Origin of the sequence: Nocardiopsis sp. LDBS1602, from assembly GCF_035818715.1 — a bacterium.
Lineage (GTDB): Bacteria > Actinomycetota > Actinomycetes > Streptosporangiales > Streptosporangiaceae > Nocardiopsis > Nocardiopsis alba.
This window is the reverse complement of sequence record NZ_JAYLVW010000006.1, coordinates 115,344-171,738: the sequence shown is the minus strand read 5'-3', so window position 1 is coordinate 171,738 and position 56,395 is coordinate 115,344. Positions and strand designations below refer to the sequence as shown.

51 protein-coding genes, 1 tRNA gene and 1 other RNA gene (1 of these 53 running past the window's edge) are annotated in these 56,395 nt (G+C 71.5%); 29 read left to right on the top strand and 24 right to left on the bottom strand.

Annotated features, from left to right (window positions below; all coding sequences use genetic code 11):
- The first annotated feature begins 61 nt into the window (after positions 1–61).
- The gene (locus U9J66_RS18900; protein WP_042283428.1) at positions 62–1,003 is read left to right on the top strand and encodes an SGNH/GDSL hydrolase family protein; all 942 of its coding nucleotides are present in this window, start codon (positions 62–64) and stop codon (positions 1,001–1,003) included.
- An 81-nt stretch (positions 1,004–1,084) separates the two neighbouring features.
- On the opposite strand, the gene U9J66_RS18895 is transcribed toward U9J66_RS18900, so the two are convergent.
- From U9J66_RS18895 to U9J66_RS18875, 5 genes are all read right to left on the bottom strand, one after another.
- Positions 1,085–2,305, bottom strand: a complete 1,221-nt coding sequence (locus U9J66_RS18895; RefSeq protein WP_326338282.1) for an EAL domain-containing protein — start codon at positions 2,303–2,305, stop codon at positions 1,085–1,087.
- Positions 2,306–2,425: 120 nt separating this feature from the next.
- A complete protein-coding gene (fabF, locus tag U9J66_RS18890) occupies positions 2,426–3,664 on the bottom strand; it encodes a beta-ketoacyl-ACP synthase II (RefSeq protein ID WP_014908356.1) in 1,239 nt (412 codons plus the stop codon).
- A gap of 126 nt (positions 3,665–3,790) precedes the next feature.
- Entirely contained in the window at positions 3,791–4,036 is a 246-nt protein-coding gene (locus U9J66_RS18885; RefSeq protein WP_161110115.1) for an acyl carrier protein, read from the bottom strand.
- Positions 4,037–4,110: 74 nt separating this feature from the next.
- Positions 4,111–5,067, bottom strand: a complete 957-nt coding sequence (locus U9J66_RS18880; RefSeq protein ID WP_014909696.1) for a beta-ketoacyl-ACP synthase III — start codon at positions 5,065–5,067, stop codon at positions 4,111–4,113.
- Between the two features lie 2 nt (positions 5,068–5,069).
- Positions 5,070–5,954, bottom strand: a complete 885-nt coding sequence (locus U9J66_RS18875) for an ACP S-malonyltransferase (RefSeq protein ID WP_042283557.1) — start codon at positions 5,952–5,954, stop codon at positions 5,070–5,072.
- A 329-nt stretch (positions 5,955–6,283) separates the two neighbouring features.
- Here U9J66_RS18875 and U9J66_RS18870 point away from each other — a divergent pair, with 329 nt between their 5' ends.
- Positions 6,284–7,537, top strand: coding sequence for a PucR family transcriptional regulator (locus U9J66_RS18870; RefSeq protein WP_042283424.1), 1,254 nt, complete (start codon positions 6,284–6,286; stop codon positions 7,535–7,537).
- Positions 7,538–7,798: 261 nt separating this feature from the next.
- Complete coding sequence (locus U9J66_RS18865) at positions 7,799–8,797, top strand: hypothetical protein (protein WP_161110114.1); 999 nt, start codon at positions 7,799–7,801, stop codon at positions 8,795–8,797.
- Positions 8,798–8,889: 92 nt separating this feature from the next.
- Here U9J66_RS18865 and U9J66_RS18860 read toward each other — a convergent pair whose 3' ends face one another.
- A complete protein-coding gene (locus tag U9J66_RS18860) occupies positions 8,890–10,563 on the bottom strand; it encodes an alkaline phosphatase D family protein (RefSeq protein ID WP_161110113.1) in 1,674 nt (557 codons plus the stop codon).
- A gap of 130 nt (positions 10,564–10,693) precedes the next feature.
- Between U9J66_RS18860 and U9J66_RS18855 the strand changes: the two genes are divergently transcribed.
- From U9J66_RS18855 to U9J66_RS18845, 3 genes are all read left to right on the top strand, one after another.
- Entirely contained in the window at positions 10,694–11,104 is a 411-nt protein-coding gene (locus tag U9J66_RS18855; protein WP_014913142.1) for a secondary thiamine-phosphate synthase enzyme YjbQ, read from the top strand.
- Positions 11,105–11,298: 194 nt separating this feature from the next.
- Entirely contained in the window at positions 11,299–11,724 is a 426-nt protein-coding gene (locus U9J66_RS18850; RefSeq protein ID WP_014913212.1) for a DUF3052 domain-containing protein, read from the top strand.
- 122 nt (positions 11,725–11,846) lie between these two features.
- A complete protein-coding gene (locus U9J66_RS18845) occupies positions 11,847–12,311 on the top strand; it encodes a peroxiredoxin (RefSeq protein WP_042283416.1) in 465 nt (154 codons plus the stop codon).
- Positions 12,312–12,381: 70 nt separating this feature from the next.
- Here the strand turns inward: U9J66_RS18845 and U9J66_RS18840 are convergent, their stop codons facing one another.
- Entirely contained in the window at positions 12,382–14,802 is a 2,421-nt protein-coding gene (locus U9J66_RS18840) for a M14 family metallopeptidase (RefSeq protein ID WP_161110111.1), read from the bottom strand.
- Between the two features lie 303 nt (positions 14,803–15,105).
- The gene (locus U9J66_RS18835; RefSeq protein WP_161110110.1) at positions 15,106–15,729 is read right to left on the bottom strand and encodes a DUF998 domain-containing protein; all 624 of its coding nucleotides are present in this window, start codon (positions 15,727–15,729) and stop codon (positions 15,106–15,108) included.
- Positions 15,730–15,883: 154 nt separating this feature from the next.
- Between U9J66_RS18835 and U9J66_RS18830 the strand changes: the two genes are divergently transcribed.
- Positions 15,884–15,957: transfer RNA gene (locus U9J66_RS18830), tRNA-Val, on the top strand.
- 57 nt (positions 15,958–16,014) lie between these two features.
- Here U9J66_RS18830 and U9J66_RS18825 read toward each other — a convergent pair.
- Positions 16,015–16,653: a methylated-DNA--[protein]-cysteine S-methyltransferase gene (locus tag U9J66_RS18825; RefSeq protein WP_084570253.1), complete on the bottom strand. Its 639-nt coding sequence runs from the start codon at positions 16,651–16,653 to the stop codon at positions 16,015–16,017.
- Positions 16,650–17,147, bottom strand: a complete 498-nt coding sequence (locus U9J66_RS18820) for an RNA polymerase sigma factor (protein WP_161110108.1) — start codon at positions 17,145–17,147, stop codon at positions 16,650–16,652. Before U9J66_RS18820 ends, U9J66_RS18825 begins: the two co-directional genes overlap by 4 nt.
- Positions 17,148–17,339: 192 nt before the next feature.
- Between U9J66_RS18820 and U9J66_RS18815 the strand changes: the two genes are divergently transcribed.
- From U9J66_RS18815 to U9J66_RS18800, 4 genes are all read left to right on the top strand, one after another.
- Complete coding sequence (locus tag U9J66_RS18815; RefSeq protein WP_326338281.1) at positions 17,340–18,413, top strand: ArsO family NAD(P)H-dependent flavin-containing monooxygenase; 1,074 nt, start codon at positions 17,340–17,342, stop codon at positions 18,411–18,413.
- Between the two features lie 87 nt (positions 18,414–18,500).
- A complete protein-coding gene (locus U9J66_RS18810) occupies positions 18,501–19,097 on the top strand; it encodes a dihydrofolate reductase family protein (protein ID WP_326338280.1) in 597 nt (198 codons plus the stop codon).
- A gap of 103 nt (positions 19,098–19,200) precedes the next feature.
- Complete coding sequence (locus tag U9J66_RS18805; RefSeq protein WP_326338279.1) at positions 19,201–20,259, top strand: TetR/AcrR family transcriptional regulator; 1,059 nt, start codon at positions 19,201–19,203, stop codon at positions 20,257–20,259.
- A gap of 99 nt (positions 20,260–20,358) precedes the next feature.
- Positions 20,359–21,573 (top strand): PP2C family protein-serine/threonine phosphatase, encoded by a 1,215-nt coding sequence (locus U9J66_RS18800; protein ID WP_326338278.1) that lies wholly within the window; start codon positions 20,359–20,361, stop codon positions 21,571–21,573.
- A gap of 45 nt (positions 21,574–21,618) precedes the next feature.
- Here U9J66_RS18800 and U9J66_RS18795 read toward each other — a convergent pair whose 3' ends face one another.
- Positions 21,619–22,419, bottom strand: a complete 801-nt coding sequence (locus U9J66_RS18795) for a cyclase family protein (protein ID WP_042283403.1) — start codon at positions 22,417–22,419, stop codon at positions 21,619–21,621.
- A gap of 53 nt (positions 22,420–22,472) precedes the next feature.
- A complete protein-coding gene (locus tag U9J66_RS18790) occupies positions 22,473–23,804 on the bottom strand; it encodes an MFS transporter (RefSeq protein WP_042283401.1) in 1,332 nt (443 codons plus the stop codon).
- A 180-nt stretch (positions 23,805–23,984) separates the two neighbouring features.
- On the opposite strand from U9J66_RS18790, the gene U9J66_RS18785 reads away from it, so the two are divergent.
- From U9J66_RS18785 to U9J66_RS18755, 7 genes are all read left to right on the top strand, one after another.
- Positions 23,985–25,658, top strand: coding sequence for a glycoside hydrolase family 13 protein (locus tag U9J66_RS18785; RefSeq protein ID WP_161110104.1), 1,674 nt, complete (start codon positions 23,985–23,987; stop codon positions 25,656–25,658).
- Positions 25,659–25,779: 121 nt separating this feature from the next.
- Positions 25,780–26,928 (top strand): FAD-dependent monooxygenase, encoded by a 1,149-nt coding sequence (locus U9J66_RS18780; protein ID WP_326338277.1) that lies wholly within the window; start codon positions 25,780–25,782, stop codon positions 26,926–26,928.
- 274 nt (positions 26,929–27,202) lie between these two features.
- The gene (locus U9J66_RS18775; protein ID WP_161112301.1) at positions 27,203–28,228 is read left to right on the top strand and encodes an iron-siderophore ABC transporter substrate-binding protein; all 1,026 of its coding nucleotides are present in this window, start codon (positions 27,203–27,205) and stop codon (positions 28,226–28,228) included.
- Positions 28,229–28,290: 62 nt separating this feature from the next.
- A complete protein-coding gene (locus U9J66_RS18770; protein WP_199806140.1) occupies positions 28,291–29,256 on the top strand; it encodes a FecCD family ABC transporter permease in 966 nt (321 codons plus the stop codon).
- Positions 29,253–30,347, top strand: a complete 1,095-nt coding sequence (locus U9J66_RS18765) for a FecCD family ABC transporter permease (protein WP_442789862.1) — start codon at positions 29,253–29,255, stop codon at positions 30,345–30,347. Before U9J66_RS18770 ends, U9J66_RS18765 begins: the two co-directional genes overlap by 4 nt.
- Positions 30,326–31,204: an ABC transporter ATP-binding protein gene (locus tag U9J66_RS18760; RefSeq protein WP_042283393.1), complete on the top strand. Its 879-nt coding sequence runs from the start codon at positions 30,326–30,328 to the stop codon at positions 31,202–31,204. Before U9J66_RS18765 ends, U9J66_RS18760 begins: the two co-directional genes overlap by 22 nt.
- A 172-nt stretch (positions 31,205–31,376) precedes the next feature.
- Entirely contained in the window at positions 31,377–31,937 is a 561-nt protein-coding gene (locus U9J66_RS18755) for a TetR/AcrR family transcriptional regulator (RefSeq protein ID WP_014913263.1), read from the top strand.
- Positions 31,938–31,992: 55 nt separating this feature from the next.
- Here the strand turns inward: U9J66_RS18755 and U9J66_RS18750 are convergent, their stop codons facing one another.
- The 3 genes from U9J66_RS18750 to U9J66_RS18740 all read right to left on the bottom strand — a co-directional run bounded on the left by U9J66_RS18750 (position 31,993) and on the right by U9J66_RS18740 (position 35,077).
- A complete protein-coding gene (locus U9J66_RS18750) occupies positions 31,993–33,204 on the bottom strand; it encodes an acyl-CoA dehydrogenase family protein (RefSeq protein WP_017535371.1) in 1,212 nt (403 codons plus the stop codon).
- A 2-nt stretch (positions 33,205–33,206) separates the two neighbouring features.
- Positions 33,207–34,220, bottom strand: a complete 1,014-nt coding sequence (locus U9J66_RS18745) for a phosphotransferase family protein (RefSeq protein WP_326338276.1) — start codon at positions 34,218–34,220, stop codon at positions 33,207–33,209.
- Between the two features lie 101 nt (positions 34,221–34,321).
- Positions 34,322–35,077 carry an SDR family oxidoreductase gene (locus U9J66_RS18740; RefSeq protein WP_014908622.1) on the bottom strand — a complete coding sequence of 252 codons (756 nt, stop codon included), beginning with the start codon at positions 35,075–35,077 and terminating at the stop codon, positions 34,322–34,324.
- Positions 35,078–35,218: 141 nt separating this feature from the next.
- Between U9J66_RS18740 and U9J66_RS18735 the strand changes: the two genes are divergently transcribed.
- Complete coding sequence (locus tag U9J66_RS18735; protein ID WP_014911861.1) at positions 35,219–35,512, top strand: GNAT family N-acetyltransferase; 294 nt, start codon at positions 35,219–35,221, stop codon at positions 35,510–35,512.
- Between the two features lie 57 nt (positions 35,513–35,569).
- Positions 35,570–36,469: an LLM class flavin-dependent oxidoreductase gene (locus U9J66_RS18730; protein WP_199806135.1), complete on the top strand. Its 900-nt coding sequence runs from the start codon at positions 35,570–35,572 to the stop codon at positions 36,467–36,469.
- Between the two features lie 152 nt (positions 36,470–36,621).
- On the opposite strand, the gene U9J66_RS18725 is transcribed toward U9J66_RS18730, so the two are convergent.
- Positions 36,622–38,109, bottom strand: coding sequence for an LURP-one-related/scramblase family protein (locus tag U9J66_RS18725; protein ID WP_326338275.1), 1,488 nt, complete (start codon positions 38,107–38,109; stop codon positions 36,622–36,624).
- Positions 38,110–38,534: 425 nt separating this feature from the next.
- Between U9J66_RS18725 and U9J66_RS18720 the strand changes: the two genes are divergently transcribed.
- Positions 38,535–39,218: a GTP pyrophosphokinase gene (locus U9J66_RS18720; RefSeq protein WP_081536586.1), complete on the top strand. Its 684-nt coding sequence runs from the start codon at positions 38,535–38,537 to the stop codon at positions 39,216–39,218.
- Between the two features lie 19 nt (positions 39,219–39,237).
- On the opposite strand, the gene U9J66_RS18715 is transcribed toward U9J66_RS18720, so the two are convergent.
- The 3 genes from U9J66_RS18715 to U9J66_RS18705 all read right to left on the bottom strand — a co-directional run bounded on the left by U9J66_RS18715 (position 39,238) and on the right by U9J66_RS18705 (position 42,965).
- Positions 39,238–39,972, bottom strand: a complete 735-nt coding sequence (locus U9J66_RS18715) for a hypothetical protein (protein WP_234305840.1) — start codon at positions 39,970–39,972, stop codon at positions 39,238–39,240.
- A gap of 115 nt (positions 39,973–40,087) precedes the next feature.
- Entirely contained in the window at positions 40,088–42,472 is a 2,385-nt protein-coding gene (locus tag U9J66_RS18710; protein ID WP_326338274.1) for a Tex family protein, read from the bottom strand.
- A 148-nt stretch (positions 42,473–42,620) separates the two neighbouring features.
- Positions 42,621–42,965, bottom strand: a complete 345-nt coding sequence (locus tag U9J66_RS18705; protein ID WP_014910924.1) for a hypothetical protein — start codon at positions 42,963–42,965, stop codon at positions 42,621–42,623.
- A gap of 179 nt (positions 42,966–43,144) precedes the next feature.
- Here U9J66_RS18705 and U9J66_RS18700 point away from each other — a divergent pair, with 179 nt between their 5' ends.
- Both U9J66_RS18700 and U9J66_RS18695 read left to right on the top strand, forming a co-directional pair.
- Complete coding sequence (locus U9J66_RS18700) at positions 43,145–43,804, top strand: ArsR/SmtB family transcription factor (RefSeq protein ID WP_326338273.1); 660 nt, start codon at positions 43,145–43,147, stop codon at positions 43,802–43,804.
- 33 nt (positions 43,805–43,837) lie between these two features.
- Positions 43,838–45,106: an MFS transporter gene (locus U9J66_RS18695; RefSeq protein ID WP_326338272.1), complete on the top strand. Its 1,269-nt coding sequence runs from the start codon at positions 43,838–43,840 to the stop codon at positions 45,104–45,106.
- Between the two features lie 47 nt (positions 45,107–45,153).
- On the opposite strand, the gene U9J66_RS18690 is transcribed toward U9J66_RS18695, so the two are convergent.
- Positions 45,154–46,017: a deoxyribonuclease IV gene (locus tag U9J66_RS18690; RefSeq protein WP_017535364.1), complete on the bottom strand. Its 864-nt coding sequence runs from the start codon at positions 46,015–46,017 to the stop codon at positions 45,154–45,156.
- A gap of 80 nt (positions 46,018–46,097) precedes the next feature.
- Positions 46,098–47,495, bottom strand: coding sequence for an FAD-binding oxidoreductase (locus U9J66_RS18685; protein WP_326338271.1), 1,398 nt, complete (start codon positions 47,493–47,495; stop codon positions 46,098–46,100).
- 62 nt (positions 47,496–47,557) lie between these two features.
- Between U9J66_RS18685 and U9J66_RS18680 the strand changes: the two genes are divergently transcribed.
- The 5 genes from U9J66_RS18680 to rnpB all read left to right on the top strand — a co-directional run bounded on the left by U9J66_RS18680 (position 47,558) and on the right by rnpB (position 51,330).
- Positions 47,558–48,538: a helix-turn-helix transcriptional regulator gene (locus U9J66_RS18680; RefSeq protein WP_326338270.1), complete on the top strand. Its 981-nt coding sequence runs from the start codon at positions 47,558–47,560 to the stop codon at positions 48,536–48,538.
- 38 nt (positions 48,539–48,576) lie between these two features.
- Positions 48,577–49,449, top strand: a complete 873-nt coding sequence (locus U9J66_RS18675; RefSeq protein WP_014912365.1) for a Nif3-like dinuclear metal center hexameric protein — start codon at positions 48,577–48,579, stop codon at positions 49,447–49,449.
- Positions 49,450–49,530: 81 nt separating this feature from the next.
- Positions 49,531–50,292 (top strand): zinc ribbon domain-containing protein, encoded by a 762-nt coding sequence (locus U9J66_RS18670; protein WP_014912588.1) that lies wholly within the window; start codon positions 49,531–49,533, stop codon positions 50,290–50,292.
- A complete protein-coding gene (locus tag U9J66_RS18665; RefSeq protein ID WP_014912289.1) occupies positions 50,289–50,936 on the top strand; it encodes a histidine phosphatase family protein in 648 nt (215 codons plus the stop codon). The genes U9J66_RS18670 and U9J66_RS18665 overlap by 4 nt, the downstream gene beginning before the upstream one ends.
- Before the next feature lie 10 nt (positions 50,937–50,946).
- Positions 50,947–51,330, top strand: an RNA gene (gene rnpB, locus U9J66_RS18660) — RNase P RNA component class A.
- A gap of 99 nt (positions 51,331–51,429) precedes the next feature.
- On the opposite strand, the gene U9J66_RS18655 is transcribed toward rnpB, so the two are convergent.
- Positions 51,430–52,404, bottom strand: coding sequence for a peptidoglycan DD-metalloendopeptidase family protein (locus U9J66_RS18655; protein WP_326338269.1), 975 nt, complete (start codon positions 52,402–52,404; stop codon positions 51,430–51,432).
- Positions 52,405–52,772: 368 nt separating this feature from the next.
- Between U9J66_RS18655 and U9J66_RS18650 the strand changes: the two genes are divergently transcribed.
- The gene (locus U9J66_RS18650) at positions 52,773–52,922 is read left to right on the top strand and encodes a hypothetical protein (protein ID WP_187294506.1); all 150 of its coding nucleotides are present in this window, start codon (positions 52,773–52,775) and stop codon (positions 52,920–52,922) included.
- On the opposite strand, the gene U9J66_RS18645 is transcribed toward U9J66_RS18650, so the two are convergent.
- Together U9J66_RS18645 and U9J66_RS18640 are read right to left on the bottom strand one after the other, a co-directional pair.
- Entirely contained in the window at positions 52,871–55,222 is a 2,352-nt protein-coding gene (locus U9J66_RS18645) for a SulP family inorganic anion transporter (RefSeq protein ID WP_017535358.1), read from the bottom strand. The two genes, U9J66_RS18650 and U9J66_RS18645, sit on opposite strands and share 52 nt — an antisense overlap.
- A gap of 340 nt (positions 55,223–55,562) precedes the next feature.
- A protein-coding gene (locus U9J66_RS18640; RefSeq protein ID WP_326338268.1) for a hypothetical protein crosses the window boundary here: on the bottom strand, positions 55,563–56,395 show its 3' portion. It continues 1,372 nt past the right edge of the window; only the last 833 of its 2,205 coding nucleotides appear in the window; its start codon lies off the right edge, out of view; its stop codon occupies positions 55,563–55,565.

Here is a 56,395-nt window from a genome sequence, read left to right as displayed (position 1 = left end):
CGGTGCTCGACAGGCGTGGGGCGGTCGATCCGGATGATTGGTTGACGTGACAGACCTTGAGATGAATCCCCCCGCTGCCGGTGCCGTGGACAGACCGCAGGTCATTCGGTCCTACGTCGCCATCGGCGACAGCCTCACCGAGGGGATGGAGGACGACAGCGGACCGGGCGGCGAGTACCGGGGTTTCGCGGACCGTCTCGCCGAGCACCTCGGCACCCTGACCCCGGACTTCCGTTACGCGAACCTGGGCGTGCGCGGCCGGCGGATGCGCCACATCTTCGGCGAACAGCTCGAACAGACCCTGGAGTGGAAGCCCGACCTGGTCACCGTGCTGGCCGGGGGCAACGACGTCCTGCGGCCCGGCAACGACCTGGACGAATTGGCCGAACAGTTCGAGCAGGGCGTACGCCGTCTGCGCGACGCGGGGATCCGTGTCGTGATCCTGGCCGGACACGACACCGGTTGGATCCCCGTCCTGCGCCTGTACCGGGGGCGTATCGCGGTCTTCAGCATGCACATGCGCGCGGTCGCCGAACGCACCGGCACCGAGATCGTCGACCTGTGGGCCCTCAACGCCCTCAACGACCCTCGTGCCTGGGGCGACGACCGCCTGCACCCCAACGGCGCCGGCCATCAGATCGTCGCCGCCCGGGTCGCCGACCTGCTCGGACACCCGATGGGACCGCGCGAGTCCTGGACCGACCCCTGGGCCACGCCGCCCCGCCAGCTTCCGCGCATCCTGCGCCGTCGGGAGAACCGCCGCTGGGCACGCCAGTACCTGGTGCCGTGGCTGCGTCGTCGCGCCATGGGCCGCTCCTCCGGCGACGGTCTGCTTCCCCGCCGCCCCGAGCTGGACTACCTCTACGACGAGGAGACCCGCGAGCGACTGCGCCGGGAGCTGGAGCGGGCCGAGGCCCTTCCCCGACAGGACGATCGCTCCGTCGAGGACGCGCGGCCCACGATCAGCCCCTCGGGGGTCAAGGGGCCCGAACCCCTGCGCTGAACGCCTCACCACGGCCGACCGACGGGTCCCGCGCCCCACCGGGCACGGGACCCGCGCGCGGTCGTGGGCCGGAGCGGTCGTTCAACGTCGGGACAGGGACTGGATGAGGTCGCTGACGTGCACGACCCCCAGGCACTGGCCGTAGGGGTTGGTTACGATCAGGTCGTCGTAGACACGCTCACGGTCCTGGCCCGCCACCCGGAGGGCGGCGATCGCCGAGGTCCAGGCGGGAACGGTCCGAGGGGACTCGGCCAGGCGCAGGGCCGGGCGCTTGGCGTGCAGCGCGTGGCCGTACCGTCCGGTCACCGACAGCAGGAACCGCGTCCGGTCGATCACCCCGATCGGTTTGTCCTGGTGGTCGATCAGCACCACGCTGTTGAGCGCGGTGTCGCCGGTGAAGGCCTCCAACACCTGCCCACCGGTGGACTCGGCGTCGAAGTCGACCGGGGGGACCATGAACTCGGTGACCCGGGGCCCGGCGTCGGAGTCGTCCAGGGCGGCGGCCGTCGGCTCGGGCACCGGCGTCACCTTCTCTCCGGGGCGCCAACCCGGATCGGCGAAGAAGTCGCCGCTCCCCAAGCGGACCCCGCACGCGCGCAGACGCACGACCTCCTCGCTTCGGGACACCTCGGCGGCCAAGGCGTACACTCCGCCGCTGCGGCCGATCCGGGTCAGCCCCTCCACGATCCCGCCGTTGCGCTGATCGCCGTCGATCCCCGACACGAGTCGCGGGTCCAACCGGATCAGGAAGGGAGCGGCCTCCACCACCAGATCCGGCCGGGCCATCGCGGTGCCGAAACCGCACCGGAACCCCCGGGCGCGCAGCCCGACGACCCCGGCCAGGATCCGTCCACGGGGCAGATCGACCAGGTCGGGTGTGAGCATCAGGGTGACGTCGCGCGGACGACGACCGGCCCGGCGCAACGCGCTCTCGGCCAGGGAGGGCAGATCGGCCCGGTCGGCGAGGGCCGCCGAGGGCAACGGCAGGATCAGCGGGAGGGGACTCTCGGCCCCGACACCGGACCTGACCAGGGAGGAGAGCCATTCGGCCGAGAGCGAGGCCACGCGCCCGCTCCCGTCGGCCCGTTCCAACCCTCGCGGTACGGGGACCACGATCTCCACCGCCACGACGGCGCCGGAGTCCAGATCCACGATGGGGCGGAAGGAAGGGCCGCGGCCGGACCCCGATCCGCGTTCCACGGCGTCGGGCCCCGGGCGTGTGTGCTGGTTGCGCAGGGTGGACACACCACCATCGTGGCCCGAGGACGGCACCGACCTGAAGCCCTGTTCGCGGCTGTTCAACGGTTCTTGGCCCGCGGGGCCACACCCGTTCACCGCCCGAGGGGAGGACCGGTGGGATACGACGATGGGCGCCACCGGTGAGGGTGACGCCCATCGGGTCGCCGTGGATCGCGCGCGGGGTCAGGCGCGGCGGAAGGCCAGGGCGATGTTGTGTCCACCGAACCCGAAGGACTCGTTGACGGCGGCCACGTCGCCGCCGGGCATCTCCCGGGGCTTGTCGCGGACGATGTCCACGACCACCTCGGGGTCGAGCTCGGAGATGTTGATCGTCGGCGGGATCAGACCGTCGTGCAGGGCCAGGATCGTGGCGATCGACTCCACCGCGCCCGCGCCGCCCAGCAGGTGGCCGGTCATGGACTTGGTGGAGGTCACCGAGACCCGGTCCGCCACGGAGTCGCCCAGGGCCGCGCGGATCGCGCGGGTCTCACCGACGTCGCCGGCCGGGGTGGACGTGGCGTGCGCGTTGACGTGCACGATGTCCTCGGCCTTGAGGTCGGCGTCGGCGAGCGCCTGGGTGATGGCCCGGGCCTGGCCGGCGCCCTCGGGGTCGGGCTGGACGATGTCGAACGCGTCGTCGGTGTACCCGACACCGGCGGCGTGCGCGTAGACGCGGGCACCGCGCTTGGCGGCGTGCTCGGCCGACTCCAGGACCAGGATGCCGGCGCCCTCGCCCATGACGAAGCCGTCGCGGTCCTTGTCCCAGGGGCGGGACGCGGTCTGCGGGTCGTCGTTGCGCGTGGACAGCGCCCGCATGGAGGCGAAGGAGGCGATGTTCAGCGGGTGGATCGCCGCCTCGGTGCCGCCCGCGATGACGATGTCGGCCCGCCCGGCGCGGATCATGTCCACGGCGTTGCCGATGGCCTCGGCGCTGGAGGCACAGGCGCTGACCGGGGCGTGGGCGCCGGCGCGCGCGGTGAACTCCAGGGCCACGGCGGCCGAGGGGCTGTTGGGCATGAGCATGGGCACGGTGAACGGGGAGACCCGCTTCCAGCCCTTCTCACGGAAGGTGTCGTACTGCTCCAGGATGGTGAGGATCCCACCGATACCGCTGGAGACCACCACACCCAGACGCAGAGGGTCCACCTCGGGGGCGCCCGCGTCGTCCCAGGCCTCCTGGGCGGCGATGAGGGCGAACTGCTGGGTGCGGTCGAGTCGACGCAGCCGGGGGCGCGGAAGCTTCTCGGAGGGCTCCTGCGCGATCTGCCCGGCGAAGTGCACCGGAAGCTTCTCGTGCCACTCCTCCGGCAGCGAGCTGATACCGGACCGGCCGTCGAGGAGCGCGGACCATGTGGTCGAGACGTCACCCCCGAGGGGGGTGGTGGCGCCGAGGCCGGTGACGACGACATCGGTCTTTGGCATGATCCGATCGCCCTTCTCGTGGGTCGTTCCCGGGCGGGGCCGGGAGTCGTGGCGGATGAGGTCGCCCCGGGTCGGGGCTGTGGGGCCGCCGTGACCCGGTAGGGGGTCGGCGGCGGCCCGGACAGGCTACTTCTGGATGAAGGTGACGACGTCCTGGACCGTCTTGAGGTCCTTGAGCTGGTCGTCGGGGATCTCGACGTCGAACTTGTCCTGGGCGGCGACGGCGATCTCCACCATGGACAGCGAGTCGATGTCCAGGTCGTCGACGAAGTTCTTCTCCGGGGTGACCTTGTCGGCCTCGGTGCCGACGATCTCCTCGATGATCTCGCCGAGGCCCTTGAGGATGTCCTGCTCGCTGTATTCGGTGGCCATGTCTTGTTCTCCTTGCTTGACGAGTTCGATGTCGGGAACGGGCCCGTGCGCCACGGGGACCCCGTTTCCTCGGGTCAGGGGACGCGAATCACCTGAGCGGCGTAGACCAGGCCCGCGCCGAAGCCGAGGGTGAGCACGATGCTCCCCGACGGCAGCTCTCCACGCTCGACCATGCGCGAGAGCGCGAGAGGGATCGACGCGGAGGAGGTGTTGCCAGCGGTGACGATATCGCGGGCCACGAGTGCTCGGGGCGCGCCCAGCTTGCGGGCGATGGACTCGACGATCCGCAGGTTGGCCTGATGGGGGACGAAGGCGGTGAGCTCGGAGGGCTCCACGCCCGCCCGCTCCAGGGCCTCCAGGGCGACCTTGTACAACTCGGTGGTGGTCCACCGGAAGACGGCCTGCCCCTCCTGGTAGAGGTACTTGCCCTCGCGCAGGAAGATCTTGTCGGCGCGTTCACCGGACGAACCCCACACCACCGGTCCGATCCCGTGCTCCTCGGAGGCCGAGACCACCGCGGCGCCGGCGCCGTCGGCGAAGATCACACAGGTGGAGCGGTCGTCCCAGTCCACCCAGTCGCTGAGCTTCTCGGAACCGATGACCAGGACGTTGCGGGCGCTGCCCGCCCGAACGGCGTCGGAGGCCAGCCCCAGCGCGTAGCAGAAGCCCGCGCAGGCGGCGTTGACGTCGAAGGCGCCCGGGGCGGAGATGCCCAGCGCGGCGGCGACGGTGGCCGCGGTGTTGGGGATCTGGTCCTGGACGGTGCAGGTGGCGACGATCACCAGGTCGATGTCCTCGGGGGACATCCCGCCGGTGGCCAGGGCCTTGCCGCCGGCGGCGATCGCCATGCTCGCCACGGTGTCGTCGGGGCCGGCGATCCGGCGTTCCCTGATACCCACGCGGCTCTGGATCCACTCGTCGCTGGTCTCGACGCGCTTCTCCAGGTCGGCGTTGGTCACCACGTTGGAGGGCTGGTACTCGCCGAAGGCGCGGATCGAGGCGCCGCCCGGGGTGCTCGGGACGTGGAACATGGTCAGCCTTCCTGGGTGGTGCCCGCGGCGGGGGCGCCCGCGTGCTCCTTGATGAGGGCGCCGGCGCGCTCGAGGTCGTCGGGCGTCTTCACCGCGAGGAGCTCGATGCCGCGCAGCGCGCGCTTGGCCAGACCGGTGAGCGTGCCGGCGGGGGTGAGCTCGATGAGCGCGGTCACCCCGAGGTCGGACAGCGTCCGCGTGCACGCGTCCCAACGCACCGGAGAGGAGATCTGGGAGACCAGCCGGTCCAGGTACTCGGCCCCGCTGTCGACCACGGCGCCGTCGGCGTTGGAGAGCAGCCGGACGGTGGGGTCGGAGGGCGTCGTCGCCTCGGCGGCGCTTCGCACCCGCTCCACGGCCGGGGCCATGTGCTCGGTGTGGAAGGCGCCGGCGACGGCCAGGGGGCGCAGGCGGGCCCTGGCGGGCGGGTTCTCGGCGAACGCGGCCAGTCGCTCGGCGGTGCCGGCCGCCACGATCTGGCCGGAACCGTTGTCGTTGGCGGGGGTCAGCCCGGCGGCCTCGATGGCGGCCAGGACCTCCTCGCGGTCGCCGCCCAGGATCGCGGTCATACCGGTCTCGGTACGGGCGGCGGCGTCGGCCATGCCTCGACCGCGCTCGGCGACCAGGGACAGCGCCTCCTCGGGGGAGAGGACACCGGCGAGGGCCGCGGCGGTGAACTCGCCCACACTGTGGCCGGCGGTGGCGTCCACCTGGTGGGGGGCGGCGGGCAGGGATCCGAGCAGGGCGGAGGCCGCGGCGAGGCCGGCGCCGACCAACAGGGGCTGGGCGACGGCGGTGTCGCGGATCTCGTCCGCGTCCGCGGTGGTGCCGTAGCGCACCAGGTCCAGACCGGTCACCTCCGACCAGGAGGCGAACGTCTCGGTCATGCCGGGAAGTTCGAGCCACGGGGAGAGGAAGCCGGGCACCTGGGCGCCTTGGCCGGGAGCAACGATTACAAGCACGACATCAACCTTGCCCTGTAGGAGATCACCAGTTGGATGGGGAGGGACACGAAGTTCGCACGACCCCGTTTGTAGAGGATCCACAAAACATGGTCATGAGCCGGTTCGTTCCCTCGAAACCGGTGGAAGAGGTCACTTCTCGACGTTACGCCCCCCGCGCGGGTCCCGATGGAGTCCTCGCGCCCGACGCGGGTGACGGTCGACACGTACTGAGGGGGAGGAGGCGGGACCTCGAGGGATGCGAACCTAGGACGGTGAACACCGAATCCGAACAGCCCGAGGCCCGTGGGCCCGAGGACGGGGCGGACGAGCCGGTCGGGGGAGTTCCCGAGGACGAGATCCGCGCGGAGACCGTACGCCGTCTGGAACGCTCCATGGGGACCCTGGGCACCGCCGCTGTCGCCCGTATGGAGGAACGGCTCTCCTGGTTCCGACGGATGTCGGCCCAGGACCGGTCCTGGATCGGGTTGGTGGCCCAGTCCGGTGTGGCGGCCTTCGTGGACTGGTTCCGCGACCCGAGCCGGGGGCGTCCCGCGATCACCGTGGAGGTGTTCGGCACCGCCCCCCGTGAACTCACCCGTTCGGTCTCCCTTCAACAGACCGTCGACATGATCAGGGTGGTCATCGAGGTCGTGGAGGGCCAGGTCGACGATCTGGCCGCCCCGGGGGGCGCGCAACAGCTCCGTGAGGCCATGCTGCGCTACACCCGGGAGGTGGCGTTCAGCTCCGCGAAGGTCTACGCCCGCGCGGCCGAGGCCCGGGGCGCCTGGGACGCCCGGCTGGAGGCGTTGATCGTCGACGCGCTCCTGCACGGGGACCGTGAGGACGGTCTCCAGACCTGGGGGTCGGCCCTGGGGTGGTCGCACACGCCCGTGATCGCGATGGCCGGCGACATCGGCGACGAGGACGGGAACAAGGTCCTGGACGACCTGCGCGCCGCCGCCCGACGCCTGGGGCACGACGTGCTCGCCGGACTCCAGGGACGCCGTGTGGTCATGGTGGTGGGGGTGGGGGACCGCTATCCGGCCGAGGACCTGCCCGCGGCCGCCGCCGAGCCGCTGGCGGGGCTCTTCGGGCCAGGGGCGGTGGTGGTCGGGCCGGCCGTGGCCGACCTGCGTTCGGCGGGCGCCTCGGTCAGCGCGGCCGTCAACGGGTTGCGCTCAGCGGTGGCCTGGCCGGACGCGCCCAGGCCGGTCCTGGCCGACGACCTGTTGCCCGAACGCGCTCTGGAGGGGGACGTCGAGGCGCGGCGCCAGTTGGTGGAGGAGGTCTATCTGCCGTTGCGGGGGGCCGGCTCTCCACTGTTGGACACGCTCTCGGTGTACCTGGAGCACGCCTCCTCGCTGGAGGCCACCGCGCGGATGCTCTTCGTCCACCCCAACACGGTGCGCTATCGCCTCAGTCGCATCGCCGAGCTCACGGGGCACCCGCCCTCGGACGGTCGGGGGTCCTTCGTGCTCCGCGTCGCGGTGGCGCTCGGGAGGTTGTCCGAAACCCGCAATGAATGACTCGAATGACCGATATCAGCCAAAAGCGCGACAACCGAAAAGATCCGTCGTAACCTGATCGTTGTCTGTCAGAACAGCGCCCTTGAGGAAGTTTCGCCGGCGTCGGGTATGTCTGTGACTGCCCGTGTGCGCCCGGGGACTACGCGAAAAGGGATAGCTTTGATACAGGCGGGTCGCAGGAGGAGCCGCGGAGACGACGAGGATACTCGGGCGCCGCTCCCCTCCCCGCTTCGTCACGACGTTCTTGGGGGGTCCAACGCTGTGGTCGAGCGACCGAGGAAGAGGTTCCGGGTACTGCGCCCGGTGATCGATTACGTTCTTCAGCCCACTCAGGAGGGGGAGCTCCGCAGAAGGGTCCTGTTCTGGATCCCGGCGCCGCTCCCGGTGGTCGGGCTGGTCTACTTCCTGGTGGGCGGTGACCTCTCCGCCCCCGGATGGACGATACTGCTCGCCGGAAGCGTGGGCGTGGGGACCCTGGTCATGGCCATGGTCGTTCCCCCCACACCGCTGCCGGAGGGGCTGGCCCCGCCGGTCTCGGCCCGCAGGTCGTTGCACCGGTACCGACAGTTCGTCCAGTTCAGGGTCGCACTGGCCCTGGTGCCGATGGTGGTCGGAGCGCTCGCCGCGCTCTCCGGCGGCGGGATGTACCCGCTGTTCGTCGCGCTGGCCCTGGCCTGGCCGCAACTGCTGCTGGCCCTGCCCACCTTCTTCACCATCACCCGGGCCCGCCGGGCCATGGAGTCCCGGGGCACCACCGCCTACCTCTGGCACGCCCTGTCCCGCCCGGCCAAGGTCACCTGGCCGATCGCCACGCCGCTGGCGCGCTCCTACCGCTCCTGGCGTGTCGAGCGGGCCCGTCGCCTGGCCCAGGAGAAGGAACAGGACATCGAGCGGGACCGGGCCTGGAAGGAGGCCGTCGACTCCGAACGCGCCGCCCCGACCGAGCCGGTCGTCCCCTCCGCCGAAGAGGCCGAGGCGGAGAACGGCGGACTCCGACGTACCCGCAGACTGCACGCACTGCCGGAGGAGAACGCCGACGCCGACAACGAGCCCACGGCGCTGATCCCGCAGCCCGAGCACCTCGGTGAGGAGGGAAAGGGATCAGAGGGTGAGGACACCTCCTCCCGGACCTTCGGGGCGGGCTCCACGGTGCACCGCGCGGCGAGCCGGCTCCTGGAACAGGGCGGTGCCCTGAGCCTGAGGGTGCGCGACCGGCGTCGCGGCCAGGCCAACCGTCGTCCGCCCTCGCACAAGCCCTGAGGCGGACCGGCCTCGGACTTCGACCCCGTCCGACGGTCATCGCGGCGGCGCCCCGATCCGGGGCGCCGCCGTTCGCGTGTTCGGGGCCCGTCTCACAACTCCAGGACCGACCGGACCCGGGGCGGGGCGCCGTTCTCTCCCCCGGGGCAGTGGTACCAGCGGGCGCGGGCCCCGCGACCGTCGAAGTCCACCTCCCCGATGGTGTTGTCGAAGTAGGGACGATCGGTCAGCCGCCAGGTCAGAGAAGGACGGCGTACCCCCGCGGCCCGGGACATGATCGCGCCCGCCAGGTGGAACGGCGCGCTCGCCGACAGCGCGGCCACCCTTCGCATGACGGGGGAGAGCCGGTTGCACAACGCGGAGGAGACCAACTGGGTCACCCGGGAACCGTCCTCACCCGCCGTTCGGAGCCGGACCCGCGCGGCGTAGGAGAAGTGCACGTCCCCGCTCAGGATCAGGACGGTGGCGGGCGCCGGCCCGCGCTCGCCCCGGGCGACCTCGGAGATCGCGTCGGAGAGACGGTGGAGGGAGTACTGGAAGGCGCCCCAGTGCTCCAGGTCCAGGGCCTGCCGCAGCCGTTCCCCGGGGCCGCGGGCCGCCCGACCCCAGGCTCCCGCGCACACGGCCTCGTTCCAGGCCTCCAGATGCTGCACGGCCGGCGGCAGCAGCACGGGGACGGTGGAGGCGACGACCACGTGTTCGGGGCCGCCGGTGAGGTGCTCGTCCAGCCAGTCGTGCCCCTCGGCTCCCAGGATGGAGCGTGAGCCGTCGGAGGGGTCCCCCTCGCCCAGAGCCCGTCCGCAACGCGTGTCGAGCATCAGGACGCGCACACCGCCCACGTCGTACCGGTGGCTCCAACGGTAGGAGGAGGGGTCGTCGTGGGCCCTCGAAGCGAAGGAGTCGAGGGTGTCGGCGGCGTCGGTACCCCGGTCACGGTGCTCGCACAGGGCCGCCCACAGGGGGTCCTCGGCACGGGCCGCGGGGGAGAGATTCCCCACGTGCTGGTAGATCCAATAGGCGCCCAGACCGGAGGTCGCCCTCGTCCGCCACCAGGGGAGGGCGTCCATGGACCGGCGCCAGGCGGCCGAGGTGTTCCAGTCGTCGCGGACGTCGTGGTCGTCGAAGACCATCAGGGTGGGGACCGTCGCGAGCAGTCGGCGGACCAGGGGGTCGGACCAGGCCTGGCGGTACAGCTCGGCGTACTCGTCGTAGTGCACCACCTCGTCCTCGGGCGCGCCGTCCCGGTCCCGCTCGCGTACACGCCGCAGGAAGGCGCGCATGGGCTCTCGGAGCTCGTCGGCGTAGACCTGGTCGCCGATGAGCAGCAGTACCAGGTTGCCCTCGACCTCCTCACGGGCGAGCCGTCGGGCGGTGGCCCGGAGCAGATCGGGGCCGTGGCGCTCCGCCTCCTCGGCGGAGCCCTCCTCCGTGGGGGTGCGGCAGGAGCCGTACAGCAGCCGGGTGGGCGCCTTCTCGTCCAGGGTGCGCAGGACGGCGGGCGGGAGGTCGTCGTCGGAATCGGCCTCGGGCCAGACCCGGATCCCATCGAGGAGGACCTCGTAGGGCAGGGTCGCGCCCGGCCGAAGATCCTCGATTTCGCAGACGGCGTAGTGGTGGCCGTGGACCGTGAGGGTGCGGGAGGTCCGGACCCCGCAGCCGGACACGCGAATCCCTACGTCACAAGGGGCGTCCGTCTCCACCCACACCGTCGCCGTGCTGGTCCCCACGTGTCGGAGCAAGGGGCCCAGACGTAACGAGGCGGTCATCCTCTCCCCTTCGTTTCGCCTGATTTCTCACATGTTGTCGATGAGTATGGCCCCCATCGGGAGCGTCCGTCATCCACGGGTTTCCCCCGGGATGGTTGCACCGGGGGCCCGGCTGCGCGAAGGTGGCGCTATGCGGACACAGATCCTTGAGCTGCACACCGGTGGATCGGAGAGCATCACCGATATCACCGGGGCATGCGGCGACTTCGTGGCCGAGAGCGGAGGCGACGGACTGCTCAACGTCTTCGTCCCGCACGCGACGGCGGGCGTGGCGATCATCGAACTGGGGGCGGGGTCGGACGACGACCTCCTGGCCTCCCTCGACGACCTACTGCCCGCCGACGACCGATGGCGCCACAAGCACGGATCCCAGGGGCATGGACGCTCACACGTCATGCCCGCCTACGTCGCGCCCCAGACGACGGTCCCGGTCATCTCCGGGCGGCTCGAACTGGGGACCTGGCAGTCCATCGCCATCGTCGACCTGAACGTGGACAATCCGGACCGCAGGGTCCGGCTGTCCTATCTCAGGTCCGGGTAGCGCCTTCGAGGCGCACCCCATCCCGTGCCCACGGAGTTCGTACACGCGTTGACGGGGAAAGGCACTAGCGTGTGAACTAGGCCATCAGCGATGGTTACGGACCCACGCGACGGGCGGTGAAGAGCCCGACATCGTTGTGACAACTGCTTCGTGCAGGCAAAATTGAGAAAACCCATCTGTGGAGGAGAACTTTCGTGAGCGCGACCGCGGGCCAGGCACAGAGCGAACGCGGCTTGGCTGACCGACTCGGATTCAAGCCGGGTCAGGTGGTGCAGGAATTCGGCTTCGACGACGACGTCGACGAGGGACTGCGCGCATCCATCGCCGAACTCACGGGCGAGGCGCTGGTCGACGAGGACTATGACGGCGATGTCGACGCCGCGCTGCTGTGGTGGCGGTCCGATGAGGAAGACGACCTCACCGACGCGCTGATGGACACGGTGACCACCATCGCCGACGGGGGGACCATCCTGGTCCTGACCCCGAAGGCCGGGCGTGAGCTGCACGTGTCCCCCAACGACGTCGCCGAGGCGGCCACCACCTCGGGGCTGTCGCAGACCAGTGCCGTCAGCATCGGAGCGGACTGGTCGGGTACCCGACTGGTCGTCCCCAAGCGGTGACGGACCTCGCCCGCATCGGGTGAGAGCGGCGTCGCGCGCCCCCATGGGCGCGCGGCGCGTACGGGGCGCCCGCCGAGCGGCGGGCGCCGAATCCGGCCTGCTCCGACCAGAACGAAACGGACATGACCGTCATCAGCACGGGCGCGGCCGCGCCCGATTTCACGCTTCAGGATCAGTACGGCCGGGACACCACCCTGTCGGCGTCGAACGAGGGCCCGACCCTGGTGGTCTTCTATCCGTTGGCCTTCTCCGGAATCTGTTCCGGAGAACTCTCCGAACTGCGCGAGCGTCACTCCGAGTTCGTCGAACTCGGGGCCACGATCCTGGCGGTGTCGGTGGACTCCACCTTCGCCCTGCGCACCTGGTCGGATCGTGAGGACTTCCCCTTCGCCCTGCTATCGGACTTCTGGCCGCACGGTGAGGTGGCCCGGCTCTACGGGGTCTTCGACGCCGAACGAGGCGTGGCCCGTCGAGGCACCTTCCTCATCGACGCCGAGGGGAACGTGCGCTGGTCGACCCTGACCCCCATCTCGGAGCCCCGGAACGTGGACGAGTACCTGGAACGGATCCGCGCCCTGGCGGGGTGAGCCCCGCACGGCGGACGGCCCCACGAGAAGGATCCTCCGCCCTCCCCGCGGGGCCGTCGCCCCGGAGGCCCTACTCGATCGTCCAGGTGCCCCTGCGGTGGTTCCTGGCGTTACCGTCGGGGTCGTAGCCGCCCTCGACGTTGCCCGCGACGTCCACCGCGAACCAGTGGACGGTGGTGGTCTCCTCGATGGTCAGGCTCTCCGGCCCTCCGCGCACGCCCGTCAGCTCCAGCCGGGGCGAATCGAAGGTCGGGCGGCCACCGTCGAGCGTGTAGTAGATCTCGGCGGTCTCGTTGGTCCCGAAGGAGATCTCCACCGGACCGTCGTACCCGCCCGGACGCGGCGTGACCTCCGAACGCGGCCGATAGCGGTCGTTCTGGTGCTCCAGCGCGACCTCCAACATCCCGTACAGTCCGTCGGCGTACTCCATGCCCTGGGCGTGGGCCTCCTCCCACGGAGGCTGGAAGCCGGCCTGGCCCAGCTCGAAGTTCCAGGCGAAGACGTCGTGCTCGTACCAGAGGTGGTCGCCGGAGTTGCCGGCCGCCGAGTACATCACGTCGATGATCGGTCCGGTGCGCGCCGGGGTCACCACCGTGCCCCGGTGCCCCTTGATCGCGCCCAGGATGCTCTCCGAGGCCTCCCAGAAGTAGGTCTCCTCCATGGCCGAGGGCCGGGGCGTGGAAACGCGTCCATCGGCGATGTAGGCGCCCGGGGACCACATGAAGTAGTCGCCCGAGGAGTGGATGTTCATCGAGAACGCGATGTTGTCGTGGGTGTCGACCAGCCAGTCCAGGTTCCGGCTCTCCGGCTGCGACAGCGGCCCCTCCTCCTCGGGGCCGGCGAAGGTGCCGCCGGTGCAGTCGAAGGACGCCCCGGCGTAGCCGTCCCACAGGGTGTAGGTGCCGTAGTTGCGGTTGATGTCCACACCCCACTGGCCGCCGCCCTGGACGGCCCACTGGTCGCGGGGGCCGTCGGTCGGGCAGTGGTTGACCATGTTCTTGCGCTGCATCGGGGAGTCGTAGAACGAGTGCTTCGCGCCGTCGGGGTTGACCGAGGGCAGCAGGAAGATGTCCAGCTCGTCCACCAGCTCGGTGGTGGTCTCGTGGACGCCGTAGTTGCGCACCAGGCGTTCGGCGGTCTCCAGGGTCACCAGCGGGGTCTGCCACTCGCGGGCGTGTTCCTGGGAGTAGCCCAGGACCCCGGTCTTGGAGCCGTCCCGGGTGGCGCCGATACGCAGTCCGTACACCGTGGCCGGTTCGCGGGAGACCTCCTCGGGCGCGCCGAGACGGTCGTCGGCCCGGACCCGCTCGGCCTCCACGACCCCCTCACCGGCGTCGCCCCGGAAGGTGAAGGCACGGACCAGATCGCCGGCCTCGGCGTTGACCGCCGCCACGACCTCGGCCGCCGTGGTGGTGATCGCGCCGGTCCCGTCCGTGGCCGGCCGGACGAGGATCTCGTCGCCCTCCACGTCCACCGACAGGGCCGCGTCGGGCTCACCATGGTCGATCAGGTCGACGACGATGTCGTTGCCGCCCTCGTGCCCGTAGGCGAGAGACTCCACGATCACACCGCGCTCGGCGCCCCGCCCGTCGGGCCGCACACCGAGGATCGCCTGGGCGTGCCGCCGGTAGCCGTCGGTCAGATGGGGGAGCTCGACGACCTCGGCGATGTCGGGGTACTCGTCGGCGATCCGGTGGATCCGGTCGTAGAGCTCGTCCGGGGTCATGTACGCGTTGACGAAGTCGGTGTAGGGCAGCGGGTCCCCGGGGGTCTCAGGGTCCGGGAGCCAATCGGTGACCTCGGCCTCGGCGGTGGCCCCCGAGGGGTCGGTGACCCGGATCCGCTCCGGGCGTTCCTCCACCTCGGCCTGGCCGCGGTGGTACAGGTACACGCCGACGTCGACGAAGGGGGCCAGGGTCTGGGAGCCGCCGTCCCCGGGTTCGGTGCCCGGACCGGCGTCCCGCTCCACGGTCAGCCGGAAGTCCTCGTCCTGGCCGAGGGCGGAACGGACCTCCACCGACAGGAAGTCGCCGGCGCGCCCCTCGAAGTAGTCGGCCCTCAGGATCTCCAGGTCCTCGCCGGTGGACCTGATCCCCACCTCGCCGTCGGAGTCGCCCTCCGACCGCAGCCGCTCGATGGTCGCCTCGCGTTCGGCGAGACGCTCCTCGGCGTCGGACTCGGTGTGGACCACGTCTCCGAAGGTGAAGTCGGAGTAGACGTCCTGGTCGTAGGGGCCGACGACGGTCCGGGCGACGAAGCCGCCCCCGTCCACCGGATCCAACTGGGCGATGTCGCCGCCCAGTTCGACGAGTCGCTCCAGCTCGTCGCGGTCCTCCAACAGGATCTCCACCACCGACGTCTCGTCGAGGTCGAGCGTGGGCTCGGCGGCCACGGGCACGGCGGTCGGCAGCAGCAGGGCCGCGGCCGCTCCGAAGACGAGCCCGGTCCGGCGCGCACGCCGGGTCCCGGTCGATGTCACAGGCAGTCCCATCCGGGTCCTTCCCGCTCGGCGCGGAGTGGACGTGGCGCCCCTCCGCGAGATGTGACGCCCCCGCCGTTCGGGCGGGGGCGGACGGGTACGGACGGACCCGGCCGCGGCACCACGGGACTGCGCTCACACCATGGACGGGGGCGAAGGGGCTCGGGAGGGGAACGGGGGGACGTGGGGGAGCGTCCGGGTGACGGCGCGGCCGCCGTCGTGTACCCGAGAACGGCTGTGCGTTCGAGGCTGCCGTGCCGTCAGGGGTACGTCAAGACCGGTGAACGCGAAAAGTCGCCCCGGATCCTCGCGCGGTCAGAGCGCGCCCAGGGCACCCGCGCCGAGGAGGAGACCGAGCCATCCCAGACCGACGATCAGGGTGACCCGCTGGATCAGCCCCGCGTTCGGCGCCTCCTTCTCCCAGGCGTTCGCGAAGACGAGGGTGCCCGCGCCCACGACCACTCCGGTGATGCCCGAACCCCAACGCCAGACCGGATCCTGGAGGGCGAACGCCGCGATGAGCGCCGCCGCCGGCAGTGAGAAGAAGACCACGGCGCCCAGATTGTCGTGGATACGATGCGCGCGCCCGGTCTCCTCCGGGGTCCCCTCGGGGGCACCCGGCGGGTAGCCCCACATCGGATCCATCCGGAACACCCCGGACAGCAGCAGCCCGACCCCGAACAGGCCGATCGCCGCGGAGAGCGGCCAGACCGCCCAGGAGTCGGAGCTCACGGCCCAGGGCACCGCCACCGAGGACACCGCCACGAGCAGACCACAGACCAGGAAGTCGACCGTCTGGATCCACCCGCGCGGCCCCAGCGCCAGGGCGCTGACCGGGTGCCGGAGGGGCTCGTAGCCCGGACGGGTGAGCCCGTCCACGAGGAAGACCACCACGAAGAGGAGACAGCCGGCGGCTCCGGCCCAGAGCGCCGGGATCATAGGGCCGCCTCCGAGCGGGCATGGGCGGGGGAGGGACGCGACGGGGGGTCGGTGCGCATGGCGGGATCCTACCCGGGCTCCGTCCACTCGGCCGGGCGGGAGGGAACCGGGCACAACGGGCGCCGCGAAGGGGTATGATCACTCGCGACGCATCGGGCGCGTAGCTCAGTTGGTCAGAGCAATTGCCTTACAAGCAATAGGCCAGGGGTTCGAGTCCCTTCGCGCCCACCGAACGCACGAGGCCCGGGTCACCACCACGGTGGCCCGGGCCTCGGTCGTTCCCGGTCAGGCCGCCGCCTCCAGGTCCAGAAGGGTCCGCTTCGCGTCCAGGCCGCCGATGTAGCCCCCCAGACCCCCGTCGGTGCGCAGGACCCGATGGCAGGGCACCACGACGGGCAGCGGGTTCGTCGCGCAGGCGGTGCCCACGGCGCGGACCGCCCTCGGGTTGCCGACGAGCTCGGCGACCTGCTTGTAGGAGCGGGTGCGGCCATAGTCGATGTGCGGCAGCCGGCGTTGCACCTCCCGGCGGAAACCGGACGACAGCGCGAAGTCCAACGGCACGTCGAACACGTGCCGTCCGCCCGCGAAGTACTCCTCCAGTTCCCTCGCCACCGTGTCCAACCGGCGTGGCGCCTCCAGCACCCGTGGGCCGACCCGCTCCGCCAGGGTCTCCAGGGCCGCGTCGAACCCCTCGCTCTCGAACGCGACCCGTACCAGGCCCCTCTCGGTCGCCGCGAGCAGCAGCGGCCCGACGGGGGTGTCGAGGGTGCGGTAGGCGACCTCGAGCAGACCGAGGTCCTCGGCCGCCCCGGACAGGCGGGCCCGCAGCCGGGCCAGATCGCCGTCGGCCACCGGGAACAGGGTCCGCGTGTCCGCTCCGGTACCGGTCGTCCGAGGCCCGTCGTCGTTCGTCATGCCGGTCATCGGGATGCCCCCTTCGTTCGTTCCGCCGCGCGGTAGGTCCGTCTCAGGCTCTTGACGCCGTCCGCCGCCGCGCGACGTACGGCGTCGGCGCCGCCGCCGATCAGCGCGGCCGTCTCCGCGTGGGGGAGGCCGCCCAGGTAGTGGTAGGCGACGGCGAGCCGCTGCCGCTCGGGAAGGGCGGCGACCGCCTCCCACAACCCGTACTCGTCGCCGTCGGCGGGATCCGGGGCCGAGGGAGGTTCCGGTGGCTCGTCGGTGGGGACCGCCCGCCGCTCCCGGGCACGGACGACGTCGACCGCCCTGCGGTGGGCGACGCGCACCAGCCAGGCCTCCACGTTCGTGTCCTCGTCCAGATCGGGCCAGGCCCGCAGCGCGGCCAGGAAGGTCTCGGACCAGGCGTCCTCCGCGTCCGGCCCCGGCCCCAGGACGGCACGGCACACCCGTAGCACGGTCGTGCCATGCCGCTCCACGGCCACCTCGAACGGAGTTCTCATCCTCACCGCACCCCAGGTCGTGTCTTCTGGACCATTCCTCCACGGCCTCCTTCTTCGTTCCTCACCCTGTAGTCGTCTCCGGGCACCGGAACGTGAGACGGGATCGTCGGGTTCTCTCGGATCGCCCTCTCGGGAACAACCCCGCGTCGGCCGTCGCTGTGGCGATCGCGGGCATCGAGAGGAAGGACCCGGATGGCAACCCCCGAACACGAGGTCGACGTCGTGGTGATCGGCGCCGGTCAGGCCGGACTGGCCGCCGGCTACTTCCTGAGGCGGGTCGCGCGCCGTGAGGACCTCGACTTCGTCGTCCTGGACGCCGGGGCCTCCCCGGGCGGCTCCTGGACGCACTACTGGGACTCGCTGCGGCTGTTCTCCCCGGCCGAGCACAGCATGCTCCCCGGATGGTGGATGCCCCCGGAGGAGGGGCACGAATACCCTTCCGCACGTCATGTGGCCCGCTACCTGGCCGAGTACGAGAGGCGTTACGATCTGCCGGTCCGACGCCCGGTGCGGGTGGGGCGTGTGGAGCGCTCGGGGGAGCGGCTCGCCGTGGTCTCGGAGCAGGGGACCTGGCGGGCCCGTCGGGTGATCAGCGCGACCGGGAGTTGGAGCGCGCCCCACGTCCCAGCCCTGCCGGGCCGTGAGCTCTTCGAAGGGGAACAGGCGCACACCGTCGACTACCGGAACCCGGATCGGTTCGCCGGACTCCGCGTCGCCGTGGTCGGCGGCGGCAACTCCGCGGCGCAGATCCTCGCCGAACTCTCCCTGGTCGCGGAGACCACCTGGATCGCCTCCCGGCCGCCGCGTCTTCTGCCGGACGACGTCGACGGCCGGGAACTGTTCTCCATCGCGACCCGGCGTCAGCGCGCGGCGGAGGAGGGGCGAAGGGGCGAGGGGGTCGAGGACCTGGGCGACGTCGTCGCCGTGCCGAGCGTGCGCGAGGCCCGTGACCGGGGCGTTCTCGAGGCCGAGCCGATGTTCGAGAGGTTCACGCCCACCGGCCTCCTCTGGGCCGACGGCACCGAGCGGAGGTTCGACGCGGTGCTCTGGTGCACCGGCTTCCGCCCCTCCCTGGGCCACCTGGCCCCGCTCGGTGTGCTCGACGCCGACGGCCGGGTGGCGGTCGAGGGCACCCGATCGGTCCTCGAACCCCGGCTGCACCTGCTCGGATACGGGGACTGGACCGGCGCCGCCTCGGCCACGATCATCGGCGCCGGACGCACCGCCAAGGGCGCCGTCGCCGAGGCCATCGACCCCCTGGTCTGAGATCGACGGTCGGCGTGTGGTCGTCGAGAACGTCTCCGGCCCTCGTTAGTCTCCGAATCGGTCACCGAGAACACATGGAGGTCTTCGATGTCCATCGTCACCACCGATATGGCCATGTCCCTCGACGGGTACGCCGCCGGGCCCCGGCAACGGCGTGAGGCCCCCTTCGGAGACGGTCCGAGCGGCGAGATCACGCGCTGGATGTTCGACGCGGCCGAGGCGAACTCGGCGGAGCTGGAGGCGGTGACCGGCGCCGCGGCGTACATCATGGGGCGCAACATGTTCGGGCCCGACCGGGGCGAGTACGACCTCGACTGGCGGGGCTGGTGGGGGCCGGAACCGCCCTACCACGCGCCGGTCTTCGTGCTGGGACACCATGAGCGGGAGCCGCTCACGCTCTCCGACACCACGTTCACGTTCGTCACCGGGGGGATCCACGAGGCGCTCGATCTGGCCCGAGAGGCGGCCGGAGGAGGGCGTATCGACATCGCGGGCGGCGCGCGGACCGTGAACCAGTACCTCGCCGCCGGTCTGATCGACGAGATCCGCGTCCACGTGACCCCCGTGATCATGGGCGAGGGCACCCGGTTGTTCGAGGGGGTGCGCGGTGTACGCCTCGAGCAGGTCGCCGCCCGCGGCTCCGATCTGGTCTCCCACATCACCTACCGGGTCCTGCGGGACTGAGCGCCCGGCCCTGGTCACATGGCGTCGTCATGCGGATGTCCCGCGCATCCGGGGGCCGTGGCCGGGCGGCGTAGGATGGGCCCGAGAACGTGGCGAGGAGGACATGGTGCCGCTCAGCAGGGCCCGACGACAGGAGCTCAACCGGGCCAAGGTGCTCGCCGCCGCGCGGGAGGAGTTCTCCGAGCGCGGGTTCCGCGACGCCGGCATCGACCGCATCGCACGACGGGCCGACCTGACCCGAGGGGCCGTCTACTCCAACTTCCCGGGCAAGCGCGCCCTGTACTTCGCGGCCCTGGCCGAGGCGGCCGAACAGGTCCCCTCCGGGCGGGCCGGGGCCACAACCGAGACCGAGGCGCTCGGCGCCTACGCCCGAGCCTGGGTCACCCGGCTGCCGATCGGGGGCACCGACGAGCGGGCCGGGGCCGAGTTCATGTCCCAGATCACCGCGGATCCTCGGTTGGGAAAGGTGTTCGCTCAGCTCGTCGCGGTGGAATCGGTGCTCCTGGGCACGGCCCTGGAACGGTTGGGTCCCGGCGGCCGGCGGGTCCGATTGGCGCGGAGCGTGCTCACCACCCTGCACGGGGCCGGACGCCTGGCCGTCGCGGCGCCGGGGTTCACCGACCCGTTCACCGTCATCCGCGCATGTGAGCACCTCGCCGAACTCGACTTCGAGGACGAGCGTCCGCTGCCGCACCTGGCCCACGTCCCGGACGCCCGGCCGGTCGACGAACCGTGGGAGCCGTGGACCGTCCCCGACCTTCTGACGAGGAGGCGGGCGAAGGTGGCCGAGGGCGTCCTCCTGGTGTTGGGGCTGCACCGGCTGGAGGCGTTGGAGGACGCCTTGAGCGCCGTGCCCGAGGGCACCCCCGTCACGTTGGTCCCGGTCACCTCCGAACCGGGCGAACTCCTCCCCCTGGTCCGTCTCTCCCTGGCCGAGATCCGGGTCCGGCTGTCCCGCTCCGTCCCGGCCTCCGCCCGCCCGGCCCCGCGCATCACGCTCGACCAGGACCTGGCGGCCTTCGCCGGGGTGGTCGCACCCGACGACGAGACGGAGGAGGCCCTGCTGCTGCGCGGCGGCCGGGTGGTGGCACGGGCCTCGGGGCGGGGCGCGGGCCACGCGGCGGCGGTGTTCCGCGACGGTCTCGTCCCGGCCGGGCGCTGAAGGGGCGCGTCGCCCGGGTCTCTCCTCCGAATGACACGCCGAGGGGAACACGGTCCTCCGGCCTCCCCGGTGTGAGACTGGGGTCCGGGAGGTGACGGTATGGACGGGGCGACCCCGCTCAGCGAGAGCGAACTCCTCTTCGAGGAGCTCGTCAGGTCCGTGCACGCCTGCGAACCCATCGAGGTCCTGGAGGCCGCGGACCGCTACGGCAGGGCGATCGGTCTGGGCAAGATCACCGTCCACCTCGTCGACCTGCAACAGCACCTGTTGGTGCCGCTCACCGGCGGGCCCATACTCGACATCGCGACCACCGTCGCGGGGGAGGCCTACCGGTACGACGCCCTCAGGTTGGTCGAGGGCGGCGCCGAGGAACTCAGTCTGTGGCTGCCGCTCAAGGACGGGGCCGACCGCATGGGCGTCCTGCACATCCGTACCCCGTCCCTGGACGAGCCGACCCTGCGTCGCTGCCAGACGCTCGCCGCGCTCCTGGCCCTGGTCATCACGTCCAAACGCGCCTACAGCGACACCTACGTGCGCCGTACCCGTGCCCGTTCGGTGCGGCTGCGCACCGAGATGCTGCGGGCCTTCCTGCCGCCGCGCACCCTCGGCACGGCCCGCGGGGTCTCCACCGCGGTCCTCGAACCCGCCTACGAGCTCGGCGGCGACGCCTTCGACCATTCGGTCACCCGCGACGAGCTGCACGTCGTCATCCTCGACGCGATGGGGCACGATCTGGCCTCGGGGCTGACCGCCTCGGTGGCCATGGCCGGGGCCCGGGGCGCCCGCCGTAACGGAGCCGACCTGTCGCAGTTGACCGACAGCGTGGAGCAGGCCCTGGTCACCTGGTTGCCCGAGCGTTTCTGCACGGCGGTCTTCGCGACCCTGAACCTGGCCGACGGCCTGTTCTCGTGGTCCAACTGCGGGCACCCCGCGCCCCTTCTGATCCGCGATGGCTCCCTGGTCGACGGGGCCATGTGCCGCACGCCCGAGCTTCCACTGGGTCTGGACGGCCTCGTCCCGAACACCCCGCCCCGCACCGTCCATCGGATCAGGCTGGAGCCCGGGGACCGGGTCCTGCTCTACACCGACGGTGTCACCGAGGCGCACGATCGGGAGGGGCGGATGTTCGGCCTGGAGCGTTTCGCGGACTTCGTGATCCGCGCCGCGGCCGCCGAGGAGCCACCGCCCGAGACCCTGCGCCGTCTCATCCACTCGATCCGCGATCACCAGGGGGAGAGCTTCACCGACGACGCCACGATCATGCTGGTGGAGTGGACACCGGAACGGCGGGTACCGCCGCCTCGGAGCGTGTGAACGGACCCCGGACGGCGGTACCCGCCGTCCGGGGCGTGGGGGGCTTCACCAGAGGGCGAGGACCCGGCTGGGTCCGCCCGAGGCGTCCAGGCCGGGCAGTACGCCCACGGTGAGCAGGGCGCCGAGCGGCGGCAGCCGGTCCAGCCCGGTCAGCGCCTCCAGCCCCCAGCGGTCCGCGCGCCCGATCACCTCGTGCGCGGGGAAGTCGGTCGAGACGCCGGGGTCGGAGCTGAGGGTGTCGACGCCGAACCCCCTCACGCCCCGACGTTCGATCAGGTACTCGCAGGCCTCGGGGGAGAATCCGGGGAAGTGCCATACGCCGTTCTCGTCCACACCGCGGACCGCGTCGTCGCCCTCGGACCAGCGCTCGCTCCATCCCGAGCACATGAGCACCGCCGAGCCCTCGGGGATCCGTCCGTGCAGACGCTCGAACGCCGTCACGTCGTTCACGCCCACCGTCGTGTCGGGGTCCTCGGCGACGCGTTCGCGAACGTCGATCACGACCGCGGGGACGACCAGTTCGGCCGGGTCGATGTCGGGGACCAGTCGCCCGCCGCCGATCACGTGCCCCGGGGCGTCCAGGTGGGTGCCGCTGTGCTCGGTCAGGGTCCACTTCTGGACGTAGAACCCGAATTCCCCGTCGGCGGGCGGAGGGGAGAGGGTCTCCCGCACGGGCTTGTTCTCGTCCCAGGAGGGCATGCCCGGGGCGAGGGTGTGGCTCAGGTCGGCCACGTGACCGAAGCCGCGGTGCGGGGGCCGTGCACCGACCCGGGGCGGTGACGTCTCACCGGGCGCGGCGTCACCGGTGCGCGAACGTACGGTCTCACCTGTTCCGTGCAGACACATGGCTCTTCCTGTCTCTCGTGTGCTCTCGGGGCGCTCCGGCCGAGCCGTGTCCGTCAACCCGACGGGGACGACGATCGATCGGAGGGGTCGGGATCGCGTGGCCTCGGCGGGGGCGGGGACACCGCGGTCAGCTCGCGCGCGGGCCGCAGCGCCAACAGCGCCGTTCCCACCAGCAGGGTCGCCACTCCGCCCGCCAACAGCACCGTCCGCGTTCCGAGCACCGCGGCGACGGGGCCGGCCAGGGCCTGGCCCACCGGGAGCATCGCCACCGAGCCGGCCACCTCGTAGGCGTGGATGCGTCCCAGGACCGGCCCCGGGACCTGCGTCTGCACGCTGGTCATCCACATCACCCCCCAGAAACCCATGGCGGCGCCGCTCACCACCGCGCCCAGGGCCAACCACGGGGCACCCAGTCCCAGGCCCACCGTCACCGAGTACACACCGGCCCCGAAGAGCCCGATGGTCCCGGCGCGCAACGGATGGCGCGGGCGGATCCGCATGGCGAGGACCCCGCCCAGAGCGGTGCCTCCGCCCAGGGCGGCGCTCACCAGACCGTACACCTGTGCCCCGTGCCCGAGGATGATCTCCGAGGAGGTCAACGGGATCTGTGGCCCCCACAAGGTCACCATGAGCACCATCCACAGCAGGATCACCGACCACATCCAGGTCCGTGATCGGAACTCGTGCCACCCCTCCACCAGGTCGGCGAGGTACCCGGGTCCCTCTCCACGCCGTCGCGCGGGCTCGCGCAGCCGGATCAGACCGAGCAGGAGAGCGCCCACCGCGTAGGTGCCCGCGTGCACCGCGAAGACCCCGGCCGCCGACACCGTCGCCACCAGGACCCCCGCCACCGCCGGGCCGATCAGCATCGCCAGCGCCTCGGCGGTGCGGATCGCGCCGTTGGCCCCCTGCACGTCCCGGACCACCCTCGGCACCACCGAGGCCACCCCCGGCTGGAAGGCGCCGGCCGCGATCCCGTTGACCGCGCCGATCAGACAGATCTGCCACAGGACCACGTGACCGGTCAGGAACAGTACGGCCGCCGTCCCCTGGGTCACCACGCGCACCAGGTCGGCGGCGACCATCATCCAGCGCGCGCCCCAGCGGTCGGAGAACACCCCGCCGAAGATCACGAACCCCACGAAGAACACGGTGAAGGTGGCCATCGCCAGACCGACCCCGCTCGCCCCCATCCCGTGCGCGAGCAGGCCCGCGGCCAACGCCACCGGGAGCATGCCGTCCCCGGTCTTGGCCACCGCCCGTGCGGCGAAGAAGAGGGTGAAGTTCCGCGACCACACACGCGGACCGGCCTCCTCGAGCGGTTCGCGAACCCGGGCGACGTCCCGGTCCGGCTCTTCCCCGGCTTCAGCTCCGCCGTGCTCCATGGGCGCCTCTCCGTCGCCCCCGCGTCGGTCGTGAGGGCCCGTGCACCCTACCGGTCCAGACCGGTCCACTCCAGGGATTTACGACCTCGGCGATCACCGCGCGGAGCCGTCGCGATTCCCTTCCCCAACGGGTGCCCGGAGCGATTGAATGGGGGCCGACCACGAGAAGAGAAGGAACCCATGCCCGAACCCAGCGCCGAATGGTGGAAGTCCGGAGTCGTCTACCAGATCTATCCGAGCAGCTTCAGTGACAGTGACGGCGACGGTTTCGGGGATCTGCCCGGGATCATCGAGAGGTTGGACCACCTGGAGCGCCTGGGCGTAAGCGTGGTGTGGCTGTCGCCGGTCTACCCCTCGCCGTGGGACGACAACGGCTACGACATCAGCGATTACACCGACATCGACCCCCGCTTCGGGACCCTGGACGACTGGGACCGGCTGCGGGACGGGCTGCACGAACGCGGCATACGTCTGGTGATGGACCTGGTGGTCAACCACACCAGCGATCGGCACCCGTGGTTCACCGCCTCGCGGGCGGGGGAGGACGACAGACGCGACTTCTACTTCTGGCGCCCCGGCCGTGAGGACGGACCGCCCAACAACTGGGGCGCGGTCTTCTCCGGGCCGGCCTGGAGCCGGAGCGAGGGCGACGACGAGTACCACCTGCACCTGTTCAGCCCCTCCCAGCCCGACCTGAACTGGGAGAACCCCGAGGTGCGCCACGCGGTGCACGATGTGGCCCGGTGGTGGCTGGACCGGGGCGCGGACGGTTTCCGGATGGACGTTATCAACTTCATCTCCAAGAACCCGGCCCTGCCGGACGGGCCGGTCGTCGGCGACCACGGGCTCTTCACCGAGCACTCCATCAACGGCCCGCGCCTGCACGAGTTCCTGCACGAGATGCACCGGGAGGTCTTCACCGGACGGGACACGCTCACCGTGGGGGAGATGCCCGGGGTGAGCGTGGAACAGGCCCGGATCCACACGAACCCGGCCAACCGGGAGCTGGACATGGTGTTCCAGTTCGAGCACGTGGACCTGGATCACGGTCCGGGCGGCAAGTTCGACCCCCGCCCGCTGGATCTGGTGGAGTTCAAGGCCTCGATGAACCGGTGGCAGAAGGGGTTGGGCGAGGTGGGCTGGAACAGCCTCTACCTGAACAACCACGACCAGCCCCGATCGGTGTCGCGTTACGGCGACGACGGCCGGTACCGGGTGGAGTCGGCCAAGACCCTGGCCACCACGCTCCACATGATGAAGGGCACCCCCTACGTCTACCAGGGGGAGGAGATCGGCATGACCAACGCCCACATGGACGACATCGCCGACTACCGGGACCTGGAGACCCTGAACCACTACCGCACCATGGTGGCGACCGGGCGGGTCGACCACGAGACCGCCATGGCCGGGATCTCCCGGATGAGCCGGGACAACGCGCGCACCCCCATGCAGTGGGACGCCTCGGAGCAGGCGGGCTTCACCTCCGGTACCCCCTGGATCAAGGTGAATCCGAACCGCACCGAGATCAACGCCGAGGCGGCGGTGGCCGACCCGGACTCGGTCTTCCACCACTATCGGCGTCTGATCGAACTGCGCCGCGAGGACCCGATCGTGGTGTACGGGCGCTACTCGCCGCTGATGGAGGACGACCCCCGGGTCTTCGCCTATACCCGTGAGTGGGAGGGACGGCGCCTTCTGGTGCTGGCCAACTGGAGTGATCGGGAGGCCTCGGTGGAGGAGGTCGAGGACGTGGTGCGACCGGAGGGCCGGATGCTGCTGGGCACCCATCCCGAGCCCGAACGGGTGCTCGCCCCGCTCCGCCCCTGGGAGTCCCGCGTCCACCTGTTCGACTGATCCTCGGGGCCGCCGTCGGGCCGTGCCCGGCGGCGGCCTCCCCGATCCTCCGTGGAACCGGCACGCGGAGCCGGTCCGTCAGTACGGTGTCGGTATCAGGACGAACGTGGAGGGAACCGTCATGAGGGTCGTCATCGTCGGAGCGGGGGTGGGCGGTCTCGCCCTGGCCCGAGGGCTGGTCGGGGCCGGGCACGAGGTGGAGGTCCACGAACGCGAGGGCGGTCCGCCGGCCGTCGAGGTCGGGATCGGGTTGCGGTCGAACGGCGTCGCGGCCCTGGACGCCCTGGGAGTGGACGTGTCCGGCCTCGGCCGTCGCCTGGACGGGATCGAGGTCAGGGACCCCTCCGGGCGGGTGCGGCACACGCTCGACACGGACGCGATCGGCGCGCGTTTCGGGCACGCGTGGCGCGCGATGCCCCGCCGGGACCTGTTGGAGACGATCGCCGACGGTCTTCCCGAGGGCGCCGTGCGCTCCGGTCGGATCTGCACGCGGGTGCGGGAGAACCCCGACGGTACGGTGAGCGCCCTGTTCGGGGACGGCAGCGCCGCCACCGGCGACGTCGTGGTCGGGGCCGACGGTGTGCGCTCGGCGGCCCGGCGCGACCTGTGGGACGGAGACCCCTCCCGTCCGACCGGTCGGGCCGGCTGGCACGGGCTGACCGCCGTACCCGGCGAGATGGCGTCGGGGACGGTCGCCGCCGTGGTCCGGGGGCGTCAGGGCGAGTGCGGGATCATGCCGGCCGGGGACGGTCTGGTCCGATGGTGGTTCGACGTGCGCTGGCGTCCCGGGCTCCGGGCGCCCCGTTCTCCGATGGGCGTGCTGCGCAGGCTGTTCGCCGACTGGGACGACCCGTGGACGCGCGCGGTCCTGGACCAGGGCGACGGCGTCGAGCCGGCGCTGTTCGAGTACGTGCGGCACCGGGTGCCGAAGGTGTGGGGGAAGGGCGGGGCCACCCTCCTGGGCGACGCGGCGCACCCCTTCTCCTCCGCGGACTCGCCCGGTCCGGATCAGGCGTTGGAGGACGCCTGGGCGCTCACCGAGGTCCTCGGCGCGGCCGGGGCCGGGGACGATCCGGCCGAGGCGCTGCGCCGGTACGAACGTGACCGTCGAGGCCGGGTGACGCGCGCGGCGGCGTCGGGTGCGGAGTTCCTGTTGGAGCTGTCTCCGGCGCGGGCCCTGGGACCGGAACGTTCGGGGGCCCTGGTCACCCGTCGGCACATCGACCTTCTGGAGAGGACGAGCGGCGTGCTCACCGGCCGCCGTCCCTGAGGTCGGGCGCGGAGGGACACGGGGTCGGTGCGGTGGGGTCGCGCCGGCCCCGCCTTCGTGCGCGGTGCGCTTCGAGGGAGGGCAAGGGGCCTCGTTCTGTCCCGGGGAGGATATTGAAATCTCTTGGGGTTAGGTTAGACTAACCTACATTCCTGTCGGGTTCAGCACGATATGTGCGTCTTTCAGTGCTGCCCGAACATGGGTGTCCCCCCTACGCGGCAACGGTCCACCGGTCATGGTGCGACCCGTCCCCATGACGAAGAGAGCAGTGAGCATGAACCCCACCCTGCGCCGCGTCGGCGGCCTCGGACTCACCGCGGCCCTGGCCCTCGGCCTCGCCGCCTGCGGACCCGAGAGCGACGACGACCGGGCCCCCGCCTCCGCCGACGGTACCTTCCCCGTCGAGATCGAGAGCGCCCTGGGCACCGCCGAGATCCCCGAGCGGCCCGAGCGGGTCGTCACCCTCGGACAGGGGTCGGCCGAGACCGCCATCGCGCTGGGCACCGTGCCGGTCGGCATCGAGGGCTACGAGTGGGGCAGCGACGACACCGGCTACCTCCCCTGGATCCACGAGGCCGTCACCGAGGCCGGCGAGGAACTCCCCGAACAGTTCACCGGCGCCGACGACATCGACTTCGAGGCCGTCATCGAACTCGCCCCCGACGTCATCCTCGCCCCCTGGTCCGGGATCACCCAGGAGCAGTACGACGTCCTGTCCGACATCGCCCCCACGGTCGCCTACCCCGACCTGCCCTGGAGCACCGACTGGGACCAGCAGATCCGGACGATCGGCGAGGCGCTCGGCCAGTCGGAGGAGGCCGAGGTCCTCATCACCGAGATCGAGGACCGCTTCGAACAGGCCGCCGAGGACAACCCCGAGTTCGCCGACCTGACCTTCTCCTACATCTACACCGACGGCCCCGGAACGCTCGGCGTCTTCCTCCCCGACGAACAGCGCGTGGCCATGGTCCGCGGCCTCGGCCTGGAGGTCGACCCGGCCGTGGAGACCTTCCCCGAGACCGAGGGCACCGACTCCGCCCTCATCGGGCTGGAGAACGCCGCCGACCTCTCCGACAGCGACCTGATCTTCACCTTCTACACCGACCCCGAGACCCGGGCCGAGATCGAGGCCCAGGACCTGTACGCGGCCATCCCCGCGATCGAGCGGGGCGCCGTGGTCGCGGCCGAGGACAACTCCTTCGTCACGGCCTCCTCACTGATCAACCCGCTCACAGTCCCCTGGGTCATCGACCGCTACGTGCCTCTCATCGAGGAGGCCGCCGCCCGTCTCGACGACTGAACGTGTCCTCGGTGAATCTCAGGACACGCCCGCGCCGGATCGCCCCGACCCGCACCGCGCTCATGTTCGTCGCGGCCACCGCGGCCCTGGCGGGGGCGGTCCTCCTCAGCCTGGTCGCCGGCAGCAGGCCCACCCCGCCCGCGGAGGTCTGGAAGGTCTTCGCCGGCGGGGCCGACCCCTACACCGTCACCGTGGTGGAGAGCCGGATCCCCCGGACCCTCGCGGGGATGGTGGCCGGGGCGGCCCTGGCCCTGGCCGGAACCCTCATGCAGGGCATCACCCGTAACCCGCTGGCCGACCCGGGCCTGCTCGGGGTGAACGCCGGCGCCGCCGCCGCGGTGGTCACCGCCACCGCCGTCCTCGGCCCGACCTCGGTCACCGGCACGGTCTGGTGGGCTCTGCCCGGGGCCCTCCTGGCCGGGCTGGCCGCCTACACGGTGGGCACCCGGGGCGGCGACGGCGGCATGGTCCGTCTGCTCCTGGCCGGAGCGGTCGTCTCGGCCGTGCTCACCGCCTATGTGCAGGCGGTGGCGCTGAGCCTGCCCGACGTCTTCGACAGCTACCGCTACTGGGTGGTGGGCTCGCTGGCCGGGCGCGGCACCGAGGTCGTCGTCGCGGTGCTACCGGTGATCGTCCCCGGCCTCCTCATCGCCCTGGCCGTCATGGGCGGGCTGAACGCGCTGGCCCTGGGCGAGGAGGCGGCCGTGGCCACCGGGGCCAACGTCACGCTCACGCGCGGGGGCGGACTGGTCGCCGGGGTCCTGCTGGCCTCGGGGGCCACGGCGCTGGCCGGACCCATCGCCTTCGTCGGTCTGGCCGTACCCCACGTGGTGCGCGCCCTGGTGGGGGTGGACTTCCGTCTCCAGGTGCCCTTCGCGGTCCTGGTGGGCCCGACGCTGCTCCTGGTCGCCGACGTCGTGGGCCGCACCATCGTGCGCCCCACGGAACTCATGGTCGGGGTGGTCACCGCCTTCGTCGGCGCCCCGGTGCTGTTGTACGTACTGCGTAGGACGAAGGGGAACACGTGAGCCGCACGATCCCGACGGGGACGCGCCCCGACGTCGCGCCACCCGGCCCGGACGAACGTCCCACCGGCCGGATCCTGCGCCTGGGGCGACACGTCGCGCTGCCCGTCCATACCCGATCGCTCGTGACGTCCGCCCTCCTTCTGGCGGTCCTGCTCGTGGCCGCCGCGGCCACCCTGAGCCTGGGCCGCCTCGGGATCCCCCTCACCCGGCTTCCCGCCGCGCTGTTCGGCGAGGGCGAGACCACCCACCTGTTCGTCCTCGAACGCCTGCGCGGCCCTCGACTGGCCGTCGCGGCCGGGACGGGGGTCGCCCTGGGCCTGGCCGGGGCGCTCTTCCAATCGGTCACCCGCAACCCCTTGGGCAGCCCCGACGTGATCGGCCTGGGGGCCGGAGCCGGGGCGGGCGCGGCGGTGGCCGCCCTCATGCTGCCGGGCGTCGTCCCCGTGCCCCTGGGCGCGTTGGCCGGCGCGACCCTGGCGATCGTCGTGGTCGCCCTGGTGACCGGGACCGGCCTGCGCCACCCCGGGCGACTCATCGTCGCCGGGATCGGGGTGGCCGCCATGGCCCAGGCCTTCACCCACTTCGTGGTCTCGGTGATGGCCCGCGACCAGGCCGGGGTCCTGTCGGCCTATATCAACGGCAGCCTGGGCGCGCGCTCCTGGGAGCACGCCGCCACCATCTGGCTCGTCGTCCTCCTGGCGGTACCGTTCGTCCTCGCCCTGGCCGGGCCGATCACCGTCAACGAGATGGGCGACGAGCTCGCCGAGGCCCTGGGCACCCGCGCCACCACCACGCGTACCGGCGCGGTCGTCCTCTCCGTGGTGCTGTCGGCCGCCGCCGTGAGCGTGGCCGGACCGATCGCCTTCATCTCCCTGACCGCGCCCCAGATCGCCCGTCGGCTGAGCGCCGCGCAGGGGCCGAACCTGGTGCTCTCCGGCCTGGTGGGGGCCCTGTTGTTGGTCTGCGCCGACCTGGCCGTGCAACAGTCGCCCATCGGCGAACGGTTGCCGGTGGGGATCTTCACCCTGGCCCTGGGCGGCGTGTACCTGGGATATCTGCTGATCCGCGAATGGCGAAAGGGAAGTCTGTGAGCGTCGAGGACGTGCGCGGGACCACCGCACCGGTACTGGCGGCAGAGGGGCTCACCCTGGGATACGGGGGCGATCCGATCGTCCGCGACCTGGACCTGGAGATCGACGAGGGCGGCTTCACCGTGATCGTCGGCCCCAACGGCTGCGGAAAGTCCACCCTCCTCAAGGCCCTGGGGCGGGTGAACAGGCCGGTCCGCGGGCGGGTGCTGCTGCACGGGACGGACGTGCGCTCCCAACGTCCCAAGGCGGTCGCCCGACGGCTGGCGCTGCTCCCGCAGAACCCGCTGGCCCCCGAGGGCATCACGGTCCGGGCTTTGGCCGCGCGGGGACGCTTCCCCCACCACACCCTGCTGCGCCAGTGGAGCCCCGAGGACGAGGAGGCCATCGCCCGCGCCTTGGAGCTGACCGGTCTGTCGGACCTGGCCGAGACGCACGTCGGATCGCTCTCTGGAGGACAGCGCCAACGCGCGTGGGTGGCGATGGTGCTCGCCCAGGACAGCCCCCTCCTGCTCCTGGACGAGCCCACCACCTTCCTGGACATCGCTCACCAGTACGACCTCCTGGAACTCTTCGCCGAACTGCACCGGGAAGGACGCACGGTCGTCGCGGTCCTGCACGACCTGGCGCAGGCGGCGCGGTTCGCGACCCGTCTGGTGATGATGCGCGGGGGAGCGGTGGTCGCCGACGGGCCGCCCGAGGAGGTGGTCACCGCCGACCGGGTGCGCGCGGTGTTCGGCCTGGACTGCGACGTGATCCCCGATCCCCGCACCGGCACCCCGCTGGTCGTCCCGCACGAACGCGCGGTCGCCCGGAAGGCCGCGGAGCGTCCCGGGGTCGAGACGGTCCGGTCGAGCTGACACCGCGGGCCGGACGGCCGGCCGAGGCTCCCGCCGCCGCGTACGCGTGCCGGGTACCATCCGGTCGGTATGCTGTCCCGGTCGATGGTCGACCACCGCCGGGGGGCGGGACACGGGGGTGAGCGTGGAGAAGGGGAGAGGGGCCGACAGAACGGGGTCCCCGAACGGTTCGGTGCCCGAACGGCTCTTGAGCGCCGCCACCCGCCTGTTCGCCGAGCGGGGGTACGAGAGCACCTCGGTCCAAGAGGTCGTCTCCGCCGCCGGCGTCACCAAGGGCGCCATGTACCACTACTTCGGCTCCAAGGACGATCTGCTCTACGAGATCTACGCCCGCGTGCTGCGGATGCAGACCGAACACCTCCGTGAGATCGCCTCGCGCGACGAACCGGTCGCCGACCTGGTGCACGCGGCCGCCGTCGACGTCATCGTCACCAGCGTGGACAACCTCGACGACAGCACGATCTTCTTCCGATCGATGCACCAGCTCCCTCCGGAGAAGCAGCGCGGCGTGCGCGCCGAACGCCGGGAGTACCACGAGCTCTTCCGCGCCATGATCGAACGGGGCCGGGCCGAGGGCGTCTTCCGGGACGACGTGCCCGCCGACCTGGTCGTGGACTACTTCTTCGGCTCGGTGCACCACCTGAGCACCTGGTACCGCCACGACGGACCGCTCACGGGCCGGGACGTGGGTCGCCACTTCGCCGATCTGCTGTTGGCCGGTCTGCGCCCCTGACCGGAGGCCGGCCGGTCCGGGGCGGAGGGCCGAACGCACCCCCGCCCCCGGAACCTCACGCGTACTTGCGCAGCTCCGCCCGGGCCAGTGAGCGAAGGTGCACCTCGTCGGGCCCGTCCGCCAGGCGCAGCGAACGCACCCCCGCCTGCCAGGCGGCCAACGGCAGGTCCTGGCTCAGGCCGGCGGCCCCGTGCGCCTGGACGCACTTGTCCAGGATCCACTCCACCGTGCGCGGGGTGGCGATCTTGATCGCCTGGATCTCGGTATGGGCCCCCTTGTTGCCGACCGTGTCCATGAGGTAGGCGGTCTTGAGGACCAGGAGCCGCAGCTGCTCGATCCGGACCCGGGCCTCGGCGATCCACTCGCGGACCACGCCCTGCGCCGCCAACGGACGTCCGAACGCCTCCCGCTCCAGCACCCGCCGGCAGGTCAGTTCGAGGGCCCGCTCGGCCATGCCGATGGAACGCATGCAGTGGTGGATACGGCCCGGCCCCAGACGGGCCTGGGCGATCGCGAACCCCTCGCCCTCGCCGCCGACGAGGTTCTCGACCGGCACGCGCACGTTCTCGAACCGGATCTCCGCGTGCCCGCCGTGGTCGCCGTCGTCGTAACCGAACACGGTCATCCCGCGTTCGATGGTCAGCCCCGGGGTGTCGCGCGGTACCAGCACCATGCTCTGCTGTCGGTGGCGGTCGGCCTCGGGATCGGTCTTGCCCATCACGATGAGGATCTCGCACGCCGGATCCAGCGCCCCGGTGATGAACCACTTTCGGCCGTCGATCACGTACTCGTCGCCCTCGCGGACGATCCGGGTGGTGATGTTGGTGGCGTCGGAGGAGGCGACGTCGGGTTCGGTCATGGCGAAGGCCGAGCGGATCCGCCCGTCCAGGAGCGGCTCGAGCCATCGCCGTCGCTGTTCGGGGGTGCCGAACATCGTCAGCACCTCCATGTTGCCGGTGTCGGGGGCCGCGCAGTTGAGGGCCACGGGGGCCAGAGCGGGGCTGCGCCCGGTGATCTCCGCCAGGGGCGCGTAGCGCAGGTTGGGCAGTCCTCCGTGTTCGGGATGTCCGGCCAGGAAGAGGTTCCACAGCCCCCGCTCGCGGGCCTCGGCCTGGAGCTCCTTCACGATGGGCGGGGCGGACCAGCGGTCCTCGCGTTCGGCGAGCTGGGCGCGGAACACCTCCTCGGCGGGGTGGACGTGCTCGTCCATGAACTCCAGGAGCCGCCGTCGCAGCTCCTCGGTCTCGGCGTCGTGGGCGAAGTCCATGCCTAGTCCTCCTCCAGTACCCTGTGCGCGCGTGCCACCAGTGGGGCGACGACGTCGCCGATCCCGTCGAACCCCTGGCCGACGGTCAGTCCTTGTGTGTGCCGCAGATGGATGCCCTCGGCGATCACCGCGAGTTTGAAGCAGCCGAAGGCCACGTACCAGCCCAGGCGGGAGACGTCGCGACCGGTGGCGTCGGCGTACATACGGACCAGCTCGGACGAGGCGGGGAACCCCTCGGCGGAGGTGGCGGCCGCCCGACCTCCGGTGACCGGCTGCTCCCGATAGACGAGCATCAGCCCCAGGTCCACGAGCGGATCGCCCAGGGTGGCCATCTCCCAGTCGAGGACCGCGGACGGCCGTCCGTCCTCGGTGATCAGCACGTTGTCCAGCCGGTAGTCGCCGTGCACGATGGCGGGCGCCGACTGCTCGGGCAGGCCGGTCGCCAGCCGGTCGCACAGTTCGTCGATGCCGGGCAGCTCACGGCTGCGGGAGGCCTCCAACTGTCGGCTCCAGCGCCGCACCTGACGTTCCAGGAAACCCTCGGGGCGGCCGAAGTCGCCCAGCCCGACCTCCTCCGGGTCGACGGCGTGCAGGTCTCCCAGGGTGGTGATCAGGTGTTCGGCGACCGCGCGGACCCCGTCGGCCCCCAGCGGGGCGATCTCGTCGAGTGTGCGGAAGGGCGTCCCCGCCACGTGTTCCATGACGTAGAAGGGGGCGCCCAGCACCTCGGTGTCCTCGCACAGGAGGTGGGTGCGCGGTACCGGGACGTCGGTGGGGGCCAGGGCGGTCATCACCCGGTACTCGCGGGACATGTCGTGCGCCGTGGCCAGGACGTGTCCCAGCGGAGGCCGGCGCACCACCCAGGATCCGTCGCCGTCGGTGACCACGTAGGTCAGGTTGGACTTGCCGCCGGTGATCATCCGGGCGGTGAGCGGCCCCGAGACCAGACCGGGGGCCGCGCGGTCCAGGTGGGCGCGCAGCCGTTCGGTGTCCAGGCCGGGGGTCTCCTCGCTCATGTGCTCTCCTCGTTCGTGGGAGTCCGGGAGGGGCGTCGGTGCGCGCTCCATCCGGGCGTGGTCGTGGGGTGATGCCCTTCCGGTGGGGGAGGGGCGGGGGCTCACATGCCCCCGGTGAGGGTCACTCCGCCGTCGAGGACGAGGGTGCGTCCGGTGATCCAGGAGGCGTCGTCGGACAGGAGGAAGGCGGCGGCGCCCGCGACGTCCTCGGGGGCGCCCAGCCGGCCCAGGGGGTACCGGGCGGCGACCTTCTCCTCCCGGCCCTCGTACAGCGCCTCGGCGAAACGCGTCTTGACCACGGCCGGGGCGACGCCGTTCACTCGGATGTCCGGGCCGAGTTCGACGGCGAGCTCCTCGGTGATGTGGGTGAGCATGGCCTTGGTGGCCCCGTAGAACCCGATCCCGGGGGCGGGCTTGACCCCGGCGATGGAGGAGACGTTGAGGATGGCGCCCCCGTGTTCGGCCATCCAGGCCCGGTGGACCTTCTGCACCCAGGAGATCGCGGAGAGGGCGTTGACCTCGAAGATCTTGCGCGCGGCGTTCAGGTCGAGGTCGACCATGCGGCCGTAGACCGGGTTGATGCCGGTGTTGTTGACGAACAGGTCGACACCGCCGAAGGCCTCCAGGGTGGCGGCGATCGCGGTGTCCTGGTGCTCGGTGTCGTCGGCGCGGCCGGGGACGCCGATGGCGTGCTCGGGACCGCCCAGGGCCTCGACCGCCTTCTCCAGGGACTCGGGGCCGCGCGCGGTCACGCAGACACGGGCCCCCTCGGAGACGAGGCGCCGGGCGATGGCCAGACCGATGCCGCGACTGGCGCCGGTGATGATGGCGGTGCGTCCGCCGAACCGCGAGGACATGCGTACTCCTTAAACCGACCGGTCGGTATGTCAGGGAGACCCTATGCCCACCGGACGCGTGCCGCAAGGGGGAGGCTGTGCCTCGGGCGGGGACAATGGCTCTGCGCGGAGGCCTCCGCGCGTGACGAGAGAAGGGCCGCCATGGCGACAGAGGTCACCGACGTACCGGACCGTCGGCGTTACGAGATCACCTCCGACGGGGAGCTCGCCGGGTTCGCCGAGTACATCCCGACCGGCGACATGCTCACCTTCACCCACACCGAGATCGATCCCGCCTTCGAGGGGAAGGGCCTGGGCGGCACCCTGGTCCGCGAGGCGCTGGACGACGTACGCGCGCGAGGGCTCTCCATCCTGCCGATGTGCCCCTTCGTCAGGGACTGGATCGGCCGTCACCGTGACTACGTCGATCTGGTCTACCGCTCCTCCGGAGAGTGAGGACGGCTTGGGGCCCGCGCGGTCGGGGAAGGACCTTCGGAACCGGGAGGTATGACGATGGGCATCGACTACGGACGTGAGATCGGCTTCGGGGTCTTCCCCACGCCGGAGGCCTCGGCCCTGGAGCGGACCTGGGCCGTCGTCGACGCCGCCGAGCGCGGCGGCCTCGACTTCGTCGGCATCCAGGACCATCCCTATCAGCGCCGACACCTGGACACCTGGGCGCTGATGGCCACCGTGCTGGCCCGTACCGAGCGGCTACGGGTCTTCCCCGACGTGGCCAACCTGCCCCTGCGACCGCCCGCCCTCATCGCGAAGAACGCGGCGAGCCTGGACGTGCTGTCCGGCGGGCGCTTCGAGCTGGGGCTGGGAGCGGGAGGGTTCTGGGAGGCGATCGAGGCGATGGGCGGCCCTCGGCGGGCTCCGCGCGAGGCGGCCGACGCCCTGCTGGAGGCGATCGAGGTGATCCGCCTGCTGTGGTCCGATCGACGTTCGGTGCGCTTCGAGGGCGAGTACTACCGACTGGCCGGGGTCAAGCCCGGTCCGGCGCCCGTCCACGACATGGGGATCTGGCTGGGGGTGCTGGGTCCCCGTCTCCTCAAGGAGGTCGGGAGGGTGGCCGACGGCTGGGTGCCCTCGCACGCGTACGCGGGTCCGGAACGTCTGCCCGAGATGCACCGGAGGATCGACGAGGGGGCCGCCGAGGCGGGTCGCGATCCCGCCTCGATCCGTCGTGTCTACAACCTGTGGGGCACGATCGGCGGATCCGGTACGGAGGGCGAGCCGATGAGCGGTCCCGTGTCCGCCTGGGTGGAGCGGATCACCGGGTTCGTCCTGGAGTCCGGGATGGACACGTTCGTCCTCGGTCCCGCGGGGGAGTCGGCCCGGCAGGTGGAGCTGTTCGCCGAGGAGGTCGCCCCGGCGGTACGGGAGGCGGTGCGCGAGGCCCGTTCCTGACCTTCGAGGTCGCGTCGGAGCCTTGTACCTTATGTCCGATATGTAATCTACGTCGTCAAGGTGGCCTTTAGGAGAAAACCACGATTTCCGAGGGCCTTCGGCCGGCCGTCGACCACGGGTACCCGGCCGTCGACCGGGCACCCGTGGGAGCGTCAGCGGTTACGACGCGAGGAACCACCGGAGGAACGACCCCCCGAGGAGCGGCCGCCACCCGAGGAACGACCGGAGGAACGCGAACTCCGCGAGGCGCCCCCGGAGGAACGGCCGCCGGACGAACGGGAGGAGAACCCGCCCGACCGCTTCGAAGCCGCCTTGGAGAAGGAGGAGCGGGACGCGCCCCCACGGGAGGAGGACGAACGCGCACTCGAACCCGACGAGGAGCGCGAACCCGACGAACCCCCGCCGAACAGGCCGCCCACCCGATTCGAGGAGCCCCCACCGCGCGGAGAACCGGCGCTCTTGGCCGCAGTGCCCTGCCTACCGGCTCCCACCCTCTTTCCGGACGCGCTCTGCCGCGCCGCGCCGCTACGACGCTGACGCTCCCGGCGGGCGGAGGCCCCCGAAGCCGGACTCTCGGAACGTGAGGCGCCGCTCGTGCGGTCGCGACGGGGAGCGGCGGCCTCCGAACGCGAAGCGAAACCGCTCGACCGGCGGGGCGCGGCCTCCGAACGCGACGCGAAACCGCCCCCACCTCGACGGTCGACGCGCGGTGTCGCCGCGCGGCCCGCTCCGGCGGAACGGGACGGGGCCTCCGAACGCGACGCGAAACCGCCCCCACCTCGACGGTCGACGCGCGGTGTCGCCGCGCGGCCCGCTCCGGCGGAACGGGACGGGGCCTCCGAACGGGAGGAGAAGGTGCGGTAGCCCCCTCGCGACTCGACCGCACGTTCGCGTACCGGGACGTACCCCCTCCGTCGGACCGGTCGGAAGGTGTGGTGGACGAGCAGGGGAGGACGGCGGCGACGGGCGACCATGTAGCCGCGCCTGGGGTGGTGCCAGTGATGGCGGGGCCGGTAACCGTACTCGGGGTAGCGCCGGAAGTCGGCGTAGTGGGAGTGGTAGAACTCCGGTTCGCGCTCGTGGAGCAGCACGTCGATGGTGAGGGCGGCGGCGAGCACCAGTCGACGCAGCGGCCAGGGCAGGTCGTAGGCGAACTCCAGCGCGTAGCGGTCCTCGGTGGTGAAGAAACCGCCGAGCAGTCCGGGGTGCTCCTTGCCCACCCGGGCGATCTCGATCCCGGCCCGGTCCAGGAGGGTGAAGTCCCAGCCCTTCCAGTCGCCGCGGATCTCGGCGACCGTGTGTCCGCGCGGGTCGCAGAGCCGGAACCGGGAGCCCGCGAAGGCCCGATCCTGGACGATGCCTCCGTAGGGCTCTCCGTGCGGCCCGGTCACCTGGATGTGGGGGCGGCCCCGGTCCCAGGGCTTGTCCAGGGTGAGCAGGGGATGTCCACCGGTGTCGTAGACGGTGAAGCGGTGGGGGCGGTGCGGTCCCCGCCGGTGGGACCGGGCGTTCATGTGCTCGTTCACGTAGGCCAGTGGCCGCCCGGATTCATCGAGGACCTCGTAGTGCCCTTCGGTGGCGTACAGATGCCGGGGCTGCTCGATGAGGAGCACGGGGGCCGTGAACAGGGGTGCGTGCATATGGGGGCCTTTCCTGCGCCGCCGCCCGGGAGAGGCGGCGGGGTCGGCGTGGGCAGGCGGAGGATTCGGGAGAATCCTGGTGAAACCTATCTTCCGCGTTCGACGCCCGAAGCGCGTGCCCGGTTCCTGGCGGGGTTCTCGAGGGTGTTCACACTGGTGGTGGGGGCTCGATCGGGCTTCTTCGGGCCCGGCTCCCGTCTTCGAAGCCCCCCCTGGACTTCGGTAACCTCGAAAGTGACCTCGCGGTCCTCCTGTGCGGCGATGGGCCCGGGAGGGGCGGGATCTTTCCGGCGCGGTCCCGTGGTCCGCGCCTCGCGAGGGTGGACGACGTCCGGCCGTGGGGCCGGTGGTGCGGGGGAACTGCTGTGGTGGACGACGTTTCCGAGGTGTTGCTGGAGACACGTGACGACGTCGCGCGTTTCCTCATGGCGTACAAGTTCGCCATCGACACGGTGATGGCGAAGGTGAACATCCTCAACGAGGAGTTCCGCTACACGCACGACCACAACCCGATCGAACACGTCGGATCCCGACTCAAGACCCCGGCGAGCATTCTGGAGAAGGCCCGTCGACGCGGTGTGCCGCTGGACCTGGAGAGCATCGCCGAGTCGATACTCGACATCGCGGGGATCAGGGTGACGTGCAGTTTCGTCTCCGACACCTACGCCATACGCGACATGCTCGCCGGGCACGAGGACATCCGGGTGACGGAGGAGAAGGACTACATCCGCGCGCCCAAGCCCAACGGCTATCGGAGTCTGCACCTGCTGGTGTCCACCACCGTGCGGATGTCGGATCGGAGCGTGGAGGTCCCGGTGGAGATCCAGATCCGCACGATCGCGATGGACTTCTGGGCCAGCCTGGAGCACAAGATCTACTACAAGTACGCCAAGGCGGTGCCTCAGGACCTGCTGGACGAACTGCGGGAGGCGGCGGAGACGGCCCACCGCCTGGACGAGACCATGGAGCGGTTGCACGGTGAGGTCCGTGAGCTGGGGGACCGGGAGCGGTTGCCCCTGCCGGGCCCGGACGACCTGCGCCGGATCCCCCTGGCGGAGGGGTTGTTGCAGGTCCTGGCGGATCGGGTCAACTCCCGTCGCACCGACTGAACCGGGCTCTCCGGGAAGATCAGGCCTCGGTGCGCGAGGTGACCTTCGAGGAGAGCAGGATCCGTTTCTCCCGGGTGTCGGCGGTGAGCACGGTGAGGAACTGGCTTCCGTTCTGGACGACGTAGGCGTGGAGCACCTCGTCGCCCATCTCGATGCGCTCCTCGGGTACCCACACCTCGTCCACGAGGGCGGCGCCGAGCATGACCGCGCCCATGGCGAGGATCCCGATCCGGGCGAGGAGGCGGTGGACGAAGACGCGGACGGGGCCCTCCCGCAGGTCGACGGCGACCAGGAACGCGAGCCAGACCAGGGCCGCGACCAGGGCGGGCCAGGCGGAGAAGGAGAGCACGGCCGCCGCGAAGACGACCGTCAGGGCCAGGACGACGAGAAGCGATCCGGGGGAACGTCGGCCCTGGCGGAAGTGGCGCAGGTGTCCGGCCGCGCTCAGCGGTAGGAAGAAGGCCAACAGCCACAGGGTGAACAGCTCCGCGCCGAGGAAGGTGCCCACGACGATGGTGATGGCGTCGCCGAAGTCGATCGCGTCGGCCAGCCCGAACGCGGTCGGCCAGTCGTAGTGGGTGACCGCCATGAGGCGCAGCAGGATGAACATGAGGGCGGCGCCCGCGGCCGTGATGCCGGCGGACCATACGTGGCCGCCGTCGCTCTCCTCGGTGGTTCCGCCGCCGGTGTCGGTCTCGGTCGTCTCGCCCATGGGTCCCCCGTGCTCGGTCGAGCGGACGGCGGGTCCGCTCACGGCGCTCACGCTAGCGAGAGCGGCTCCGACGTGCGTGGACGCCGCACCGGGGAGAGGCAGGACGCACCTCGGGCGGCGGGGTGCGCACCCCGCCGCCCGAGGTTCGAGGGGTCGGTCAGCGGCTCAGGCCGGCGCGGCGCAGCGCGTCGGCCATGGCACCCGAGGGGGCCGGGGCGTCGCCTCGTCCGCCGCGACGTCCGCCGCCGCGGTTGTCCCCGCCGCGTCCGTTGCCGCCCTTGTCGCGACGGCGCTCACCGCCGCGTCCGTTGTTCCGGTCGCCGCGCTCGCCGCGACCTTCGCCCCGCTTGGGGGCCTCGTCGTCCAGACGCATGGTCAGCGAGATGCGCTTGCGCGGGATGTCCACGTCCTGGACCTTGACCTTGACGATGTCGCCGGGCTTGACGATCTCGCGCGGGTCCTCCACGAACTTGTGGGAGAGGGCCGACACGTGGACGAGGCCGTCCTGGTGCACGCCCACGTCCACGAAGGCGCCGAAGGCGGCCACGTTGGTGACCACGCCCTCCAGGATCATGCCCTGTTCCAGGTCGTCCAGCTTCTCCACGCCCTCCTTGAAGGTGGCGGTGGTGAAGGCCGGGCGGGGGTCGCGGCCGGGCTTGTCGAGTTCGCCGAGGATGTCGGTGACGGTCGGCAGTCCGAAGCGGTCGTCGACGAAGTCCTGGGGGCGGATGCCCGCCAGGGCCTTCTTGTCGCCGATCAGGGAGGGCAGGTCGGTGCCGACGGTGTCGAGGATGCGTCGGACCACGGGGTAGGCCTCGGGGTGGACGGCCGAGGAGTCCAACGGGTCGTCTCCGCCCGGGACGCGGAGGAAGCCCGCGCACTGTTCGAAGGCCTTGGGGCCCAGCCGTGGCACCGATCGCAGCGCCTCACGGGTGCGGAAGGGGCCGTTGGCGTCGCGGTGGGCGACGATGTTGCGGGCCAGGGAGGAGGTCACGCCGGAGACCCGGGTCAGGAGGGGGACCGAGGCGGTGTTGACGTCCACGCCCACACCGTTCACACAGTCCTCGACCACCGCGTCCAGGGAGCGGGAGAGCTTGGCCTCGGCCAGGTCGTGCTGGTACTGGCCGACGCCGATCGACTTGGGGTCGATCTTGACCAGCTCGGCGAGCGGGTCCTGGAGGCGACGGGCGATGGAGGCCGCACCGCGCAGGGACACGTCCAGGTCGGGCAGTTCCTCCGAGGCGTAGGCGGAGGCCGAGTACACCGAGGCGCCGGCCTCGGAGACCATCACCTTGGTGAGCTTCAGTTCCGGGTGGCGCTTGATCAGGTCGCCCGCCAGCTTGTCGGTCTCGCGGGAGGCGGTGCCGTTGCCGATGGCGACCAGTTCGACGGAGTGGGCGGCGCACAGCCTGGCGAGCCGGTCGATGGAGCCGTCCCAGTCCCGGCGCGGGGCGTGCGGGAAGACGGTGTCGGTGGCCACGACCTTGCCGGTGGGGTCGGTGACGGCGACCTTCACACCGGTGCGCAGGCCGGGGTCCAGACCCAGGGTGGCGCGGCTGCCGGCGGGCGCGGCCAGGAGCAGGTCGCGCAGGTTGGCGGCGAAGACGTTGACGCCGTCGTCCTCGGCCTGCTGCCACAGGCGCATGCGCACGTCGATGTCGAGGCGGACCAGGATGCGGGTGCGCCAGGCCCAGCGGACGGTGTCCTGGAGCCAGCGGTCGGCGGGGCGGCCGCGGTCGACGATGCCGAAGTGGGAGGCGATGGCGTTCTCGAAGCCGCTGCGCGGCACTGTGCCGTCGGGGCCGGGTTCGGGGGTCTCCTCCGGCTCCAGGGCGAGGGTGAGGATCTCCTCCTTCTCACCCCGGTACATGGCCAGGACCCGGTGCGAGGGCAGGGCGGTGAGGGGTTCGGAGAAGTCGAAGTAGTCGGCGAACTTGGCGCCGGCCTCCTCCTTGCCCTCCCGGACGGTCGAGCCGAGACGGCCCTTCTCCCACAGGCGTTCGCGCAGACGGCCGGTGAGGTCGGCGTCCTCGGCGAAGCGTTCGACCAGGATGGCGCGGGCACCGTCCAGGGCGGCCTTGGTGTCGGCGACGCCCTTGTCGGCGTCGACGTAGGCGGCGGCGACCTCCTGCGGGTCCTGTCCGGGGTCGTCGAACAGGCCGTCGGCCAGGGGTTCGAGGCCGGCCTCGCGGGCGATCTGGGCCTTGGTGCGGCGCTTGGGCTTGTAGGGGAGGTAGATGTCCTCCAGACGGGCCTTGGAGTCGGCCTCGTTGATCCGGGCCTCCAGCTCGTCGTCCAACTTGCCCTGGGAACGGATCGACTCCAGGATCGCGCCGCGTCGTTCGTCCAGTTCGCGCAGGTAGCGTAGGCGTTCTTCGAGCGCGCGCAGTTGGGCGTCGTCCAGCGCCCCGGTCACCTCCTTGCGGTAGCGGGCGATGAAGGGCACGGTCGATCCGCCGTCGAGCAGCTCGACGGCGGCACTGACCTGGTGCGCTCCGACGCCGAGTTCCTCGGCGATGCGCTGGTCGATCGTGGGTGTCACAGGGGTCGTCACTGGTTAACGTCCACTCTTAGGCTGTTCGGTGCGCGGACATTCTCGCCGTACGCAGGGGTGTTGTCACCCCGGCGCGTCGCCGTTCCGCACCTCCCAGGTTCCCGCACTCGGGGGCGTGGTCGGTCCCGTGGCCGGATCAGGGGTTGCCGTTGCCGTCGAGGTAGTCGGGGGCGTAGTACTCGTCGACGGGCATGGGGCCGCGGTAGCCCTGGCACATGCACTGCCGGTAGGTGGAGTCGGCCTGTCCGGTCCAGCGGCCGGGGATGACGACCTGGGTCCGGCAGAGCTTGGTCTCCTGGTCGTGGAAGACGAGGTTGTGGCCGCAGCCGCAGATGGGCTGGGGGGTCGACGGCCCGACGGCGCGGGGGTCGGCGCGGTGCTGTTGGAGTTCCTGTCTGGCGCGACGACCTGCGGTGTGGCGACCCACGAGGTATCCGCCGACCGCGATCGCCACCCCGATGACCATGGAGAACGGATCCATCTGGTGGTACGCCCCTTCCTTCGTCGATCACGCCCTGTCCGTAGAGGGCGTCGATGTCCATTGTCACTCATGCGGGGCACGGCCCGGCGGGGGTGTCGTCGGGATGAAAGTGGGCGGGTTCTTCGGGAAATAATCGCAAAGGTCTTTTTGCAAAGAACTCTTTGCGTTAATGTCGTCGCATGAGCGAGACACCCGAGGACCCGAACGAGGCCGGCCGGCGCCCCCTGGAGGTCGAGGGCGAGGCGCTGCGCGGCCTGGCCCACCCCCTGCGCGCCCGGATCCTGGACGAACTCCATATGCGCGGCCCCGCGACCGCCACCCTCTTGGGCGAACGGCTGGGGGAGAGCAGCGGCTCGACCAGCTACCACCTGCGCCAGCTCTTCCGCTACGGGTTCATCGAGAACGACCCCGAGCGTTCGGGGGGCCGTGAACGCTGGTGGCGTTTCCGCCCCGCGGGTTGGCGTATGCGCGGCGGTGAACTGCTGCGCGGCCCGTCCACCCGCGAGGCGACGGAGGGGATCCTGGCCCGCTACTACGGAGGTCGTCGGGAACGGCTCGACCGGTGGAACCGACTGGTCGATGAACGGCCGGACGATCCCGGGGTGCGGCGGTGGAGAAGGGCGGCCGGGGATTCGGTCGCCCACGTACGGATGACCCCGGAGGAGACCGAGGAGTTCGGCCGCGACCTCCAGGACTTCATCCGAGAACGACTCCGCCCCTTCCAGGGACGCACCGCCGAGGACCGCCCCGGGGCCGAACCGGTCGAGTTGCAGACCGACCTGTTCCCCAACCTCACCGGAACGGACGCCGACCCCGAGGACGGGCCCTCCGCGCGGTAAGGCCCTCCACCCCCCACATCCAGGAGCCCCCCCATGGTCGCCTCACCCCCCACGACCACCCGGCCCCCACGTCTGAGCGGCGACTTCCACCGCTTCTGGGCGGCGGGGACGTTCACCAACCTGGCCGACGGCATGGCCGCCGTCGCCCTGCCTTTGATCGCCGCCACCCTCACCCAGGACCCTCTCCTGGTGTCCGGGCTGATGGTGGCCCGCTTTCTGCCCTGGCTGCTGCTCGCCCCGCTGTCCGGGGCGCTCATCGACCGTGTGCACCGGATCCGCGCGATGGTCGTGTCCAACACGGTCGCCACCCTGGCCACGGTCGGCCTGCTGGTGGTCCTGGCCACCGGGAACCTGTCGATCCAGGCCCTGTACGCGACGATGTTCGTGCTGATCTGCTGCGAGACCGTCACCGACCCGGCGAGTCGGATCGCCGTGGTCTCCCTGGTCCCGGCGCGGCTGTTGGACCGGGCCAACGGCCGATCGGAGGGCGGCCGGCTGGTCGCCCAGGACTGCCTGGGCCGGCCGGTGGCCGGCTTCCTGTTCGCCGCCGGAGCCGCCGCTCCCCTCCTGGGTATCGCGGGCTCCTACGCCCTGTGCGCGCTACTGCTGTGCGCCCTGCCGCTGGTGTGGCGTCGCCCGGTCCTCGAGGAGAGCGCGTCCACCGCCCCCGAGGGGTTCGGGCGTTCCACCCGTGAGGGGTTCCGACTGGTCTTCGAGGACCGTCTCCTGCGCGGCAACATGCTCTGCAACGCGGGCCTCATGGTCGGTCTGAACATGGGCTTCGCCGTGCTGGTGCTCTACGTCCAGGAGGATCTGGGCGTTCCGCTCGCCCTCTTCGGCGTCTTCACCCTGTCGTCGGCGCTCGGCGGCGTCGTCGCCACGCTGGTGGTCGACCGGCTGATCCTCCGGCTCGGCCGGAACGCGGTCGTCTTCGGCGGCTACCTGGGGATGGCCGCCTGCTCGGTGGGCGTCGCCCTGGTGTCCGACCCCTACGCGGCCTTCGTCCTCTTCACCACGCTCGGCCTGTGCATCGTGGCCTCCAACATCGCGGCGAGCCCCTACCACCAGGTGGTGGTCCCCGACCGCGTGCGCGGCCGTGTCGCCGGTGTCTCCAGGATGATCGGCTGGGGCGTCACACCGGTGGGGGCGCTGCTCGGTGGGCTTCTGGGCCGTGTCGACCTGGCGCTGCCGTTCCTGGTCGGCGGAGCGATCGTCGTCGTCACCGCGCTGCTCGCCCGCAGGGTCGTCGCCGAGACCGCGCTGCGGGCCGATCGTGCCCTGGCCGAGACGGCCGGGCCGTGAACGGACCGGGCCCGTCGGAGCGGAGGCTTCGACGGGCCCGGCTGTCGTCAGGCCTCGGAGCGCAGACGCTTGAGGGTGGCCACGTCCTCGGCGTGCGGACCCTCCGGCCCCGGGGTCTCCAGGGTGATGGGGATCCCGGCGGTCACCGGGTGTCGGAACAGCTCGGCGAACGGTTCGGCGCCGATGTGGCCCTTGCCGATGTTCTCGTGCCGGTCCTTGTTGCTGCCGCACGGAGCCTTGGAGTCGTTACCGTGGATGAGCTTGAGCCGGTCGGCGCCCACCACCTCGCCGAAACGGTCCAGCGCCTCGCGCATGCCCTCCACGGTGGAGATGTCGTGCCCGGCCGCGAACATGTGCGCGGTGTCCAGACACACGCCCACGTTGGGGTGCCACTCCAGCGCCTCGAAGTAGGGCACCAGATCGTCGATGGTGGCGCACAGGACCTGGCCCTGCCCGGCCATCGGCTCCAGCAGCAGCGGCGGTACGTCCTCGCCCAGCCGTTCCAGCATGGGGATCAGCCGCTCGTGGACCCGGGCCAGCCCGTCCTCGCGGGTCCCCGACACCGCCGAACCGGTGTGCATGACCACGCCCAGGGCACCGATCTCGGCGCCGCGTCGCAGCGCGTGCTCCATCGAGGTGATCGACTTGCCGGCGGTCTCCTCACTCGGGGTGCCGGGGTTGATCAGGTAGGGCGCGTGCACGAATTTGGGCAGGTCGGCGCGTTCGCGCATCATGGCGTCCTGCGCCGGGTCGCCGCCGTTGGTCGCCCAACCCCTGGGGTTGGACACGAAGACCTGGACGGTCTCAGCGCCGATCTTCTCCGCGTAGGCCAGACCCTTGGTGGCCATACCGCCCGCGACCGGAACATGCGCTCCGACCGGGGACGAGGGTCGCTCTTCGGTGTTGTTCATCGCCCACCGACTCTAGGGGATCGTGGCGTCGCGCACGGGCCGGCCCCGATCGAGTCGTCCGGCCCGTGCGCGTGGATCCCTCAGACCGTGGGCGGGAGCGGCCGGTTCGTGTGGATCCGCCGGTGCGGGTCCATCCGGTCGCGCAGTTCCACGAGCCGTCGCAGGGTGGCGGGTTCGTACATGCTCCTCACCCGCTCGGCCTCCACCGGGCCGAAGCTCAGGTTGGACGAGGTGCCCAGGGCGTGGTCGGCGAAGAGCCCGGCGACCTCGGAGCGCAGGTCGGCCATGGCGGCGGTATCGACGCCGTCGGGGCCGGTGAAGGTGAGGGCGCTCAGGGCGTGGGAGGCGTCCCGGTGGCCGACGGCCGACGGGGTCCGGGGCGGACGCGCCATGGCCCCGCCCAGGTGGCGCAGCCAGACCACGCTCATGAACGGCCGGTCGGCGAGGACCGTCCGGAGCAGGGCGGTCAGGGCCTCGGGCCCGGGGTCGCGCACCATGAGCCCCTCGCCGCGGAACCCGGCCCGGTCGTCGTGGTCGTCGAACACGGCCCCGGAATCGGCGTAGGGGAGTTCGCGCAGGGTGTCCATGAGCACGGGCGCCGCCGAACGCAGCGGCGCCAGAAGGGCGGGGCCCCGTTCCGGAGGGCCGGACCAGGCGGCGGAGATCTGGACGATCGGCCGCCCGCGCAGGTGGTCGGGTACGCCCTCCATGTCCGGGTAGCGCAGGGCCGAGACCCCGGAGGTCATCTCCTCGGGGGTGTCGTCGGCCCAGCGTCGCCACAGGTCCAGGATGTCGGGGGTGTCGGTCGCGTCCAGGTACAGGCCGCCGCCGTACAGGCGCGCCACCGGGAACAGGTCGAACTCCACGCCGGTGACCAGACCGAACGAGGATCCTCCACCGCGCAGGGCCCAGAACGTCTCCGGTCCGGTGCACTCGTCCACCCGCGTGTGCTTGCCGTCCGGGGTGACCAGGTCCAGGCTCTGTACGTGGTCGGCGGCGTATCCGTGGCGGCGTCCCAGCAGGCTCAGACCTCCGCCGAGAAGGTAGGAGACCACGCCCACGTCGGGCGAACTCCCCGACAGCGGGGCCAACCCGTGGGGGGAGGCGGCCTCGATCACGTCCCGCCAGGTGGCCCCGGCCTCGACGCGCGCGGTGCGCCGTTCGGGGTCGATCCGGACCCCGGACAGACGCCGGGTGTCCACCAGGATCCCCTCGTCCATCCCGACGCCGTGGCCGTGCCCGGTGCGCTGGGCCGCCACCGGGACCCCGTGCGCGGCGGCCACCGTCACCGCCGCACGCACGTCCTCGGCCGTGGCCGCCTCCACGACGGCGTCCGGTTCGTGTCGGTCCATCAGCTGTATCCCGGTCCGGCCCCTCTCATGGCCCTCGTCCCCGGGGGTGTGCACCGGTCCGACGGTCCGCGCACGGAGCGCGCCCGCCAGGTCCTTCGCCCTCATGACCTTCGTGTTCTCGCTCATGGGTCCACCGTAGGAAGCGATGCGGTCACATCGTGGCCGCGATGACCGTCAGTATGGGATCCATGAGCGAACGGACGGTCCGAGGCACCCTGCCCCAACGACTCCTGCGCCTGTTGTCCCTGCTCCAGGTCCGGCGCGAGTGGAGCGGGGCCGAACTCACCGACCGGCTCGGGGTCAGCGCCCGGACCCTGCGCCGCGACGTCGAACGGTTGCGCGATCTCGACTACCGGGTGGAGGGCACCCCCGGAACGGCGGGCGGCTACCGGCTGGTGTCGGGGCGCGATCTGCCGCCGTTGCTGCTGGACGACGAGGAGGCGATCGCGATCGCCCTGGCCCTGGCCACCGCCACGGAGGTCGAGGACAGCGCCCTGCGGGCCCTGGCCAAACTCGAACGGGTCCTGCCCGCGCGCCTGCGCCCGCGACTGGCCGCGGTCGCCGGCGCCGCCTCGATCGTGCCCTACCCCGACACCCCCGCCGTGGACCCCCTGGTGCTGGGTGTCCTGGCCGCCTGCCGGCACGAACGCGCGGTCACCGACTTCGTCTACCGCGACCGCTCCGGTGGTGAGAGCGAACGCCGCGTCGAACCCCACCACCTGGTCTCCCACGGCGGCCACTGGTACCTGATCGCCTACGACACCGACCGCGACGACTGGCGGACCTTCCGGCTGGACCGTCTGCGCGACCCGCGCCCCACCCACGGCCGGTTCCCCCTTCGGGAGACGCCCGAGTCCGACCCGGCGACCTTCCTCACCAGCCGGTTCGCCCAGGGCACCTACCGGTACACGGTCACGATCACCCTGGAGCTGTCCGCGGAACGCGTCCGCGAGCGGCTGTACGGCCCTCTGCCCGGGCGGATCGAGGCCAGGGGGACCGACCGCTGCGAGGCCCGGATCAGCGCGGAATCCCTCGACCTGACCTGCCAGTACACGGCTGCGCTCCTGGCCCTGGGCGTCGACTTCGCCATGGAGGCCCCGCCCGAGGTCGCCGACCGTCTGGGGGCGATGGCCGCGCGTCTGGCCGACCGAACCGGCTCCGAGGGGTGAGGACGTTTTCACGCCCGGCACGGGAGAGCGTTAGTCTCGTGCCCGTGAACACCTCGACCACGCCCTCCGTCACCCTGTCCGACGTCACCGCCGCCTTCGAGGAGGTCTACCCCCTTCGGTGGGCCGCCTCCTGGGACGCGGTCGGCCTGGTCTGCGGAGACCCGGAGCAGCCGGTACGGCGGATCCTGTTCGCCGTGGACCCGGTGGACGCCGTCGTCGACGAGGCCCTGACCGGGGACGCGGACCTGATCATCACCCACCATCCGCTGATGTTGCGCGGGGTCACGAGCGTGGCCGCGAACACCCCCAAGGGACGTATCGCGCACCGACTGATCCGGGCCGGGGTGGCCCTGTACACGGCGCACACCAACGCCGATACCGCCTCCCCCGGGGTCTCGGACGCCCTGGCGCGCGCGGTCGGGCTCACCGGGCCGCTCCGCCCCCTGGACCCCGACACCACCGACCCCGACGGCGCGCGCGGCATCGGCCGGATCGGTGAGCTCGCCTCCCCGCTCACCCTGCGCGACTTCGCCGACCGGGTCGCCCGCGCCCTGCCCGCCACCGCGGCCGGTATCCGGGTGGCCGGCGACCTCGACCGTCTCGTGACCGGGGTCGCGGTCTCCGGCGGTGCCGGCGACTCCCTGCTGGAGGCGGCCCGGGCCGCGGACGTGGACGTCTACGTCACCTCCGACCTGCGTCACCACCCGGCCTCGGAGTTCGTCGAGCGTCCCGGGAGCCCCGCCCTGATCGACACCGCCCACTTCGCGAGCGAATGGCCCTGGCTGGCCGACGGGGCGCGGCACCTGTCCGAGGCTCTCGTGCGCAGGGTCGGCCCGCAGGGGGCTAACGTGGAGATCCGCGTGTCGACCACCGTGACGGATGCCTGGTCACAGACCTTCCAGCACGTGTAGTACCCGCTTCACCGACCACAACTGCACAGGGCGCGGGTGGCCCTCCCCGGCCTCCCAACCGCGATTCTCAGGAGACCCCAAGTGAAAGCCGACCCCGCCGCTCAGGCCAGACTGCTCGACCTCCAGGAGCTCGACACCCGGCTTCAGCGTCTGGACCACCGCCTCCGGAGCCTGCCGGAGATCGCCGAGGCCGCCCGGCTCAAGGAGCGCGCCGACGCCTTGGACGCCGAGCTGATCACCGCCCAGACCAAGGCCTCCGACGTCGCCCGTCACCAGCGCAAGGCCGAGAGCGACGTCGACCAGGTGCGCTCCCGAGCCGAACGCGACGTCAAGCGCATGGAGTCGGGGACGATCACCAACGCCAAGGAGCTCCAGAACCTCCAGTCGGAGATCGAATCCCTGGGCCGCCGCCAGGCCGAACTGGAGGAGGTCGTCCTGGAGGTGATGGAGCAGGCCGAGGCGGCCGAGTCCGAGGTCGACCGCCTGACCCGGGAACGCGAGGCCGCGGTGGCCGAGGCCGCCGAGGTCACGGCGCGACGGGACACCGCCGCCGCCGAGATCCAGTGGGACCGTACCCGCCTGAACCAGGACCGGGAGCGGGTGGCCGCCGACATCCCCGAGGCCCTGCTGACGTTCTACGACAAGCTGCGTTCGCAGTACGACGGTCTGGCGGCCTCTCCGCTGCGCTACGGCCGCTGCAACGGCTGCAAGCTCGCGCTGAGCACCGTGGAGCTCAACGAGATCCGTGCCGCCGCGGCCGACGAGATCGTGCGCTGTGAGAACTGCCGCCGCATCCTGGTGCGCACCGAGGAGTCGGGGCTCAAAGAGCCGGCCGCCGAATGAGCCGGGGCTGGGGGGCTCCCGACACCGAGCCGACCCGCCTGACGCTGCTCCGCCACGGGCGGACGCCGCTGTCCGTCGAACGCCGTTTCGCCGGTCGCGGTGACATCCCGTTGACGGAGGAGGGTCACGCCCAGGCCGAGGCGGCCGCGCGCCGCCTGGCCGGGGCGGGGATCGACGCGGTGGTCTCCTCGCCGCTGCTGCGTACCCGGCAGACCGCCGGGTACGCGGCCGATCTGCTCGGTCTTCCCATCGAGGAGGACGAGGGGTTCGTGGAGACCGACTTCGGAGCGTGGGAGGGGCTCACCTTCGGCGAGGCCTCCGAACGCGATCCCGAGGCGGTGAGGCGTTGGCTGGCCGACCCGGAGACGGGCCCGCCCGGAGGGGAGTCCTTCGCCGAGGTCGCCCGCCGGGTCGGAGCGGCCCGCGACGCCCTGCTCGAACGGCACCGGGGCCGTCGGGTTCTGGTGGTGTCCCATGTGACCCCGATCAAGATCGTCGTGCAGCGGGCGCTGCTCGCCCCGATCGAGGCGCTCTACCGGATGCATCTGGACACGGCCTGCGTGACCGAGGTGGATTGTTACGCGGATGGTCCCCAGGTGGTGCGCTCTCTCAACGACACCTCCCATCTGGACCGGCTAGACTGACCTTCGAGGGGGAGTCGGCCAGACGGTCGCGGATCCGCGCTCGACGCGGGTTCGAGGAAAGTCCGGACTCCACAGGGCAGGGTGGTCGGTAACACCGACCCGGGGCGACCCGCGGGACAGTGCCACAGAAAGCAGACCGCCACCGCTCGCGGTGGTAAGGGTGAAACGGTGGTGTAAGAGACCACCAGCGGCCGGAGTGATCCGGTCGGCTGGGTAAACCCCACCCGGAGCAAGGTCAAAAAGGGAACCTTCGGGTTCCCGCGCGGATGTTCGAGGGCGGCCCGCCCGAGTCCGCGGGTAGACCGCACCGAGGTCGCCGGCAACGGCGGCCCCAGATGGATGGCCGTCCGGTCCATCGGACCGACAGAATCCGGCTTATCGGCCGACTCCTCCTCTCTTCGATCCCCACCCCGCGCCGCCCGGGCCGGAAGAGGCGTACCCCTCCCGGCCCGTACGCTCGGCCCCGGGTCCGGGCCGGGGCCGTGGCCGTGGGTCAGCCGACCAGGGCCCTCCAGGTGATCGCCCCGGCCTCACCGTCGACGACCAGGCGGTTGAGCCGCTGGTAGTCGCGTACGGCGGTGTTCATGACCGGTCCGAAGTTGCCGTCGACGGCCAGCCCGGCGCTGCGCTTGTTCATCGCGGTCTGAAGGGCGCGCACGTGGGAGCCGTCGCGGACCCCGCTCTTGAGTGTGTAGACCAGGTGCGGCCAGGTCTTGGGGCCGACCTGACCGTCGGCGACCAGACCCTTGCTCCGCTGGAAGGCCTTGACGGCGTTGACCGAGGTGGGACCGTAGTAGCCGTCGGCCACCAGCGAGGTGCCGCGCTGGGTCATCAGGTGCTGGATGACGGTGACCGTCGCGCCGCGGGCCTCCGGGTCGATGCTCGACCAGCCGCCGCCCAGGTCCACGCCACGGTTGCGCATGAAGGGGACCGGGTTGGTGATGCCGTTCAGACGGCCGGTGTGGGTCTCGAAGTGCAGGTGGGGGCCGGTCACGTTGCCGGTGGCGCCCATGTCGCCGATGCGCTGACCGGCGCTGACCTTGGCGTTGAGCGAGACCCGGTAGGCGCTCAGGTGACCGTAGTAGGTGTACACGTTGTTGCCGTGGGAGATGACGATGGCCTCGCCGGTCCGGCCGGGGAAACCTCCTCCCCAGGCTCGACGGATCACGGTGCCCGCGGCGGCCGCGTAGACGGCGGTGCCGGTGCTGTTGGTGATGTCCTGGCCGGCGTGGGTGCTGCCGCCTCGGGGGGCGCCGTAGTGCCCGCCGGAGGGGAAGTAGCCCAGGGCCGGGTTGCACCAGGCGGCGTTCATCGCCGAGGCGGCGTGGGCGGTGGCGTTGCCGCCCACGCCGGTCAGGGCCACGGCGGCTCCCAGACCGGTGCCGAAGAGCATGCGGCGGGACCAGGGGGAGGGGGGCTGTTCACAGGCGCGGGGGTCGGAGACGGGCGCCGTGCAGGACTCGCACATCTTTTCTCCTGTGAAGAAATATGCCGAAGAGGGGGGACGGAGAGGACGGTTTCCTTCAATCCCCTGGAGGGTAAGGCGCGCGGTCCGTTTCGTACAGGGGTGTTCACCGCTCTTTCGGGAAAGCCTCACCAGGGTGTAAGAGGGGATCATGGGGTGGTCCGACGGATGCGGATCAGGGGGAGCCGCCGGTTCGGAATGTGCGCCGGGGACACATTCCTGAGTCGCCGTGGTGATGGTCGGCTCGCCTTGTGGGGCGGTAGATTGACCCTTGCGCTCCGTACCCCGGGAGCCCCGGAGCGCGAACGTCCGTGGGCCGAACCGGGGTGGACGGCCCGACGGACATCCGCGTTCACGGGAATGGGTGACTCTTGTTCGACTCCACCGCCTTCTGGGTGGTCCTCTTCGGCCTGCCGATCATGGCGATCGTGGCGATCATCCTGCTCGCCGCCTATCAGGCCTCAGGTGTTCAAGAGGACGGGCGCGACGACGCCCCCGACGACGATTCGGCCACCGGCTGATCCGGGCGGGGTGACGGTACCGGCTCTGGCACGTCCTGGACGTTCTGCACGGGGGTGAACTCCCCGGTCTCGGCGTCCAGGAGGTGGACCCTGGCCGTCTCCAGGTCGTAGTACATGCCCGACAGGGTGAGTTCGCCCGAGGCGACCCGTTCCCGGACGGTCGGGTATCCCATGAGGTTGCCGAGCTGCTCGATCACGTTGGCCTGGGAGAGTCGGCGCAGCGCCTCGGACTTGGGCAGGCCGTCCAGGACCCCCTGGTCCACGCCCGCCCGGTGCAGGCTTCCCTCGCCCCTGAGCAGCCAGCGGCGCAGGTGCGCGGTCTCCACGGCCTCGGGCTCCTCGTGGGCCTTGTCCAGCAGGGCCTGGAGCGCCCCGCAGTGGGAGTGGCCGCAGATCACGATCGAGGGCACCCGTAGGACGTTCACCGCGTATTCGATGGCGGCCCCGGCCGACCCGTCGGAGTCGTGGTGGGGCGGTACCAGGTTGCCGACGTTGCGCAGGGTGAACAGGTCGCCCGGCCCGCTCGCGGTGATCAGGTTGGGCACCACCCGGGAGTCGGCGCAGGTGATGAACAGCGAGGTGGGGTGCTGGCCGTTCGCCAGTCGGCTCATGAGCGAACGCATCCGGTCCGCGGTGCCCGAGTGGTATTCACGGGCGCCGGCGGTGAGCAGGCCCACCGGGTTGACCTCTCGACGGTCCCCGGCCTTCTTGCGCATCTCCCAGGGCGCCCACCAGCGGCCCTTGGGGACGGTCTTGGCCGCGGGGGCCGAACGTTCGGAGCTGCGGGCGTACCACTGTTCGTGGACCTCGTCGATGTCGACGCTGCCGCCGGTGCGCTCGTGGTCCACGCGCCACGCGTGGATGGCCTCGAAGGCGGCGTGGTCCATGAAGTCCACGTGCAGGTCGAGGTCGACCCGGGCCCCGGAGGGGATGGTGCGCAGCACGTGCGCCAGACGGGGCACCCCCAGGAAGGTGAGCGAGCCGTCCACGGAGACGTGGACCCGGCCGTCGCGCTCCTCGGTGACCACGGTGAGCCGGGTCAGTCGGCGCAGGGAGACGATCATGGCCAGGGCGAAGCCGATGAAGACCCCTTCCAGGAGTCCCAGGAGCACCACGCCGAACAGTGTCGCCAGGTAGACGCCGGCCTCGTGATGGCGGTTCAGGTCGCGCAGATGGGCCAGCGACACCATCTGGACACCGATGAACACCAGGAGCGCCGCCAGCGCGGCCATCGGGATCAATTCGACCACGTGCGCGAAGAACGCCACGAACAGCAGGATCCACACGCCGTGCAGGATCGTCGAGAGCGGGCTGCGGGCGCCGGCGCGCACGTTGGCGGTACTGCGCACGATCACACCGGCGATCGGCAGACCTCCCAGGGCACCGCTGACGGTGTTGGCGGCGCCCTGGCCGCACAGTTCCCGGTTGAGCTGGACGCGGCGGCCGCTGTGCAGGCGGTCGACCGCGATCGCGGCCAGGAGCGATTCCACGCTGGCGACCATGGCGACGGCGGCCACGGCCAGCGCGATACCGTGCCACTGGCCGGACTCGGGCAGCATCGGCCCGTTCCAGGCGTCGGCCAGGGAGGCGGGCAGGACCACCGTCTCGACCTCCCAGCGGCCCAGGGTGGCGATGGCGGTGGCGGTGCCGACCGCGACCAGCGCGGCGGGGATCATGCCGGGGCGGAACCGGCCGATGCCGGGCAGGCGGTTCCAGCCGAACATGATCGCGATGGTGATGACGCCGACGGCGACCGCCGCGGTGTGGTTGTGGGCGATCTGGTCGGGCAGGTCGGCGATGTTGGCCAGGGCCGAGCTCTGCGGTTCACCGCCCAGGACCACGTGGAGCTGGGCCAGGGCGATGGTCACGCCGACCCCCGCGAGCATGCCGTGGACCACGGCGGGCGAGACGGCGAGCGCGGCCCGGGCGATCCGGAAGGCGCCCAGGGCGAGTTGGACCAGTCCGGCCAGCAGGGTGATCAGGCAGGTGACCCGCCAGCCGTAGGTCATGATCAGGTCGGCGACGATGATGGTCAGGCCGGCGGCCGGGCCGCTGACCTGGACCACGGATCCGCCGACCAGGCCGGCGACGATGCCGCCGACGACGGCGGCGATGATCCCCGCCACCAGCGGGGCTCCTGAGGCTACGGCGATCCCCAGGGACAGGGGGACGGCGACCAGGAAGACCACGAGGGAGGCGCCGACGTCGGCGCCGATTCCCTTGCGATCCGTGTGAGGCCCGGGAAGAGGGGAGGATTCCCCTTTTCGTCCGGGCGGTGCTCCCTGGGCGTCGTTGCGCATGGTTACTCCGTTCGGGTTGGACCAGGCAGATGTACGTAGGCGCACGGGGGCGACGGTGTCCGGCGAAGAACGCGGACACGTGACGGGAGAACTCGAAGAGTGCTCCACCTGTCACCAACTGTAGTCAATCCAGATGACTCAGCGTTACTGAATTTTGAGCTCTTGATTACTCTTGTCCCGACTTGATGGCTTTTGTAGGCCCACTGAGACAGAAAAAAACCGTGGTGGCGAGAGGATCTCGCCACCACGGTCGTGATGTTCATCGGCAGGTCGGAGCCTCGACGGCCGCCGGCGCCCGATCACCGTGTGTCATGGGTCTCCATCACGGGGCCCGGTCCGGTCAGTGGAAACGCCCGTTGTCGTAACCGCCCTCGTAGTACGGCGGCTCGTGGCCGGGGAGAGGGTCGCGACCGTAGGGATCGCGCCCGTCCCGGGAGTCGGGCGCGCCGTGGCGCGGGCCCCCGGGGGAGGGGGGCTCCTCCATGGGCGGGTACGCGTTCGGTCGGGGGAAGCCGCCGCCCATCGGATCCGGCGTACCGCCCGGGGCGGGGGCCTGCGGGATCGGGCCACCGGGAACGCCCGGAAGACCGGAACCGCCCGGAAGACCGGAACCGCCCGGAAGGCCCGGGCCGCCGAACTCCTGCGGGCCGTCCCGGAAGGGCGGGGAGGAGAAGGGCGACTCGGGGCCGGGCACGCCCGGACGGGGCAGGGAGCCCCCGTCGGCGGGACCGAACCGGTGGGCGCCGGAGGGGTCCCCTCCCTCACCCGGGTATCCGAACCCCTCGACGGGCGAGGACGAGGCGGGCGTCCCGGGGCCGAAGGGCGTCATGGGGCCGGAGGGCCCCCGCCCACCGGCGTCGTGACCGGGGCGTCCCGGAACGCCGTACGATCCCGACCCCTCGGGACGCTCCCAGAGCGGGGCCGTGCCGGGCGCTCCGGGGGTCCCGGGCGCACCAGGGGAGCCCGGCAGGCCCGGAGCGCCGAACGGGTCGGAGGCGCCGGAAAGCCCGGGAGAGCCGGGGAGCGGTCCCGGGTCCGGGCGGCGATGCGTGCCGGTGTCGTGTTCGGGACGCCCATAGGGGGCGGCGCCGTACCCGGAGCGGTCGAAGGAGCCCGTGTCATAGGCGGGACGGTGGTGGGCGCCGGTGTCGTGTTCGGGGCGTCCGAAGGATC

Bases quoted from the DNA above. Each gene is read 5' to 3' on its own strand.
- U9J66_RS18725 (WP_326338275.1), bottom strand. From the start codon at position 38,109: ATGCACGCACCCCTGTTCACGGCCCCCGTGCTCCTCATCGAGCAGCCC.
- fabF (WP_014908356.1), bottom strand. From the start codon at position 3,664: ATGCCAAAGACCGATGTCGTCGTCACCGGCCTCGGCGCCACCACCCCC.
- U9J66_RS18835 (WP_161110110.1), bottom strand. From the start codon at position 15,729: ATGATCCCGGCGCTCTGGGCCGGAGCCGCCGGCTGTCTCCTCTTCGTG.
- U9J66_RS18705 (WP_014910924.1), bottom strand. From the start codon at position 42,965: ATGGATCCGTTCTCCATGGTCATCGGGGTGGCGATCGCGGTCGGCGGA.
- U9J66_RS18740 (WP_014908622.1), bottom strand. From the start codon at position 35,077: ATGTCCTCGCGGTTCGGCGGACGCACCGCCATCATCACCGGCGCCAGT.
- U9J66_RS18700 (WP_326338273.1), top strand. From the start codon at position 43,145: ATGAGCGAGACACCCGAGGACCCGAACGAGGCCGGCCGGCGCCCCCTG.
- U9J66_RS18820 (WP_161110108.1), bottom strand. From the start codon at position 17,147: ATGAGAACTCCGTTCGAGGTGGCCGTGGAGCGGCATGGCACGACCGTG.
- U9J66_RS18645 (WP_017535358.1), bottom strand. From the start codon at position 55,222: ATGCGCAACGACGCCCAGGGAGCACCGCCCGGACGAAAAGGGGAATCC.
- U9J66_RS18885 (WP_161110115.1), bottom strand. From the start codon at position 4,036: ATGGCCACCGAATACAGCGAGCAGGACATCCTCAAGGGCCTCGGCGAG.
- U9J66_RS18840 (WP_161110111.1), bottom strand. From the start codon at position 14,802: ATGGGACTGCCTGTGACATCGACCGGGACCCGGCGTGCGCGCCGGACC.
- U9J66_RS18695 (WP_326338272.1), top strand. From the start codon at position 43,838: ATGGTCGCCTCACCCCCCACGACCACCCGGCCCCCACGTCTGAGCGGC.
- U9J66_RS18775 (WP_161112301.1), top strand. From the start codon at position 27,203: ATGAACCCCACCCTGCGCCGCGTCGGCGGCCTCGGACTCACCGCGGCC.
- U9J66_RS18800 (WP_326338278.1), top strand. From the start codon at position 20,359: ATGGACGGGGCGACCCCGCTCAGCGAGAGCGAACTCCTCTTCGAGGAG.
- U9J66_RS18805 (WP_326338279.1), top strand. From the start codon at position 19,201: ATGGTGCCGCTCAGCAGGGCCCGACGACAGGAGCTCAACCGGGCCAAG.
- U9J66_RS18750 (WP_017535371.1), bottom strand. From the start codon at position 33,204: ATGGACTTCGCCCACGACGCCGAGACCGAGGAGCTGCGACGGCGGCTC.
- U9J66_RS18680 (WP_326338270.1), top strand. From the start codon at position 47,558: ATGAGCGAACGGACGGTCCGAGGCACCCTGCCCCAACGACTCCTGCGC.
- U9J66_RS18720 (WP_081536586.1), top strand. From the start codon at position 38,535: ATGGCGTACAAGTTCGCCATCGACACGGTGATGGCGAAGGTGAACATC.
- U9J66_RS18795 (WP_042283403.1), bottom strand. From the start codon at position 22,419: ATGTGTCTGCACGGAACAGGTGAGACCGTACGTTCGCGCACCGGTGAC.
- U9J66_RS18880 (WP_014909696.1), bottom strand. From the start codon at position 5,067: ATGTTCCACGTCCCGAGCACCCCGGGCGGCGCCTCGATCCGCGCCTTC.
- U9J66_RS18745 (WP_326338276.1), bottom strand. From the start codon at position 34,220: ATGAGCGAGGAGACCCCCGGCCTGGACACCGAACGGCTGCGCGCCCAC.
- U9J66_RS18860 (WP_161110113.1), bottom strand. From the start codon at position 10,563: ATGACCGCCTCGTTACGTCTGGGCCCCTTGCTCCGACACGTGGGGACC.
- U9J66_RS18780 (WP_326338277.1), top strand. From the start codon at position 25,780: ATGAGGGTCGTCATCGTCGGAGCGGGGGTGGGCGGTCTCGCCCTGGCC.
- U9J66_RS18785 (WP_161110104.1), top strand. From the start codon at position 23,985: ATGCCCGAACCCAGCGCCGAATGGTGGAAGTCCGGAGTCGTCTACCAG.
- U9J66_RS18810 (WP_326338280.1), top strand. From the start codon at position 18,501: ATGTCCATCGTCACCACCGATATGGCCATGTCCCTCGACGGGTACGCC.
- U9J66_RS18790 (WP_042283401.1), bottom strand. From the start codon at position 23,804: ATGGAGCACGGCGGAGCTGAAGCCGGGGAAGAGCCGGACCGGGACGTC.
- U9J66_RS18735 (WP_014911861.1), top strand. From the start codon at position 35,219: ATGGCGACAGAGGTCACCGACGTACCGGACCGTCGGCGTTACGAGATC.
- U9J66_RS18690 (WP_017535364.1), bottom strand. From the start codon at position 46,017: ATGAACAACACCGAAGAGCGACCCTCGTCCCCGGTCGGAGCGCATGTT.
- U9J66_RS18825 (WP_084570253.1), bottom strand. From the start codon at position 16,653: ATGACCGGCATGACGAACGACGACGGGCCTCGGACGACCGGTACCGGA.
- U9J66_RS18665 (WP_014912289.1), top strand. From the start codon at position 50,289: ATGAGCCGGGGCTGGGGGGCTCCCGACACCGAGCCGACCCGCCTGACG.
- U9J66_RS18875 (WP_042283557.1), bottom strand. From the start codon at position 5,954: ATGACCGAGACGTTCGCCTCCTGGTCGGAGGTGACCGGTCTGGACCTG.
- U9J66_RS18845 (WP_042283416.1), top strand. From the start codon at position 11,847: ATGACCGTCATCAGCACGGGCGCGGCCGCGCCCGATTTCACGCTTCAG.
- U9J66_RS18685 (WP_326338271.1), bottom strand. From the start codon at position 47,495: ATGAGCGAGAACACGAAGGTCATGAGGGCGAAGGACCTGGCGGGCGCG.
- U9J66_RS18655 (WP_326338269.1), bottom strand. From the start codon at position 52,404: ATGTGCGAGTCCTGCACGGCGCCCGTCTCCGACCCCCGCGCCTGTGAA.
- U9J66_RS18855 (WP_014913142.1), top strand. From the start codon at position 10,694: ATGCGGACACAGATCCTTGAGCTGCACACCGGTGGATCGGAGAGCATC.
- U9J66_RS18815 (WP_326338281.1), top strand. From the start codon at position 17,340: ATGGCAACCCCCGAACACGAGGTCGACGTCGTGGTGATCGGCGCCGGT.
- U9J66_RS18760 (WP_042283393.1), top strand. From the start codon at position 30,326: ATGGCGAAAGGGAAGTCTGTGAGCGTCGAGGACGTGCGCGGGACCACC.
- U9J66_RS18770 (WP_199806140.1), top strand. From the start codon at position 28,291: ATGTTCGTCGCGGCCACCGCGGCCCTGGCGGGGGCGGTCCTCCTCAGC.
- U9J66_RS18730 (WP_199806135.1), top strand. From the start codon at position 35,570: ATGGGCATCGACTACGGACGTGAGATCGGCTTCGGGGTCTTCCCCACG.
- U9J66_RS18900 (WP_042283428.1), top strand. From the start codon at position 62: ATGAATCCCCCCGCTGCCGGTGCCGTGGACAGACCGCAGGTCATTCGG.